The sequence below is a fragment of the Ciceribacter ferrooxidans genome (assembly GCF_004137355.1).
In the GTDB taxonomy this organism is placed as follows: Bacteria; Pseudomonadota; Alphaproteobacteria; order Rhizobiales; family Rhizobiaceae; genus Allorhizobium; species Allorhizobium ferrooxidans.
The window spans coordinates 57,257-112,893 of record NZ_SDVB01000380.1 but is presented as its reverse complement, the minus strand read 5'-3'; the positions used below and the strand labels follow the sequence as shown (position 1 = coordinate 112,893).

At 64.7% G+C, this 55,637-nt stretch carries 55 protein-coding genes (2 of these 55 running past the window's edge); 27 read left to right on the top strand and 28 right to left on the bottom strand.

The annotated features are described in order from the left end of the window. Positions 1–305 carry the 3' portion of a VOC family protein gene (locus EUU22_RS22925; protein WP_129334279.1) on the top strand. The gene continues 121 nt to the left of window position 1, outside the view, so only the last 305 of its 426 coding nucleotides appear in the window; its start codon lies off the left edge, out of view; its stop codon occupies positions 303–305. 3 nt (positions 306–308) lie between these two features. Here the strand turns inward: EUU22_RS22925 and EUU22_RS22920 are convergent, their stop codons facing one another. From EUU22_RS22920 to EUU22_RS22900, 5 genes are all read right to left on the bottom strand, one after another. After that, positions 309–1,022: a sulfate transporter family protein gene (locus tag EUU22_RS22920; RefSeq protein ID WP_129334278.1), complete on the bottom strand. Its 714-nt coding sequence runs from the start codon at positions 1,020–1,022 to the stop codon at positions 309–311. 98 nt (positions 1,023–1,120) lie between these two features. Further along, complete coding sequence (locus tag EUU22_RS22915; RefSeq protein WP_129334277.1) at positions 1,121–1,912, bottom strand: carbon-nitrogen hydrolase family protein; 792 nt, start codon at positions 1,910–1,912, stop codon at positions 1,121–1,123. Positions 1,913–2,006: 94 nt separating this feature from the next. Continuing rightward, positions 2,007–2,666 (bottom strand): exopolysaccharide biosynthesis protein, encoded by a 660-nt coding sequence (locus EUU22_RS22910; protein WP_129334276.1) that lies wholly within the window; start codon positions 2,664–2,666, stop codon positions 2,007–2,009. Between the two features lie 116 nt (positions 2,667–2,782). Next, the gene (locus tag EUU22_RS22905) at positions 2,783–4,624 is read right to left on the bottom strand and encodes an ABC transporter ATP-binding protein (protein ID WP_129334275.1); all 1,842 of its coding nucleotides are present in this window, start codon (positions 4,622–4,624) and stop codon (positions 2,783–2,785) included. A 50-nt stretch (positions 4,625–4,674) separates the two neighbouring features. Beyond that, entirely contained in the window at positions 4,675–5,838 is a 1,164-nt protein-coding gene (locus EUU22_RS22900) for a M20 aminoacylase family protein (protein ID WP_129334274.1), read from the bottom strand. Between the two features lie 322 nt (positions 5,839–6,160). Between EUU22_RS22900 and EUU22_RS22895 the strand changes: the two genes are divergently transcribed. The 3 genes from EUU22_RS22895 (at position 6,161) to EUU22_RS22885 (ending at position 9,862) form a co-directional block, all read left to right on the top strand. Further along, positions 6,161–7,867: a peptide ABC transporter substrate-binding protein gene (locus tag EUU22_RS22895; protein ID WP_129334273.1), complete on the top strand. Its 1,707-nt coding sequence runs from the start codon at positions 6,161–6,163 to the stop codon at positions 7,865–7,867. 80 nt (positions 7,868–7,947) lie between these two features. Then, the gene (locus EUU22_RS22890) at positions 7,948–8,958 is read left to right on the top strand and encodes an ABC transporter permease (protein WP_129334272.1); all 1,011 of its coding nucleotides are present in this window, start codon (positions 7,948–7,950) and stop codon (positions 8,956–8,958) included. Further along, entirely contained in the window at positions 8,951–9,862 is a 912-nt protein-coding gene (locus EUU22_RS22885) for an ABC transporter permease (RefSeq protein WP_129334271.1), read from the top strand. The genes EUU22_RS22890 and EUU22_RS22885 overlap by 8 nt, the downstream gene beginning before the upstream one ends. Positions 9,863–9,908: 46 nt before the next feature. Here the strand turns inward: EUU22_RS22885 and EUU22_RS22880 are convergent, their stop codons facing one another. The 4 genes from EUU22_RS22880 to EUU22_RS22865 all read right to left on the bottom strand — a co-directional run bounded on the left by EUU22_RS22880 (position 9,909) and on the right by EUU22_RS22865 (position 16,246). Then, positions 9,909–11,240, bottom strand: a complete 1,332-nt coding sequence (locus tag EUU22_RS22880; protein ID WP_129334270.1) for an NAD(P)/FAD-dependent oxidoreductase — start codon at positions 11,238–11,240, stop codon at positions 9,909–9,911. Positions 11,241–11,374: 134 nt separating this feature from the next. Next, complete coding sequence (locus EUU22_RS22875) at positions 11,375–12,502, bottom strand: ABC transporter permease (RefSeq protein WP_245485261.1); 1,128 nt, start codon at positions 12,500–12,502, stop codon at positions 11,375–11,377. 2 nt (positions 12,503–12,504) lie between these two features. Beyond that, positions 12,505–15,246, bottom strand: coding sequence for a ribosome-associated ATPase/putative transporter RbbA (gene rbbA, locus EUU22_RS22870; protein ID WP_129334269.1), 2,742 nt, complete (start codon positions 15,244–15,246; stop codon positions 12,505–12,507). After that, the gene (locus EUU22_RS22865) at positions 15,233–16,246 is read right to left on the bottom strand and encodes an HlyD family secretion protein (protein ID WP_129334268.1); all 1,014 of its coding nucleotides are present in this window, start codon (positions 16,244–16,246) and stop codon (positions 15,233–15,235) included. Before EUU22_RS22865 ends, rbbA begins: the two co-directional genes overlap by 14 nt. Positions 16,247–16,467: 221 nt before the next feature. Between EUU22_RS22865 and EUU22_RS22860 the strand changes: the two genes are divergently transcribed. From EUU22_RS22860 to EUU22_RS22840, 5 genes are all read left to right on the top strand, one after another. Beyond that, on the top strand, positions 16,468–17,466 hold the full coding sequence (locus EUU22_RS22860; protein ID WP_129334267.1) for a P1 family peptidase: 999 nt from the start codon (positions 16,468–16,470) through the stop codon (positions 17,464–17,466). A gap of 81 nt (positions 17,467–17,547) precedes the next feature. Then, positions 17,548–19,392, top strand: a complete 1,845-nt coding sequence (locus EUU22_RS22855) for a PHA/PHB synthase family protein (RefSeq protein WP_129334266.1) — start codon at positions 17,548–17,550, stop codon at positions 19,390–19,392. Between the two features lie 7 nt (positions 19,393–19,399). Then, positions 19,400–20,776, top strand: coding sequence for a bifunctional enoyl-CoA hydratase/phosphate acetyltransferase (locus tag EUU22_RS22850; protein WP_129334265.1), 1,377 nt, complete (start codon positions 19,400–19,402; stop codon positions 20,774–20,776). Beyond that, positions 20,773–21,975 carry an acetate/propionate family kinase gene (locus EUU22_RS22845; RefSeq protein WP_129334264.1) on the top strand — a complete coding sequence of 401 codons (1,203 nt, stop codon included), beginning with the start codon at positions 20,773–20,775 and terminating at the stop codon, positions 21,973–21,975. The genes EUU22_RS22850 and EUU22_RS22845 overlap by 4 nt, the downstream gene beginning before the upstream one ends. A gap of 37 nt (positions 21,976–22,012) precedes the next feature. Beyond that, on the top strand, positions 22,013–23,248 hold the full coding sequence (locus EUU22_RS22840; protein WP_245485259.1) for an alpha-D-ribose 1-methylphosphonate 5-triphosphate diphosphatase: 1,236 nt from the start codon (positions 22,013–22,015) through the stop codon (positions 23,246–23,248). A 25-nt stretch (positions 23,249–23,273) separates the two neighbouring features. Here the strand turns inward: EUU22_RS22840 and EUU22_RS22835 are convergent, their stop codons facing one another. The 6 genes from EUU22_RS22835 to EUU22_RS22810 are packed head-to-tail and all read right to left on the bottom strand — an operon-like array spanning position 23,274 to position 29,600. Next, positions 23,274–24,032, bottom strand: a complete 759-nt coding sequence (locus EUU22_RS22835) for an ABC transporter ATP-binding protein (RefSeq protein ID WP_129334263.1) — start codon at positions 24,030–24,032, stop codon at positions 23,274–23,276. After that, a complete protein-coding gene (locus tag EUU22_RS22830; protein ID WP_129334262.1) occupies positions 24,029–24,862 on the bottom strand; it encodes an ABC transporter ATP-binding protein in 834 nt (277 codons plus the stop codon). The genes EUU22_RS22835 and EUU22_RS22830 overlap by 4 nt, the downstream gene beginning before the upstream one ends. Then, on the bottom strand, positions 24,859–25,791 hold the full coding sequence (locus tag EUU22_RS22825) for an ABC transporter permease (RefSeq protein ID WP_129334261.1): 933 nt from the start codon (positions 25,789–25,791) through the stop codon (positions 24,859–24,861). The genes EUU22_RS22830 and EUU22_RS22825 overlap by 4 nt, the downstream gene beginning before the upstream one ends. Beyond that, positions 25,788–26,861: an ABC transporter permease gene (locus EUU22_RS22820; RefSeq protein ID WP_439329185.1), complete on the bottom strand. Its 1,074-nt coding sequence runs from the start codon at positions 26,859–26,861 to the stop codon at positions 25,788–25,790. Before EUU22_RS22820 ends, EUU22_RS22825 begins: the two co-directional genes overlap by 4 nt. After that, a complete protein-coding gene (locus EUU22_RS22815; RefSeq protein WP_129334260.1) occupies positions 26,862–28,502 on the bottom strand; it encodes an ABC transporter substrate-binding protein in 1,641 nt (546 codons plus the stop codon). Positions 28,503–28,547: 45 nt separating this feature from the next. After that, positions 28,548–29,600, bottom strand: a complete 1,053-nt coding sequence (locus EUU22_RS22810; protein ID WP_129334259.1) for a dipeptidase — start codon at positions 29,598–29,600, stop codon at positions 28,548–28,550. A 320-nt stretch (positions 29,601–29,920) separates the two neighbouring features. Here EUU22_RS22810 and EUU22_RS22805 point away from each other — a divergent pair, with 320 nt between their 5' ends. Both EUU22_RS22805 and EUU22_RS22800 read left to right on the top strand, forming a co-directional pair. After that, complete coding sequence (locus EUU22_RS22805; RefSeq protein ID WP_129334258.1) at positions 29,921–30,667, top strand: SDR family oxidoreductase; 747 nt, start codon at positions 29,921–29,923, stop codon at positions 30,665–30,667. A gap of 23 nt (positions 30,668–30,690) precedes the next feature. After that, positions 30,691–31,530 (top strand): fumarylacetoacetate hydrolase family protein, encoded by an 840-nt coding sequence (locus EUU22_RS22800; protein ID WP_129334257.1) that lies wholly within the window; start codon positions 30,691–30,693, stop codon positions 31,528–31,530. A gap of 52 nt (positions 31,531–31,582) precedes the next feature. Here EUU22_RS22800 and EUU22_RS22795 read toward each other — a convergent pair whose 3' ends face one another. Together EUU22_RS22795 and EUU22_RS22790 are read right to left on the bottom strand one after the other, a co-directional pair. Next, a complete protein-coding gene (locus EUU22_RS22795; RefSeq protein WP_129334256.1) occupies positions 31,583–32,497 on the bottom strand; it encodes a sugar kinase in 915 nt (304 codons plus the stop codon). Beyond that, a complete protein-coding gene (locus EUU22_RS22790) occupies positions 32,494–33,195 on the bottom strand; it encodes a GntR family transcriptional regulator (protein ID WP_129334255.1) in 702 nt (233 codons plus the stop codon). The genes EUU22_RS22795 and EUU22_RS22790 overlap by 4 nt, the downstream gene beginning before the upstream one ends. Positions 33,196–33,300: 105 nt before the next feature. Between EUU22_RS22790 and uxaC the strand changes: the two genes are divergently transcribed. The 10 genes from uxaC (at position 33,301) to EUU22_RS22740 (ending at position 43,672) form a co-directional block, all read left to right on the top strand. Further along, positions 33,301–34,701 (top strand): glucuronate isomerase, encoded by a 1,401-nt coding sequence (gene uxaC / locus EUU22_RS22785; protein WP_129334254.1) that lies wholly within the window; start codon positions 33,301–33,303, stop codon positions 34,699–34,701. 31 nt (positions 34,702–34,732) lie between these two features. Next, positions 34,733–35,722: a TRAP transporter substrate-binding protein gene (locus EUU22_RS22780; RefSeq protein ID WP_129334253.1), complete on the top strand. Its 990-nt coding sequence runs from the start codon at positions 34,733–34,735 to the stop codon at positions 35,720–35,722. Between the two features lie 70 nt (positions 35,723–35,792). Further along, positions 35,793–36,314: a TRAP transporter small permease gene (locus tag EUU22_RS22775; protein ID WP_165351275.1), complete on the top strand. Its 522-nt coding sequence runs from the start codon at positions 35,793–35,795 to the stop codon at positions 36,312–36,314. 2 nt (positions 36,315–36,316) lie between these two features. Then, a complete protein-coding gene (locus EUU22_RS22770; RefSeq protein ID WP_129334252.1) occupies positions 36,317–37,597 on the top strand; it encodes a TRAP transporter large permease in 1,281 nt (426 codons plus the stop codon). Positions 37,598–37,604: 7 nt separating this feature from the next. Beyond that, entirely contained in the window at positions 37,605–37,928 is a 324-nt protein-coding gene (locus EUU22_RS22765) for a cupin domain-containing protein (RefSeq protein ID WP_245485257.1), read from the top strand. A gap of 23 nt (positions 37,929–37,951) precedes the next feature. Further along, on the top strand, positions 37,952–38,773 hold the full coding sequence (gene kduI, locus EUU22_RS22760; RefSeq protein ID WP_129334250.1) for a 5-dehydro-4-deoxy-D-glucuronate isomerase: 822 nt from the start codon (positions 37,952–37,954) through the stop codon (positions 38,771–38,773). Further along, positions 38,770–39,519, top strand: a complete 750-nt coding sequence (gene kduD, locus EUU22_RS22755) for a 2-dehydro-3-deoxy-D-gluconate 5-dehydrogenase KduD (RefSeq protein WP_129334249.1) — start codon at positions 38,770–38,772, stop codon at positions 39,517–39,519. The genes kduI and kduD overlap by 4 nt, the downstream gene beginning before the upstream one ends. Beyond that, on the top strand, positions 39,476–40,954 hold the full coding sequence (locus EUU22_RS22750; RefSeq protein ID WP_129334248.1) for a mannitol dehydrogenase family protein: 1,479 nt from the start codon (positions 39,476–39,478) through the stop codon (positions 40,952–40,954). Before kduD ends, EUU22_RS22750 begins: the two co-directional genes overlap by 44 nt. Then, positions 40,951–42,147 (top strand): mannonate dehydratase, encoded by a 1,197-nt coding sequence (gene uxuA, locus EUU22_RS22745; protein WP_129334247.1) that lies wholly within the window; start codon positions 40,951–40,953, stop codon positions 42,145–42,147. The genes EUU22_RS22750 and uxuA overlap by 4 nt, the downstream gene beginning before the upstream one ends. Further along, entirely contained in the window at positions 42,140–43,672 is a 1,533-nt protein-coding gene (locus EUU22_RS22740; RefSeq protein ID WP_129334246.1) for a UxaA family hydrolase, read from the top strand. Before uxuA ends, EUU22_RS22740 begins: the two co-directional genes overlap by 8 nt. An 84-nt stretch (positions 43,673–43,756) precedes the next feature. Here EUU22_RS22740 and EUU22_RS22735 read toward each other — a convergent pair whose 3' ends face one another. After that, a complete protein-coding gene (locus EUU22_RS22735) occupies positions 43,757–45,190 on the bottom strand; it encodes an NAD(P)(+) transhydrogenase (Re/Si-specific) subunit beta (RefSeq protein WP_129334245.1) in 1,434 nt (477 codons plus the stop codon). Between the two features lie 15 nt (positions 45,191–45,205). Further along, complete coding sequence (locus EUU22_RS22730) at positions 45,206–46,780, bottom strand: Re/Si-specific NAD(P)(+) transhydrogenase subunit alpha (protein WP_129334244.1); 1,575 nt, start codon at positions 46,778–46,780, stop codon at positions 45,206–45,208. 282 nt (positions 46,781–47,062) lie between these two features. Here EUU22_RS22730 and EUU22_RS22720 point away from each other — a divergent pair, with 282 nt between their 5' ends. Next, the gene (locus EUU22_RS22720; protein ID WP_112691139.1) at positions 47,063–47,227 is read left to right on the top strand and encodes a DUF1328 domain-containing protein; all 165 of its coding nucleotides are present in this window, start codon (positions 47,063–47,065) and stop codon (positions 47,225–47,227) included. Between the two features lie 214 nt (positions 47,228–47,441). Here the strand turns inward: EUU22_RS22720 and EUU22_RS22715 are convergent, their stop codons facing one another. Together EUU22_RS22715 and EUU22_RS22710 are read right to left on the bottom strand one after the other, a co-directional pair. Then, positions 47,442–48,008, bottom strand: coding sequence for an RNA polymerase sigma factor (locus tag EUU22_RS22715; protein WP_129334242.1), 567 nt, complete (start codon positions 48,006–48,008; stop codon positions 47,442–47,444). Next, entirely contained in the window at positions 48,008–48,214 is a 207-nt protein-coding gene (locus EUU22_RS22710; protein WP_129334241.1) for a NepR family anti-sigma factor, read from the bottom strand. Before EUU22_RS22710 ends, EUU22_RS22715 begins: the two co-directional genes overlap by 1 nt. Before the next feature lie 141 nt (positions 48,215–48,355). Between EUU22_RS22710 and EUU22_RS22705 the strand changes: the two genes are divergently transcribed. Beyond that, the gene (locus tag EUU22_RS22705) at positions 48,356–48,520 is read left to right on the top strand and encodes a DUF1328 domain-containing protein (RefSeq protein WP_112691142.1); all 165 of its coding nucleotides are present in this window, start codon (positions 48,356–48,358) and stop codon (positions 48,518–48,520) included. Between the two features lie 126 nt (positions 48,521–48,646). On the opposite strand, the gene EUU22_RS22700 is transcribed toward EUU22_RS22705, so the two are convergent. The 3 genes from EUU22_RS22700 to EUU22_RS22690 all read right to left on the bottom strand — a co-directional run bounded on the left by EUU22_RS22700 (position 48,647) and on the right by EUU22_RS22690 (position 50,947). After that, positions 48,647–48,985, bottom strand: coding sequence for a hypothetical protein (locus tag EUU22_RS22700; protein ID WP_129334240.1), 339 nt, complete (start codon positions 48,983–48,985; stop codon positions 48,647–48,649). A 76-nt stretch (positions 48,986–49,061) separates the two neighbouring features. Next, complete coding sequence (locus EUU22_RS22695) at positions 49,062–50,057, bottom strand: sensor histidine kinase (RefSeq protein WP_129334239.1); 996 nt, start codon at positions 50,055–50,057, stop codon at positions 49,062–49,064. Positions 50,058–50,152: 95 nt separating this feature from the next. Continuing rightward, positions 50,153–50,947 carry a response regulator gene (locus EUU22_RS22690; RefSeq protein ID WP_129334238.1) on the bottom strand — a complete coding sequence of 265 codons (795 nt, stop codon included), beginning with the start codon at positions 50,945–50,947 and terminating at the stop codon, positions 50,153–50,155. A gap of 414 nt (positions 50,948–51,361) precedes the next feature. Between EUU22_RS22690 and EUU22_RS22685 the strand changes: the two genes are divergently transcribed. Continuing rightward, a complete protein-coding gene (locus tag EUU22_RS22685; protein ID WP_165351274.1) occupies positions 51,362–51,556 on the top strand; it encodes a NepR family anti-sigma factor in 195 nt (64 codons plus the stop codon). Between the two features lie 33 nt (positions 51,557–51,589). On the opposite strand, the gene EUU22_RS22680 is transcribed toward EUU22_RS22685, so the two are convergent. Then, positions 51,590–52,027 carry a hypothetical protein gene (locus EUU22_RS22680; RefSeq protein ID WP_129334236.1) on the bottom strand — a complete coding sequence of 146 codons (438 nt, stop codon included), beginning with the start codon at positions 52,025–52,027 and terminating at the stop codon, positions 51,590–51,592. Between the two features lie 4 nt (positions 52,028–52,031). Then, a complete protein-coding gene (locus EUU22_RS22675) occupies positions 52,032–52,391 on the bottom strand; it encodes an ElaB/YgaM/YqjD family protein (RefSeq protein ID WP_129334235.1) in 360 nt (119 codons plus the stop codon). A 251-nt stretch (positions 52,392–52,642) separates the two neighbouring features. Between EUU22_RS22675 and EUU22_RS22670 the strand changes: the two genes are divergently transcribed. The 3 genes from EUU22_RS22670 to EUU22_RS22660 all read left to right on the top strand — a co-directional run bounded on the left by EUU22_RS22670 (position 52,643) and on the right by EUU22_RS22660 (position 55,128). Further along, entirely contained in the window at positions 52,643–52,840 is a 198-nt protein-coding gene (locus EUU22_RS22670) for a CsbD family protein (RefSeq protein WP_129334234.1), read from the top strand. A gap of 152 nt (positions 52,841–52,992) precedes the next feature. After that, positions 52,993–53,949, top strand: a complete 957-nt coding sequence (locus EUU22_RS22665) for a D-2-hydroxyacid dehydrogenase (protein WP_129334233.1) — start codon at positions 52,993–52,995, stop codon at positions 53,947–53,949. A gap of 105 nt (positions 53,950–54,054) precedes the next feature. Further along, positions 54,055–55,128, top strand: a complete 1,074-nt coding sequence (locus EUU22_RS22660; protein WP_129334232.1) for an enoyl-CoA hydratase/isomerase family protein — start codon at positions 54,055–54,057, stop codon at positions 55,126–55,128. A gap of 42 nt (positions 55,129–55,170) precedes the next feature. On the opposite strand, the gene EUU22_RS22655 is transcribed toward EUU22_RS22660, so the two are convergent. Continuing rightward, positions 55,171–55,587 carry a GFA family protein gene (locus EUU22_RS22655; RefSeq protein ID WP_129334231.1) on the bottom strand — a complete coding sequence of 139 codons (417 nt, stop codon included), beginning with the start codon at positions 55,585–55,587 and terminating at the stop codon, positions 55,171–55,173. Between the two features lie 46 nt (positions 55,588–55,633). After that, positions 55,634–55,637: the 3' portion of an SRPBCC family protein gene (locus tag EUU22_RS22650; protein ID WP_129334230.1), read on the bottom strand. Its footprint extends 461 nt past the window's final position; the window shows 4 of its 465 coding nt (coding positions 462–465); the start codon falls outside the window, past its right edge; its stop codon occupies positions 55,634–55,636.

The window sequence follows — 55,637 nt, the reverse complement described above, 5'->3', positions numbered from 1 at the left end:
AGTCACGCGAGGACGAGAGGGTGACGCTCGCGATCCTCAGACCCGATCACGAGACCGTACCCGCCGTTGCCCGGAAGCCGGTGAGCGGCCTCATCCTCAATTTCGAAGTCGATGATCCGGACCGCGTTCACGACGCCTGCCTGAAGGCCGGCCTGCCGATCCTCAGGTCGCTGCGTGACGAGGACTTCGGCCAGCGTCACTTCATCACCGCCGATCCGAACGGCGTCCTGATCGACGTCATCAAGCCCATCCCGCCGAGCGCCGAATACGCAGCCCTCTATGCGGAAACCGCGCTGCCGACCTGACCGTCACGCCCGGAAGAGGGGATCACGGGCGCTCAGCAGCTTGTGCAGGTGAACCATCATGCCGGCTGCGAAGAGCGGCGTCAGCAGGTTGAGGATCGGCACCGCCAGGAAGGCCGCGATCACCAGTCCCCCCATGAACACCGTCCCTCCATGGCGCGAGCGGAACGCCCGCGCCTCGCTCGGACTGCGGAAGCGCATCGCGGCGAACTCGAAGAATTCACGCCCAAGCAGGTAGCCGTTGACGAGGAAGAAGGCGGCGATGTTGACGCCCGGCACGAACAGCAGGATGAGCGCCACGATGTTGCCGAGAACGACGACGCCGAAGAATTTCAGCGATGCGACCAGTGCCTCGCCGAGCGGCATGGCCGAGCCGGGCGTATCCTTCGGATAGTCGCGTCGTTCGACCACTTCGGCGACGTCATCGAGAAAGAGACCGGCGATGATCGCGGTCACCGAGGACAACAGCAGCGCGAGCGCGAGCGCAAGACCGATGCTGGCGAGCACGCCGAGCACGAAGGTGAGCCAGCCCGCCCAATCCGGCATCCCCGGAAAGAACGCATCGAACCATGGTAGGACATAGGCGATGAAGACGCTACGAAGCGCGAGCCAGAGCCCTACGAGAACAAGGATCGTCAGCCCGAGCACCTTCCAAAACACCGCACGGGTTTCGGGAGCGAAGAGATTGCGAAGCGCAAGTCGCGCAGCATCGAAGATCATCCGGGTCTCCTTGAATGGTCGGCTCAGGCGGCCGATCGCATGTAGGCGCTCGGCAGTGAACGCACAAGGCCGCCGCCCGTGGCGCCGGTCGATCGGCTCTAGCCGATACGGTAGAGGTCCGGCCGTCTGTCGGTGAGGTAAGGATTCTGACGACGACAGTCGTCATAGGCGGCCGGATCGAGTTTTACGACCAGCAGTGCCTCGTGCGTGCCCGCACGGGCGAGTTCGTCACCATCGGGACCGACGATCGCCGAGCGACCGCCGTAGGTGAACGTACCCTCCTCGCCACAGAGATCGGCGTAGACCAGGAAGATGCCATTCTCGAACGCGCGGGTTGGCACCACCATGTCGGCGACCCGGCGGCTGATCTCGCCGCGCGGAAGCGCCGTCGGCACCAGGACCAGCTCGGCGCCGGCCAGCGCCAGCGTGCGCACATATTCCGGGAACTCGACGTCGTAGCAGATCAGCAGGCCGGTGCGGACACCGAAGAGATCGAAGACCTGCGGCACATCTCCGCCGGGCGTGAACGCGGCGCGTTCGCCGTCGCCGTAGAGATGGCCCTTCCGGTAGAATTCGCAGCTTCCGTCCGGCCGCGCCAGCACCGCGGAATTGTATACGACCGATCCGTCGCGTTCCGGAAACCCGGCACAGACCGCCAGCTCGAATTCGGCGGCGATGTCGCAGAGCGCGCCGATGATCTCGCCGTCCCGTCCCTCGGCGATTTCCGCAAAGCGCTCCGGCGTCAGCCCGTAGCCACTCACCGCGAGTTCGGGCGCGACCAGGAGCGCGGCACCCATGCCCGATGCGGCTTCGGCGGCCTCGGCGATCTTGGCGAGATTGGCCGCGGCATCACCCGACACCGGCTGCATCTGGTAGAGCGAAATCAGCATGGCGTGTCCTGCGCTAACGATGAGGTACGTGGACGATAGGACGACGCATGGGGCTTTGCAAAGCGCTTCGCGCGCCGGAAACAACTTTCGAACGTCAGAAAAGTGTCGCCTGGAGGAGCAGGAGGAAACCCTTGACGAGGGCATAAACGACGCCCGCCACAACGACGCCAGCGATCGCCGCGATGACCGCACCGATCAGCACGCAGATGCCGTCGCGTTCGAGGATACCGAAGGAAAAGAAGCAGATTGCGATCGCCGGCAGGATGTTGCCGAGCGGGACCGGAAGCGCGAGGATCACCGCAAGGAGGAGACAGACGAAACCGATCAGATATTCCGCCGGCGGATAGACGAGGAAGCCGAGCCGCGGCCGCAGCATCCGCTCGGCCTTGGCAAGCCAGGGCGTCACACGCGTGATGATGGCCGCGAAATCCTGCCGCGTCATCGAACGGTCGGCGATGATCCTCGGCAGCCATGGCTTCTGCCCGAGCATCAGTTGTGCCGCGAGAAAGACCAGCGGCGTGCCGGTGAGCGCCGACGTGCCGGGCGGTGTCGGTACGATGTTCGGCACCGCGAAGATGAGGATCAGGGCGCCGAAGGCGCGGTCACCCATCGCCTGGAAGATGTCGGCGACGGAAATCCGCGGCCGTCCCTCGTCCGCGGCGAGCCCGGAAAGGATCTCGGACAGCCTGCCACCATGCCGGCGCGACCTGCCGCTCTCATACGTCTCCCGATCGGCCTCTGCGTCGCCTGTCATCGCTGCTCCTCGACTGGTCGTGGCCCTGATGTAGTGCCGTTCGACCGCGGGACAATGACACGCCTTTGATTAAGTCGGCGTGACCGTCGGCAAGCTCCACCGATCCGCCGAGAGTTTCACACCTGTACGAGATGGCCGGAGGAGACCTCCCGGTACTGGCGGGGCGGCGGCTCGTAACCGGGCGGGCGGATGGGGCTCTTGATCTCGTCCGTCGAAACCGCGCGTTTGATGCTGCGGCGCGCCGGATCCGGGATCGGTACCGCCGCCATCAGCTTCTTCGTATAGGGATGCTGGGGATTTTCGAACACGGCCTGGCGCGGGCCGATCTCGACGATCTCGCCGAGATACATGACCGCGACTCGGTGGCTGACGCGCTCCACCACCGCCATGTCATGAGAAATGAAGAGATAGGCGAGATTGAAGCTCTGCTGCAGCTCCAGCAGCAGGTTGCAGACCTGCGCCTTGATCGAGACGTCGAGGGCGGAGACCGCCTCGTCCGCGACGATCACTCTGGGGTCCAGCATCAGGGTGCGGGCGATGGCGATGCGTTGCCGCTGCCCGCCGGAAAACTCGTGCGGATAGCGGCGCATCATGTCGGCGTCGAGGCCGACCCGCTTGAGGATGTCGGCGGCCTTCTCCCGCGCCTGCGCTTTGGTGCCGAGGCCGTGTTCGATGAAAGGCTCCATCACCGCATCGCCGATCTTCATGCGCGGATCGAGGCTGGCGAATGGGTCCTGGAAGACCATCTGGATGGTGCGGCGCATGTTGCGCAGCGCGCCGCGGTCGAGCCGGATCACGTCGCGCCCATCGAGCGCGATCGAGCCGGCCGTCGGCTCCACGAGGCGGGTGATCGACCGCCCGGTGGTCGACTTGCCGCAGCCCGATTCACCGACCAGCGACAGGGTCTCTCCCTCGCAGAGGTCGAAGGAGACATTTTCTACAGCATGCACGGCGCCCGACTTGCGCCCGAAAAGGCCGCTGCGGATGTCGAAGCGGGTCGTCAGGTTCTTCACCTCGAGGATCGGCTGCCGCCGGGTCTCGACCACACGGCCGACCTCCGTTTCCGGCGTCGTCGTGACCCCGGACGCAATGTCGACGATCGGGAAACGCATCGGCCGTCCATGCCCCGTCATCGATCCGAGACGCGGCACCGCAGAAAGGAGCGCTCGCGTGTAGGGGTGGCGACCGCGGTGAAAGATGTCGTCGGTCGGTCCTGTCTCGACGGCGTCACCGCGGAACATGACGATCGTCCGGTCGGAAACCTCGGCGACCACCCCCATGTCGTGGGTAATGAAGAGAACGGACATTCCCTCCTCTTCCTGCAGCACCTTGATGAGGTCGAGGATCTGTCCCTGGATCGTCACGTCGAGCGCGGTGGTCGGCTCGTCGGCAATCAGCAGCCGCGGTTTCGAGGCGAGCGCCATGGCGATCATCACGCGCTGGCGCATGCCGCCGGAGAACTGGTGCGGATAGTCGTCGAAACGGCTCTTGGCGTTCGGGATGCGCACTTTCTCGAGGAGCTGGATCACCTCGGCCCGGGCCTCGGCCGCAGATACCTGCCTGTGGCAGGTGATCGCCTCGGCGATCTGCTTGCCGATCGGGAAGATCGGGTTGAGGCTCGTCATCGGCTCCTGGAAGATCATCGAGATCTCGTTGCCGCGGACCTTGCGCATCTCCTCGCTGCCGAGCGTCAGCAATTCGCGCCCGCCGAGCTTGACGCTGCCCTCGATCCTGCTCGTGAACTTCGGCAGGAGACGCATGATCGAAAGCGACGTCACGCTCTTGCCCGACCCGGATTCGCCGACGATCGCGACGGTTTCCCGCGGCGCGATGTCGAAGCTCACATTCTTGACGACCGGGCGCCAGTCGTCACCGATCCGGAACGAGGTCGTGAGCCCCCGGACCGAGAGGACCGGACCGTCTCCTGCATTTCTCTTCACCGTATTCGGCAACGCCATCCCAAAATTCCTTCCCGCGCAGTTTCGACCAACGGACGTTTTCCGTGCCCTCAGGCCGCGAGCGCCGTTTCGGCGAGCGTCACCCAGTAGCTGACGCCGTAGGGGATCGCCTCGTCGTTGAAATCATAGGAGGAATGATGGAGATTGGCGCTGTCACCATTGCCGATGAAGACAAAGGATCCCGGCCGGCTTTCCAGCATGTAGGAAAAATCCTCGGCCCCCATCAGCGGCGCGAGATCGGTCTCGACAGCCTTCGCGCCGGCGACCTTGCGCATGATGTCGATCGCGAAATCCGTCTCGCCTTCGTGATTGAAGGTCACGGGATAACCGCGGCGGTAGTTGACCTCCGCCCTCGCTCCGAAGGTGAGCGCGATGCCGTTGACGACCTCCGACAGCCGGCGTTCGGCGTAGTCGCGGGTCTCCGGCAGCAGCGTGCGGATCGTGCCGGTGAGCTTCACCGTGTTGGGAATGACGTTCGAGGCGTCGCCGCCGTGAATCGTCGCGACCGTCACCACCACCGACTTCAGCGGGTCGGTCTCACGCGAGGCAATCGCCTGCAGGGCGATGATGGCGTGCGCCGAGACCAGCACCGGGTCGATGGTCTTGTGCGGCTGCGCGGCGTGCCCGCCGCGGCCATGGATCAGCACCTCGTACTCGTCCGCCGCCGCCATGATCGACCCCTTGCGGGTGGCGAAATGGCCGAGCGGCAGGCCGGGAGAATTGTGCATCCCGTAGACCTGGCTGATGCCGAAGCGCTCCATCATGCCGTCCTTGACCATCGCGAGACCACCACCGCCGCCTTCCTCCGCCGGTTGGAAGATCACCGCAACCGATCCCTTGAAATTGCGCGTCTCGGCAAGGTGCTTCGCCGCACCGAGCAGCATGGCGGTGTGGCCGTCATGGCCGCAAGCATGCATCTTCCCCGGCGTCTGCGAGGCCCATTCCTTGCCGCTGGTTTCCACAATCGGAAGTGCATCCATATCGGCGCGAAGGCCGACCACCGGCCCCTCGCCTGCCCGCCCCTTGATAATGCCGACGACGCCCGTCCGGCCGATCCCGGTTTCCACGACATCGCAGCCGAAGGACATCAGTTTGTCGGCCACGAAGGCAGCCGTCTCATGGACGTCGTAGAGGATCTCCGGATGCTGGTGAAGATGGCGGCGCCATGCGGCGACCTCCGCCTGCATTTCGCTTGCGCTGTTCAGGACGGGCATGTTGCGACCTCTGTTTTTATTGTCGGTTCCCACTCGTTGGCAGCCATACTGCGACGGCTGAAAGCGCTTTTGCAAGCTGCAATTTTCCGCCTTGAACACTAAATAGGCCTATGCTTAGATGGCTTAAATTTTGATCAGGCTCGCATTTCCGGCAGCGGATTTGCAGGCGGGCCGACTGTACTCGCGAGGGCCTCGAAATCAAAATTGTCGAACAGGGCCAATCACATACGTCTGATGGCCTTGCATCCCGGGCTCTTCTTCTTTCGCCCACCGGATATCTTGCTCAAGAAAACTCAACGAAAATAAATAAGGGAACATTGCAATGCACAAAGCGCGTATTCTATTGGCAGCGTCAGTGGCCGCGATCGCCTTGTCCGGCACACCCGCACTGGCGGAACGCGGCACCGACGGCGAGCTGAAGATCATCTTCTGGCAGGCCATCTCCACCATGAACCCCTACCTCTCCGGAGGCACCAAGGAGGTCTACGGCGCCTCGATGGTGATCGAGCCTCTCGCCCGTTATGACGAGACCGGCAACCTCGTGCCGATGCTCGCCGCCGAAATCCCGACTGTCGAGAACGGCGGCGTCTCCGCGGACCTCAAAAGCATCACGTGGAAGTTGAAACCCGACCTCAAATGGTCCGACGGCACCCCGGTTACCGCGGACGACGCGATCTTCACCTGGAAGTACTGCACCGCCCCCGACGGCGGGTGCGCCCAGGCCGCCTATTACGAGGGCGTCAGCAATGTCGAGGCCATCGACGCCTCGACGATCAAGGTCTCCTTCTCGGAACCGAAGCCCTATCCCTACAGCGCCTTCGTCGGCGCCCAGTCGCCGATCATCCAGGCAGCCCAGTTCAAGGATTGCCTTGGCGCCAAGGCTCCGGAGTGCACCTCCGCCAACTTCGGCCCGATCGGCACCGGCCCCTTCGTCGTCAAGGAATTCAAGCCGAACGACGTCGTCTCGTTCGAAGCCAACCCCAACTATCGTGATGCGGCCAAGCCGGCCTTCGCCACCGCGATCATCAAGGGCGGCGGCGACGCTGCATCGGCCGCCCGCGCCGTGCTCGAAACCGGCGAATTCGATTATGCATGGAACATGCAGGTCGAGCCGGAAGTGCTCGCCCAGATGATGGCGGCCGGCAAGGGCAAGATCGAGGTCGCCTTCGGCACGCAGGTCGAACGTATCGACGTCAACCCCTATGCCGTCGATGCATCGCTCGGCGACAAGCGCTCCACCAAGGAGGCAGGCCCGCACCCGGCCCTCTCGGATCCGGCGGTGCGCAAGGCGCTCTCGCTCGCCATCGACCGCGACATCATCAATGAAGCCGGCTACGGCGACAACGGCAAGCCCACCTGCAACATTCTGCCCGCCCCGGACATCTACGTTTCGACGAATGTCGACTGGTGCCTGAAGCAGGATCTCGATGCCGCCAACAAGCTGCTCGACGACGCCGGCTGGGTGAAGGGATCGGACGGCATCCGCGAGAAGAACGGCGTCAAGCTGTCCTTCCTCTACCAGACCTCCACCAACTCGGTTCGCCAGGCGACGCAGGCGCTCGTCAAGGATATGTGGGCGCAGATCGGCGTCGCATCGGAACTGCGCAACATCTCGGCGAACGTCTTCTTCGGCGGCGATCCGGCATCTCCGGATACCTTCCAGAAGTTCTATGCCGACGTGCAGATGTACACCAACAACTTCGACGGGACAGACCCCGAGAAGTACATGGCCGGCTGGATGTGCGACAAGATCCCGAGCCCGGCCTCCGGCTGGCAGGGCGAGAACATCGTCCGCTACTGCAATCCGGAATACGACGCCCTCGTCAAGGAACTCGGCAAGACCGGCAAGCTCGAGGAACGCGCCGAGATCGCCAAGAAGCTCAACGACATGCTGAGCAACGACGTCGCGCAGATCCCGCTCATCCACCGCGGCCAGCCTTCGGCCGTCTCCGCCACGCTCGAAGGCGTCAAGATGAACGCCTGGGACAGCGAACTCTGGAACGTCGCAGACTGGTCTCGCAAGAAGTAAGTGCCGTTGCACCGGGCCCGCGCTGTCCGCGCGGGCCCGGTCTTCGCATTTCGCTTCCGTGACAGTCTGGAGAGCCTCCGATGTTCACCTTCACGCTGCGGCGATTGCTCTTCGCAATCCCGACACTGCTGGTTATCAGCTTCATCATCTTCGCCCTGCTCGACCTCGCGCCGAGCGATCCCCTGAGCGACCTGCCGCTGACCATTCCCCCCGAGGTTCGCGAGCAGATCCGTGCGGCCATGGGCGCCGACCAGCCCTTCGTCATCCGCTACCTGCGCTGGCTTCAGCAGTTCTTCATCAATGAACCGCTCAACATCTTTGAACAGATGACCGGTCTCACCGTCGGCGACGGCAATCGCCTGCGCGTCCTCTCCTGGGCGACCCGCAGCCCCGTGGTCGACCTCATCGTCCAGCGCCTGCCGCAGACGCTCTGGGTCGTCGGCCTTTCCTATCTCTTCGGCGTGATGCTGGCGATCCCGATCGGGGTGGTCTCCGCCTACAAGCAGTATTCGATCTTCGACCAGATCGGCACTTTCGTCTCGATGGTCGGCTATTCCGTTCCGACCTTCTTCACCGGCGTGCTGCTGATCGTGATCTTCAGCTCCTACCTGCAGTGGTTTCCGTCGATCTACGACACCAATCTCCGGATCACCGATTGGTCGAGCTTCGTTACGCAGGTAAAGCAGATGGTGCTGCCCGTCGCCGTTCTCACCCTCTACAACACCTCGCAGATCAGTCGGTTCGTGCGCGCCTCGATGCTCGACAACCTGCACCAGGACTATGTTCGCACCGCCCGCGCGAAGGGAGTGAAGGAGAAGGTCGTTCTGCTCGTCCACGTGCTGCGCAACAGCCTGATCCCGGTGGTGACGGTCATCGCTCTCGGCGTTCCGACGATCTTCTCCGGCGCCATCATCACCGAACAGATCTTTCGCGTGAACGGTCTCGGGCAGTTGCTGATCACCGCGATCCAGGGCGCCGACATGCCGCTCGTGCAGACGCTGACCTTCATCTTCGCCTTCCTCATCGTGCTGTTCAACCTGATCGCCGATGTGCTCTACGGCCTCCTTGATCCGAGGATCCGCTATGACTGACGCCACCATCGCTGCACCGGCAGTATCCACCGACGTCGAGAAACGCGGCCTCTGGCGGCAGTTCAGGGCCCATCCCGGCGGCGTCGCCGGGCTTGCGGTCTTCTTGTTCATCGTGGTCGCCGTCTATGTCGGTCCGCTGATCCACACCGTCGATCCGAACAAGATCGACATCAAGGCGAAGAACCAGGGGCCGTCGCTCGCCCACCCCTTCGGCACCGACAATCTCGGTCACGACATGCTGGCCCAGGTGCTGGCCGGCGGGCAGATCTCGCTTGCCGTCGGCATCACGGCCATGCTGCTCGCGCTCTTTCTCGGCACGCTGGTCGGCGTTCTTTCGGGCTATTTCCGGCGGGTCGACGGCATCCTCATGCGCCTGACGGACCTCTTCCTGGCCCTGCCGCTGCTGCCGCTGCTGCTCGTCATCATCATGCTGTTCCGCGATACACTCCGCGCCGCCTTCGGTCCGGAGACGGGCATCTTCATCCTGATCGTCTTCGTCATCGGCATAACGAGCTGGATGCATACCGCCCGCATCGTCCGCGGCGACGTTCTGGCGGTCAAAAGCCAGGAGTTCATTCTGGCCGCCAAGTCGAGCGGCATGCGCGAGCACCGGGTGATCCTGAAGCACATCCTGCCGAACGTCATGAGCTCGATCATGGTATCCGCGACGCTCGGCATCGCCTCGGCGATCATCACGGAATCGGCGCTCTCCTTCCTCGGGCTCGGCTTCCCGTCGGACTTCCCGACCTGGGGACGCCTGCTCTATGACGGCGCCAACTTCCTCCAGCTCACGCCTTCGCGCGTGCTCTGGCCGGGGCTTGCGATCTCGCTCACGGTCCTCAGCGTCAACTTCATCGGCGACGCGATCCGCGACGCGCTCGATCCGCGAACACTCAAGCGCTGACGCATAAAACGAATGGTGAAGGGCGCCCCGGTGCCCTTTGCCTTTCTCAGACCCCGCTGATGATTTCGATCTTCGATCCGTCGAAGAAGCGCGAAAGCCTGAAGGCCGTCGGATCGACGCAAGGCGTATGACCGGTGACGAGATCGGCCATCAACCGGCCGGCGCCGGGGCCGATCCCGAAGCCGTGGCCGGAAAAGCCGGTCGCAATGAAGAAGCCCGGAACCTTCTCGACCGGCGAAATGATCGGCACAGCGTCCGGCGACACGTCGATATAGCCGGCCCAGCGCTGCGCGATCTCGGCCTTGGCGAAGACCGGGTAATCCTTCTTGAGTTGCGCCAGCGCGTGGTTGGTCCACTTGTCCGACGGTTTCGGGTCTAGCACGCGGCAGCGTTCGAACGGCGTCTCCTCGTCCATCCGCCAGCGCTGCGCCATGCGGCCCTCTTCGAGGAAGCGGCCGGAGACGCGGAAGCGCAGCGAACGCCACTCGCTCTTCAGCGCGGGGAGGAATTTCAGCATGAAACGGAAGCTGTCGGGCACGATCTCGACGATGTTGTCGTAGCGCGAAGCGATCGTATAGCCGCCGTCCTGGCGCTTGCGGAAAGCGAAGTCGCGACCGTAGAGCGTCTGTTCCGGCCCGCCCTCGATCGGCTTGGTGCGAATGACCGTGTTCATCACCTTGAGCTGCGGCAGGTCGATCCCGGCATTGCGGGCAAAGAGGCTCGACCAGGCGCCTCCGGCGAGCACGACCGACGAGCAGGCGATCGTTCCACGCTCGGTGACCACGCCGGAGATCTTCCCGCCCGAGGTTTCGATGCCGCGTACTGCGCACTTCGTCAGGATATGCGCACCCTTGTCGCGCGCCGCCTCGGCGATCGCCGGTGCCGCCTTCTGCGGCTCGGCGCGGCCGTCGGCTGGTGTGTAGAGCGCGCTCTTGAAATCATGCTTCATGCCCGGATAGAGGCCGCTGAACTCCGGCCCGTCGATCATCCGCGACGTCATCTGGTACTTGGCCAGGATGTCCGGCCATTCGGCGTTCTTGGCCTCGTACTCTTCATCGAGCGAGGCAAAGACGATGCCGCACTGCTTGTAGCCGGTGTCGCGGCCGGTCCGCGCATCGAGACCCTGCCAGATACGGATGGCTTCGGCCATCAACGGCACCTCGCGCGGATCGCGCCAGGAAATGCGCACCCAGCCCCAGTTGCGGCTCGACTGCTCCTCGCCAATGCCGCCCTTTTCGCAGAGCGCGACCGAAACGCCGCGTTCGGCGAGTTCGAGCGCCGTCGAAGCACCGATGATCCCGCCCCCGATGACGACCACATCGACGTGTTTCGGCAGTTGCAGATCCCCCTCGACGGGGACCACCTGAGGACCGGGCATGCGAATAACTCCAGGCTCGAGAGAACACGTCGTCCGCGCGAACGGCGGACCGGAAAGGAAGCATCCCGCTCTTATCAGATCGCGGCCGCACCGTCATCGCAGATGTCGGATTGCATCGGCACGAGAGTGCCCCGCTATCCCTGCTGGGCCGCAATGAAACTGCGGAACCGCGCCATGCTGAACAGGAAGAAGAAGAGCCCGATCACCCCGGTCGCGAGGAACTGCGGCCAGACGACGTCGAAGCCCGCCCCGCGGAAGAGGATCGCCTGCGCAAAGGAGACGAAATGGGTCGTGGGAGAAACCTGCACGCCGATCTGCAGCCAGTCCGGCATGCTTTCGAGCGGCGTCATGCCGCCCGAGAGGATCGTCATCGGCAGGACCGTCAGGATGAAGAGCAGCGCCATCTGTGGCATCGACCGGGAGATCGTCCCGAGGAACAGGCCGAAAGAGGTGGCGAAAAAGAGATAGAGCAGGACACCCGCGGCAAAGAGTGTAAGCGAGCCCGAGATATGCATGCCGATCCAGAGGTCGAGCACGAAGACGACCGAGAGCAGCGTCAGCACGAGCGTCACCAGTCCGTTTGCCAGAAGCTTGCTCAGCATGATTTCCGTCGCCCGCACGGGCATCACGAGGAGATGTTCGAGCGTGCCGTGCTCGCGTTCGCGGACGAGAGCAGCCCCGGCGAGCAAGACGGCGAGCATGGTGACGTTGTTGATGAGCCCGGACGTTCCGGTGAACCAGGCCGTGGTCAGCGTCTGGTTGAAGGCCATGCGCACCTCGATCGCCACCGGCAGGCTGGTCGTCTTTTCGGTCCGGGTCACGAAGCGCGAGACCTCCTGACTGACGACCGACTGGATGTGACCCGCCCCGATACCCGCCTGCATCAGCGCCGTCGCGTCGATCAGCAGCTGGACCGACGGGCTGCGGCCGGCAAGCACGTCGGCCTCGAAATTCGGCGGGATGTCGAGCACGAAGGTAAAGCGTGCCTGGTCCATGACGCGATCGACCTCGCCCGGCGAGAGCGACACCGGCGCCTGGAACTGCGGCGGGCGCAGGCCGTCGAGGATCGCCGAGGAAAGCTGTGACACGTCATGGTCAACAACCCCGACGGTGGCCCGGTTGAGTTCGTGCGTTATGCCCGTCGCCTGCATGTAGATCGCAAGCGTGAAGGCATAGATCACGAACCCCATCAGCACCGTGTCCCGGCGAATACCGATCAGTTCTTTGACAAAAAGGGCACCTATGTTGCGGAAATCGAGCATGGTCAAACCTCCTGCTTGCGCAAGAGCAGCCAGGCCATGGCGATCAGGACCGGCCAGAACAGCACGAGCGGCAATATGAAGGGCACGAGGTCGGAAAAGCCGAGCGCCTTGGTGAAGGCGCCGACGCTCGCCCGCAGGAAGTAGGTGGTCGGGAAGAGCGTTCCGATAATCCGGCCCGCCCCCTCAAGCGTCGCGACCGGCTGCAGCAGTCCGGCAAACTGCGTCGCCGGCATCATCGTGCCGATCGCCGTCGCGAACATCGCCGCGACCTGGGTCCGGGTCATGGTCGAGCTCAGGATGCCGATCGCCGTGGTGGCGAGGAGATAGAGGAACGCCGCGAGCGTAAGACCTGCCAGGCTCCCCCTGATCGGCACGCCGAAGAGCAGGACCGCCATCAAAACGAGAACGACGTAGTTGACGCAGCCGACAAGGACATAGGGCGCCTGCTTGCCGAGCAGGAACTCGAGCTTGGTCACCGGCGTCACGTAGAGATTGCTGATCGAGCCGAGCTCCTTTTCGGAGACCACGCCGAGCGCGGTCAGGATCGACGGGATGAAGAGCAGCAGGATGGCGACCACCGCCGGCACCATCGCGTCGAGGCTGCGGAACGCCTGATTGTAGCGATAGCGCATCTCGACGTTCGCCACCGGGCTCGCGGCGACGCCGGCCGACCTTGCCACCTCCGTGAGGAAGTGCGCGTGTGCGCCGGAGATGTAGCCGAGCATCGTCTCCGCACGGAAGGGCATCGCCCCGTCGAGCGTCGCGAGAACCGTCGTCGTGTGACCGGATCGCAGATCAGCCCCGAAACGTTCGGGGATTTCGAGCGCGATCGCAATGTCGTTCGCCTTGAGCTTCTGCTCGAGCTCCCCCTGATCGGCCAGGGGGCCTTCGTAACGGAAGGCCGTCGAGGCCGCGAAACTGTCGATGTAGGCCCGGCTCTCGGCGGTCCGGTCGCGATCGAGCACGCCGAGCCGGAGATCGTCGACATCGAGGGTGATTCCGTAGCCGAGGATCAGCATCAGGATCGCCGTCCCGAGAAGCGAGAAGGCGAGACGGATCGTGTCCCGCACGAGCTCCATCATCTCGCGCCGGGCATAGGCCGTGGCCCGCCGCAGCGAGAAGGTCTGTTTCACGGAGGCCGTCGCCCCGGTCGCCGCCGGCAGCGCCGCGTCGAAGGATGCCATCTCCTCGCGCCCGCCCTGCTTCATGTAGGCGATGAAGGCCTCGTCGAGCGTGGCCGATTGCGTCTCGGCCTTGAGTTTCTCCGGGGCGCCGCTCGCAATCACCTTGCCTGCATGCATGAAGGCGATGCGGTCGCACCGCTCCGCCTCGGACATGAAATGGGTGGAGATGAAGATCGTCACGCCGTCCTCGCGCGAGACGCGCTGCAGGTCGTCCCAGAAGGCGTCGCGCGCGACCGGATCGACGCCGGAGGTCGGCTCGTCCAGGATCAGGACTTCCGGCCGGTGGAGGAGCGCCACCGCGAGCTGGAGACGCTGCCGCACACCGAGCGGCAGGCGCTCCGACACCGTGTCGTGATACTCCGACAGTCCGAATGTTTCCGAAAGCTCGCTCACTCTCGCCGACGCGGCTTGGCCCTTGTAGTCGAAGATCGCCGCATGCAGCCGGAGGTTCTGCAGCACGGTGAGCTCCCCGTAGAGCGAGAAGCCCTGCGACATGTAGCCGACCCGCCGGCGAGCAGGAATGTCCGAGGCATCCACCGGCTCGCCGAACAGGAAGGCTTCCCCTTCGCTTGCCGGCAGAAGCCCGGTCAGCATCTTCATCGTCGTCGACTTGCCGCAGCCGTTCGACCCAAGGAAGCCGAAGATCTCCCCGCGCGGAATGCGGAAGCTGACATGATCGACGGCGGTGAAGGAACCGAAGCGCCGTGTCAGCCCCTTGGCCTCGATCGCGATGTCCTCGCTCGAGACCGTCCGCTTCGGCGCGACCTCGCCATTGCCCACCATCGCGCCATGACCGTTCTCGTTGAGGAGGCTCACGAACGCTCGCTCCAGCGTGCTCGCTCCCGTGCGGGCGAGCAGTTCGGGTGGCGTCCCGTCGGCCAGGATGCGGCCGTCGTTCAGCATCGCCACCCGGTCAAAGCGCGTCGCCTCGTCGATGTCGGAGGTGGCGGTCAAGATCGTGAGGCGCGGACGCGCCCTGCGGATGCTCTCCACCAGGTCCCAGAACTGTTGCCGCGACAGGGGATCGACCCCGGTCGTCGGCTCGTCGAGGAGCAGGAGATCCGGGTCGTGCACGAGCGCGCAGCAGAGCCCGAGCTTCTGCTTCATCCCGCCGGAGAGCTTGCCCATCAGGCGGTCTCCGAATGGATCGAGACCTGTCGCCCTCAGAAGCTCGGCGATGCGCCGCCGGCGCTCGGCCTCGCCGTGGCCGAAAAGCCGGGCGAAGAAATCGACGTTCTCGATGACCGACAGGCTCGGATAGAGGTTGCGCCCGAGGCCCTGCGGCATATAGGCGATCCGCGGCAGCACGCCGGAGCGGGAGCGTTGCCCGCCCATGTCGCTTCCGAGCGAACGGACGCTGCCGGCCTGGATACGCTTGGCGCCGGCGACAAGCCCGAGCAGGGTCGACTTGCCGACACCGTCGGGACCGACGATCGCCATCTTCGAACCGGCGGCGACGGTGAGGTCGATGCCGTCGAGCGCGACGACACGGCCGTAGCGATGGGAGACACCACGCAGCTCGACGCCGGTCTCGTGACGATCGGTCTCAGGGTTTGGCATCGGTCGCGGCACCCGTGGTCAGGTCGGACTCCAGCCAGCTCGGCCAGACGACCGTGGGATCGAGCTTCACGTAGCCGACGCCGGTGACACCCGTCTTCACCTGCTGCAGATACTGCGCCACCAGCGGCTTCGGCGCACTGATCTTGACGCGGAACATCAGGCGGTCCCGCTCGCTGCGGGTCTCGACCTGCTTCGGGGTATACTGGGCCTGCGGCGACACGAAGGACACCGTGCCCGGCACCGCCCGGTCCGGCAAAACGTCGAGCAGGATGCGCCCCTCGGCGCCGATAGCCGTGCGGGCCGCATCCGCCGACGGCAGGAAGATCGTCATGTAGACGTCGAAGAGGTCGAGCAGGGTCAGCACCTTGCCGCCCGCGCCGAGAACCTCGCCCGGCTCGGCGAGCCGGTAGAGCACCCGGCCGTCCTTCGGGGCCAGAAGCGTTGCGTTGCTCAGCATGTCGGTGATCTGGTCCCGCGCGGCTGTGGCGCTCTCAATCGCCGCCTCGGCGCTGCGCAGGCCGCTTTCGGCAGCCGAAAGGGCGGCCCGGGCGCTGTCCCTCACAAGACGTTGCGAATCCACCCGCTGGTCGGAGACGAACCCCTTGCCGAGCAGGACGAGCTGGCGTTCGAGATCCTTCTCGGCAAGCGCGAGTTCGCTCTGGCGCTGCGACAGACCGAAATTGGCGGAATCGCGGGCCTGTTCGGCCTCCTTGATCTGCGCCTCGGCGGCGCGCAGCTGCGCCTCGACCTGGGCGGTATCGATGCGGGCAAGCACCTGCCCCTTGGTGACGTAATCCCCTTCGGCCACCTCGACCGAAGCCAGCTTTCCGGCGAATTTGGTGGCGATGTCGATTTCCGTCGCCTCGATGCGGCCATTGCCCGCGGCAATTCCCGCCGGCAGGGCATCGCGCGCCGCCCACTGGAGATAGGCGTAGCCGGCCGCACCGACGACGACCAGCAGAGCGGCGAGAGCCGCGACAAACTTTGCAGTCTTCTTCATTGGACGCTCTTCTGCAGAAAAACGGAAAGACGAGAGATCGGAACCTGTCGAAATGCTGGGCCGGAGGCGGGTCGCTCCGGAAGCTATGCCGGTCAATCTGGCGTTGAAATTCGCGCCCGCCCTTGATCCATGTCAAGAACGCCTGCACATTCCGGCCGCAGATTTGACGCTGGATCAAACCGTTGCGCGAAGGCCACGGCCACCACGAACAGGAGAGACGCATGGCAGGCGCCCTCGAAAACCTGCTCACCGACATCAAAGGCGTTTCCGTCGGCCATTCGACCGACCTCAAGCTCGGCTCCGGCGTTACCGTGATCGTCTTCGACGAGCCCGCCGTCGCCTCCGGCAGCGTGCTCGGCGGCGCGCCCGGCGGACGCGAGACGAGCCTCCTCGACCCGTCGATGACGGTGGAGGTGGTGGACGCCCTCGTGCTCTCCGGCGGCTCGGCCTTCGGTCTCGACGCGGCAGGTGGCGTGCAGGCGGGCCTGCGCGAGATCGGCCGCGGCTTTCCCGTCGGCGACGTGCGCGTGCCGATCGTGCCGCAAGCGATCCTCATGGATCTCCTGAACGGCGGCAACAAGGACTGGGGCATCCAGTCGCCCTATCGCGACATGGGCTATACCGCGTTTAAGACGGCCGCCAAGGGCACTTTCGCACTCGGAAGCGTCGGCGCCGGCACCGGCGCGACGACGGCAACCCTCAAGGGGGGACTGGGCTCGGCGAGCGCCATGACCACGGGCGGCCACAAGGTGGCGGCGATCGTCGCCGTCAACGCCATGGGATCCGCGACCATCGGTGACGGCCCCTTCTTCTGGTCGGCCCCTTTCGAGCTGGACGATGAATTCGGCGGCATCGGCCTGCCGGCCAATTTCTCCGCGCCCGACACCGTCCTCAGGGCGAAGGGGATCAACCTCACCGCTACGACCATCGGCGCGGTCGTCACCGACGCGGCGCTCACCAAGGCGCAGGCGCACCGGCTGTCGATCATGGGCCAGAACGGCATCGGCCGCGCCGTCCTGCCGGCGCATCTGCCGGCCGACGGCGATACCGTTTTTGCGGCCGCGACCAATGCGCGGCCACTCGCAAGCTCGGTTGATTTCATGGAACTCTGCCATCTTGCGGCGCTGGTGATGGCCCGCGCGATCGCCCGCGGCGTCTATGAAGCGACTTCCCTGCCGGTCGAAGGGGCACAGCTCTCCTGGCGTGATCGCTTCGGCTGAGAGAGGGCAGGATTTTGGTTTGCAGGCATTGAGCTATACTGCTGATGCCATATCGATACCTGCTCCCAAACGGGAGCGGCAATGGCTGCCGGACAGAGCAAGGAGCGTCGCGTGTCGAGAGAGAGCTTGATCAAGGCGACAGAGCCTTTCCCGGTCGATCTCGACGCGACGCTGTCGGCGCTCGGCGCCGACGAGGCGTCGGACGCCGAGGCGTTCGAAGCACTCAACCGGATGACCGAGTCCCTGATGGCGCCGATGACCGGCGGGCTTTCGCCGGCAGCGCTCTCGCTCGCCGTCTTCGACTGGGCGATGCATCTTGCCATGGCACCGGGAAAGCGGCTGGAACTCCTCGACAAGGCGCTGCGCAAATCGAACCGGCTCGCCGTTCATCTCGCCGCCTGCGCAACCGATCCGCAGACGCCCCCCTGCATAGAGCCGTTGCCGGGCGACGACCGTTTCGCGAGCGAAGGCTGGAAGCACCTTCCCTTCAACGTGCTCTCGCAGGCCTTCCTGCTGAACCAGCAATGGTGGCACAACGTCACCAACGACGTCCCGGGCGTGACACCCCACCATGAGGAGGTGATCTCCTTCGCCGCCCGTCAGATGCTCGACGTCTTCTCCCCCTCGAACTTCGCCTGGAGCAATCCCGACGTTCTGAAGAAGACGGCGGAGACGGGAGGAATGAACCTCGTCGACGGCCTGCGCAATCTGGTCGACGACACCAACCGCAGGCTCACGAGCCGTCCGCCTGCCGGAACGGAGGAGTTCGTACCGGGCGAAGCCGTTGCCACCACACCGGGGCGCGTGGTCTACCGCAACCGGCTGATCGAACTCATCCAGTACGCGCCGGCGACGGAGACGGTCCATGCCGAGCCGATCCTCATCGTGCCGGCCTGGATCATGAAATACTACATCCTCGATCTTTCGCCGCAGAACTCGCTCATCCGTTACCTGGTCGACCGCGGCCACACCGTGTTCTGCATCTCCTGGCACAATCCGACCGCCGCCGACCGGGATCTCGGGCTCGACGACTATCGCCGGCACGGGGTGATGGCAGCGCTCGACGCCATCGAGGCGATCCTCCCGGACCGCAAGATCCATGCGACCGGCTATTGCCTCGGCGGGACCCTGCTCTCGATCGCGGCCTCCGCCATGGCGCGCGCCGGCGACGACCGCCTCGCCTCGGTGACCCTTCTCGCCGCCCAGATCGACTTTACCGAACCCGGCGAGCTCGCGCTCTTCATCGACCACAGCCAGCTGCATTTCCTCGAAAGCATGATGTGGAACCGCGGCTATCTTTCGACCGACCAGATGGCCGGCGCCTTCCAGCTTCTGAAGTCGAACGACCTCGTCTGGTCACGGATCGTGCGCGACTACATGATGGGCGAACGCCAGCCGCTGAACGACCTCATGGCGTGGAACGCCGATTCCACCCGCATGCCGTTCCGCATGCATTCGGAATACCTGCAGCGCCTCTACCTCGACAACGACTTCGCCGCCGGCCGCTACATGGTCGGCGACCATCCCGCCGCTCCGCAGAACATTCGCGTGCCGATCTTCGCCGTCGGCACCGAGCGCGACCATGTGGCGCCATGGCGATCGGTCTTCAAGATCCATGCGCTCACCGACACGGAGGTCACCTTCGTCCTGACGAGCGGCGGCCACAATGCCGGCATCGTCAGCGAGCCCGGCCACCCGCACCGGCACTTCCGCATGACGACGAAAGCCGCCGCGGACCCGTGCATCGGCACCGATGAATGGCTGCGCGACACGGCGGCCGAGGACGGGTCATGGTGGCCGCGCTGGGCGGACTGGCTTGCCGCCCGCTCTTCGCCGTCAAGGGTCGCACCGCCGACAATCGGAGCGCCGGAGCGCGGCTATCCGCCGCTCGAGGCCGCCCCCGGAACCTATGTCTTCGAACGATGAGGCCGCGATGAACAGCCCGCTCCTGACGAACCGGACCTTCGACGAAATCGCCGTCGGAGACAGCGCCACCATCGAGCGCACGGTCGAGCCCGGCGACCTCACCTCCGCAGGCGACAGCGCCTTTTCGCCACGCGATTTCATCGGCGAGGTTGTCGCCCGGGCGATCTGGTCTGCGGCCTCGGCGGCGGATGGCGCGCGTCCGCCGGCCGGCGCCACGATCTATCTCGGGCAGGAACTGAAATTCCATAAACCCGTCGCGCCCGGCGACACGATCACGGCGACCGTGAGCGTGATCGAGAAGCGGGCAGACAAGCAGATCGTCGTTCTCAACACCCGCTGCCTGAACCAGAGAGGCGAGGAGGTACTGACCGGCCTTGCCACCGTCATCACCCGCTTCGAGCGGGTCGAGTGGCCGCAGGCCGTGTTGCCCTCCCTCATCGCTGCCGCGGCCCAGCATCAGGACCAGTTCGACACGATCGTTGCCGATGCGAAGCGATCCCCGCCGCTCAAGGTCGCGGTCGTCCATCCCTGTTCGCCGGAGGCGGTCCAGGCGGCCGCCGAAATCCGCGAAGAGGGCCTTCTCGAACCTGTGTTGATCGGACCGGAGGCGAAAATCCGCGCCGCCGCGACGGAGGCGGGCATTGCACTCGACGGCTTCGAGATCGTCTGCGCCGATCACAGCCACGCAGCGGCCGAACGGGGCGTCGAGCTGGCGGTCGCGGGCAAGGTCGCGATCTTGATGAAGGGCAGCCTTCACAGCGACGAGTTGATGGGGGCCGTCGTCGCGCTCAATTCCGGGCTTCGCACCGAGCGGAGGATCAGCCACGCCTACGTGATGGACGTGCCGGCCTATCCGAAACTGCTCGTCGTGACGGATGCGGCGATCAACATCGCGCCGACGCTCGAACAGAAGCGCGACATCTGCCAGAACGCCGTCGATCTCCTGCACCTCCTCGGCAATCTCGAACCGAGCGTCGCGGTGCTCGCCGCGGTGGAGACCGTCAACGGCAAGATGCCGGCGACGCTCGACGCCGCGGCCTTGACCGTGATGGCGGCGCGTGGCCAGATCACCGGCGCGCGCGTCGACGGGCCGCTCGCCTTCGACAATGCGATCAGCCTCGACGCCGCCCGCACCAAAGGCATCGTCTCCCCCGTCGCCGGACGGGCGGACATTCTGCTGGTGCCGGACCTCGAAGCCGGCAACATGCTCGCCAAACAGCTCCTCTATTTCGCCGGTGCCGATGCCGCCGGCCTCGTCCTCGGCGCCCGCGTGCCGATCATCCTGACTAGCCGCTCCGACAGTCTGAAGGTGCGGATCGCCTCGGCGGCTCTCGCCAAGCTGATGGCGGCCCGCCGGTCGGCACAGGGGCTGCCCTGCCAATGACGGGAAGGCTGCTGCTCACCTTCAATGCCGGCTCCTCGACGGTGAAGATCGGCCTCTTCCTCCGCGAGAACGGCAAGGCGCGTCGCATCGGCAAGGGCATGATCGACTTCCGCCACAAGCCGCTCACCTTCCATCTCGTCGAAGGACCGGAAACCTTCGACGTTCCCCTGGAAGCCGAAGGCGGCGACGTTCTGCACGAGGTGCTCGACGAAACCTTCGGCTGGCTCGCAAACCATTTCGACCTCGATGCAGTGTCCGCGGTCGGTCACCGCGTCGTCCACGGCGGCGACCGCTTCCGCGGTCCGGTGCTGCTCGACGCGCCCACGATCGACGCGATCGACGCGCTGTCTCCGCTCGCCCCCCTGCACCAGCCGCAAAACGCGCGACTGATCCGCGCGGTGGCAGACCTGAGGCCGGGGCTTCCGCAGACGGCCTCCTTCGACACCGCTTTCCATGCCGATCAGGCACCGGTGGTCCGGCGCTTCGCCATTCCTCGCAGCTTCTACGAGGAGGGGATCAAGCGCTACGGCTTCCACGGCCTCTCCTACGCCTTCGTCTCCGCCGAGCTTGCCCGACGCCGGCCGGATCTCGCCGGCGCCCGGACCGTGATCGCCCATCTCGGCAGCGGCGCGAGCCTCTGCGCCGTCAGCGGGGGCAAGAGCCGTGACAGCTCGATGAGCTTCTCGACGATCGACGGCATACCGATGGCGACGCGCAGTGGGGCGATCGATCCGGGCGTGCTCTTCCACTTGATGCGCACGAAGGGCATGAGCCGGGAAGAACTGGAAGACCTGCTCTACCACAGGTCCGGCCTGCTCGGCCTTTCCGGGATCAGCGCCGACAGCCGGGTCCTGCTCGAAAGCGACCGGCCGGAAGCCCGCGAGGCGCTCGACGTCTTCACCTTCCGCATCGCCGGCGAAGTCGCCCGGCTTTCGGCCTCGATCGGCGGCCTCGACGCCCTCGTCTTCACCGCCGGGATCGGCGAGCACCAGCCGGCGATCCGCAAGGCGGTCTGCGAGCGGCTCGCCTTCCTCGGCATCGCGCTCGATGACGCCGCCAATGCGGCCAATACGAAGATGGTCAGCACCCCGGCGAGCCGCACGAAGGTCTTCGTCATCGCGACCGACGAGGAACAGGTGATCGCCGACGAGGCGCTTGCGGTTCTCGATGCGCAGCCGACCGACACAGAACTGACATAGGCCAGCGTTAAGAAGCCGCGTCCAAAGCGGCGCCCCCTTGAGTCGTGCCGCCTTTCACCCGATCGACACGACGAGGAGCGCGCTGATGCTGATGGCCGGGATAGCCTGCGAAAGCGCCATGCGCACGGCTGCACCTCTTGTCCTCTCGAATGCCCGGATCATCCTTGCCGATCGCATCGCCGAGGGAACGGTCGTCGTCCGCGACGGTGTCATCACGGAGATCGACGAACGGCGTTCGCCCCGCCCGGACGACATCGACTGCGGCGGCGACTATCTCCTGCCGGGACTGGTCGACGTGCACACCGACCATTTCGAGAAGCACGTCTATCCACGTGCCCATGTGCGCTGGGACTTCCTCCGCGCGGCCCTGGCCCATGATGCCCAGGTCATCGGCGGTGGCGTCACCACCGTGCTCGACAGTCTCTGCGTCGGCGCGACGACCGACAATCCAGAGCGCGCGCAGATCCTGAAACCTATGATCGAGGCACTGGAAAAGGCGCGCGACGGCGGCATGCTGAAGGCGGAGCATTTTCTTCACCTGCGCTGCGAGGTGACCGATCCGGAGACCCCGGCCCTCACCGAAGCCCATATCGACCGGCCGATCGTCCGGCTCGTGTCGGTGATGGAACACCTGCCCGGCATCCGCCAGAGCCGTGATCTCGACGCCTACGTCTTCCGCGCCGCGAAATCGACGGGCGAGAGTCACGATCGCGTGGGGGAAAAGATCGACATCCTTCTTGCCGAGAAGAGCCACATCGGTGCGACCGTACGGCCGAAGATCGTGGATCTCGCAAGGAGGCGCGGGCTGACGCTCTTGAGCCATGACGACACCGATATCGAGCACATCGACCTTGCCGCCGACGAGGGCGTCGCGGTTTCGGAGTTTCCTTGCACGATCGAAGCCGCACGTGAAGCACGCAGCCGGGCCATGCAGATCGTCGGTGGCGCGCCGAACATCGTGCGCGGCGGTTCGCAGTCGGGCAACATCGCGGTCCGGCAACTGCTCGAAGAGAAGCTGGTCGACATCCTCGCTTCCGACTACGTGCCCCGCTCGATGCTCGACGCCGCCTTCCTGATCGCAGCCGACGAGAGCCTCGACTACGACCTGCCGGCCGCGGTCCGCATGGTGACGAAGGCGCCGGCCGAAGCCGCGGGCTTCACCGACCGCGGCGAAATCGCCGTCGGACGACGGGCCGATCTGGTGCGCGTCGGCTTGCACGAAGGACACCCCTTCCCCCGTCAGATCTGGCGCGCGGGCATTCGCGTCGCCTGATCCGGACGGGCACGCGCCCGCTGCCCTACTCCTGCGCCTCGCGCCGGAAGCCCTCGCTCGCCTTCAACAGCTGGCGGGTATAGTCCGCGCCGATGGCGCGCTGCCTCAGGTCTTCGACCGAAACCTCCTCGACCACACCGCCGTCGCGCATGACGGCCAGCCGCTCGCACATGTGGCTGATGACGGCGAGGTCGTGGCTCACCATCACGAAGGTCAGATTCCGGTCCCGTCGGGTCTGTTCCAGGAGGTTGAGGATTTCCGCCTGGATCGAGGCGTCGAGCGCCGAGGTCGGCTCGTCGAGCAACAGCACCTTCGGTTCGACGATCAGCGCACGGGCGATCGCGACGCGCTGCCGCTGGCCGCCGGAAAGCTGGTGCGAGAAACGGAAGCGAAAGCCGGAGCCGAGACCGACCTCGTCGAGCGCCCGGGCGATCCGCGCTTCCGTGTCGGCAAAGCCGTGGATCGCGAGCGGCTCGAGCAGCAGCCGGTCGACGGTCTGGCGCGGATGCAGCGAGCCGTAAGGGTCCTGGAAGACCATCTGGACGGTGCGGTAGAACTCCGGGTCGCGGCGCCGGCCGCTATAACGCCGGCCGTGAACCTCGAGCGAACCGCCATCGAAATGGTTGAGACCGGCAATCGCCCGCAAAAGCGTCGACTTCCCCGAGCCGGATTCGCCGACGATGCCGAAGGCTTCGCCCGGCGCGACGTCGATGCTGACGCCGGCGAGTGCCCGGTATCCGTCGAAGGTGACGGTCATGTCCTTGATCGAAAGAGCAGCGGTCATAGCGCCCACTCCGCCTTGCGTTCGAGGATCGGCAGCGGATGCCGGTCGCGGTCGAGCTGCGGCAGGCAGTTGAGCAAGCCGCGCGTGTAGGGGTGCTGCGCCTCGGAGAGCCGCGAGGCCTGCAGTTCCTCGACCACCCGCCCCGCATACATGACAACGACACGGTCGCAGAAGGACGAGACGAGGCGCAGGTCGTGCGAGATGAAGATCAGGCCCATGCCGCGTTCGGAAACCAGCTTGTCGAGGATTTCCAGCACGTCGAGCTGCACCGTCACGTCGAGCGCCGAGGTCGGCTCGTCGGCGATCAGCAGTTCCGGGCCGCAGACGAGCATCATGGCGATCATCGCCCGCTGCCCCATGCCGCCGGAAATCTCGTGCGGGTAGAGATCGAAAACGCGGACGGGATCGTGGATCTGCACCGCCTCCAGCATGGCGAGCGCCCGCTCGCGTGCCTCGGCCTTCGAAACCGGTTCATGCGTCCGCAAGGTCTCGACGATCTGCCGTCCGATCGTCATCACCGGGTTCAGCGAGTATTTCGGGTCCTGCAGGATCATCGCGATCTTCTTGCCGCGCAGCGCCCGCCGTTGCCGCGAGGGGACGGAAAGGAGATCCATGTCGCCGAAGCGCAGGCAATCCGCCGAGAGCTGCGCGTGCCGGGGCGTCAGCCCCATGATCGCGCGCCCGGTCTGCGACTTGCCGGAGCCCGACTCGCCGACGATGCCGAGCCGCTCGCGGCCGAGCGAGAAGCTCACGCCGCGCACCGCCTCCACGAGGCCGTTGCGCGTCGGATAGCCGACCTTGAGGTTGCGGATGTCGAGAAGCGGCGTCATTGGCCGGCCTCCCTCGGATCGAGCGCATCACGCAATCCGTCGCCGAGCAGGTTGAAGCCGAGGCTGACGATGAGGATCGCCGCACCGGGCATCGCCGCCACCCACCACTGGTCGAGGATGAAGCGCCGACCGGAGGCGATCATCGCGCCCCATTCGGGAAGCGGCGGCTGCGCGCCCAGACCGAGGAAACCGAGGCCGGCGGCCGTCAGGATGATCCCGGCCATGTCGAGCGTCACCCGCACGATGAGCGAGGAGAGACAGAGCGGCATGATATGCAGGGTCACGATGCGCGCCGGAGAGGCCCCCATCAGCCGGACCGCCGAAATATAGTCCGAGTTCCGGAAGGTCATGGTTTCCGCCCGCGCGATGCGCGCATAGGGTGGCCAGGAGGTGACGGCGATCGCCAGAACCGCATTCTCGATCCCCGGCCCGAGCGCCGCGACCAGCGCCAGCGCCAGGACGAGCTTCGGGAAGGCGAGGAAGATGTCGGTGATCCGCATCAGGATGCCGTCGACGATCCCGCCCGCATAGCCGGAGATCGTGCCGACGAGAAGTCCGACCGGCGCGGCGATCACCGCCACGAGAACGACGACAAAGAGCGTGAGCCGTGAGCCGTAGATCAGGCGCGAGAGAATGTCCCGCCCCTGGTCGTCGGTGCCGAGCAGGTAGCCGGCCGAACCCGGCGGCAGGAGACGCGCCCCGCGCAGGTTGCCCTGCACCGGAGAATAGGGCGCCAGCACGTCTGCAAAGGCCGCGACGAACAACAGACCGAAGAGGATGAGGAGCCCCGCCACCGCCAGCCGGTTCTCGGTAAAGCGGCTCCAGATGACGTAGAGGCGGCCGAGCCGCGCCTGCCGGCGCGATTGCGGCCTGTCGGAGAGCAGCCATTCGCGGAGTGTCGGCTTCAGGGTCGCTTCGTTCGTGTTCATCGGCTGCGGGTCCTCGGATCGAGCACGTGATAGAGAACGTCCGACAGGACATTGATCCCGATGAAGACGGAGCCGATGACGATCGTGCCGCCCAGCACCGCGTTCATGTCGGCGTTCTGCAGCGAGTTGGTGATGTAGAGGCCGAGCCCCGGCCAGGAGAAGATCGTCTCCGTGAGCACGGAGCCTTCGAGCAGCCCCGCATAGGAAAGCGCGATCACGGTGATCAGCGGCACGGCGGCATTGCGCAGTGCATGGAACCAGATGATCCGCGCCTCCGAGAGCCCCTTCGCCCGCGCCGCGACGACATATTCCTGGGAAAGCTCGTTCAGCATGAAGCTGCGGGTCATGCGGCTGATATAGGCGAGCGAGAAATAGCCGAGCAGCGCACCGGGCAGGATGATGTGGCGGAAGAGATCCCACAGCACGTCCCATTGCCGTTGCATGGCCGCATCGAGGAGGAAGAAGCCGGTGACCGGGGTGAAACTGTACTCGTAGACGACATCGACACGGCCGGGATAGGCGACCCAGCCGAGCTTGGCATAGAAGAGGACGAGTGCAAGGAGACCGAGCCAGAAGATCGGTACCGAATAACCGATGAGACCGATGACCCGGACGATCTGGTCGGCGATCGATCCGCGCCGGACGGCGGCGAGCACGCCGAGCGGCACGCCGAGCACAGCGCCGATGATGGTGCCGACGGTCGCAAGCTCGATCGTCGCCGGAAAGACGCGGGCGATGTCGGTCATCACCGGATTGGTGGTGAGCACGGACGTGCCGAAATCACCCGTCACGGCCTGCCGGACATAGATGACGAACTGCTGGTAGAGCGGCAGGTTGAGGCCGAGCTCCTCGCGAACGCGCTCCACCACGTGCGCCGGCGCCCGATCGCCGACGATGGCGAGCGCGGGATCAATCGGCACGACGCGGCCGATGAAGAAGGTGACGGCGAGAAGACCGAGAAAGGTCGTCGCGACCGTCAGCACGAATTTCACGAACGACAGGGCTAGAGCCGAGGCGCCTGCCCTTGCACGCCGCGCCTCGGTTCTGTTCTCCACTGCGGCCAAGGCCATTTATTCCTTGGAGATCGTGTAGACGAAGTTGGTGTCGAAGCTCGGGCCGAGCTTGAAGCCCTTCAGCTTGTCGGAATAACCGGCGACCTCGATCTGCTGGAAGAGCATCACGAACGGACCGCGGGCGAGAACTTCCTTCTGCAGCTCCTCGTAGATCGCAGCACGCTTGGCGGAATCCTTCTCCAGCAGTGCGGCCTGGGTCTTTGCGGATAGATCCTTCGGATCCCAGGCATTGCGCCAGGCCAGCGTCTTGTTCTTGCCCTCGTCGGAATTGTCCGGATTGAAGGTGAAGGTCTCGGCGTTCGAGTTCGGGTCGAAGTAGTCCGAACCCCACTGGCCGATATAGATGTCGTGCTGGCGGGCGCGATACTTGGTCAGCGTCTGCTTGCCGTCGCCCGGAATGATCTCAAGCTTGATGCCCGCCTGCGCCAGCGTCTGCTGGACGTTTTCGGCAATCCCGGTCACCGGCTGTGTGTTGCGCACATCCATGGTGACGGAGAAGCCGTCCGGCACTCCGGCCTTGGCGAGCAGTTCCTTGGCCTTGGCGACGTCGAGCTTGTAGGGCTTGTCGTCGAGCGCGCCGAGCTGGCCCGCCGGCAGGAAGGTCTGGTGAATCTGGCCGATCCCCTTGATAAGGGTCTCGCCGATCGCGTCGTAGTCGACGAGGTACTTGAAGGCCTCGATGACCTCGGGCTTTGCCAGCGTCTCGTTCTTCTGGTTGAGGCTGAAGTAATAGAGCGTGCCCTTCGGCGCCGACGTGGTGGCAATGCCTTCCTTCTTGGAAACGGCATCGACGTCGCCGGGTTCGAGGTTGCGGGCGACGTCGATGTCGCCGTTTTCAAGCGCCAGGCGCTGGCCGGCGCTTTCCTTCATGTGGCGATAGATGACGCGGGCAAGCGGCGGCTTCTCGCCGAAATAGTTGTCGTTGCGCTCCATAACGACGACCTCGTTGGCACGCCATTCGCGCACCTTGAAGGGGCCGGAGCCGGCATAGCCGGTCTTCAGGTACTCGTTGCCGAAATCGGTATCGTACTTGTACTCGTCCGTCGGCGTCATCGCCTTGGCGTGTTCCATCACCACCTTCTTGTCGACAACGGAAGCGACGGTGGAGGTCAACACGTTGAGGACGAAGCTCGGCGCGTAGGCCTTGTCGACGGTCAGGACGAAGGTGGTTTCGTCGGCGGCCTTCGCCTTTTCGGTGACGTTGTCACCGGTAAGCCCGAACTGGGTCAGCAGGAAGGCCGGCGACTTATCGAGCTTGACGGCGCGTTCGAAGGAGAAGGCGACGTCTTCCGCGGTGATCGGATTGCCGGAGGCGAATTTCAGTCCCGGCTTCAGCTTGAATGTATAGGTGAGGCCGTCATCGGAAATCGTCCAGCTGTCGGCCAGTTCGCCGACCACCTTGGACGTATCGTTGAGGTCGAGATTGACCAGCTTGCTGTAGCTGTTGGCGGTGATTTCCGCGGTCGAGATTTCGAAGGCCTCGCCCGGATCGAGCGTGATGATGTCATCGATGGCCCAGCCTTCGACCAGAGTATCCGCCGGCGTCGCGGCGAAAGCCTGCGGCGCACCAGCCAGAAGTAGGGCGAGAGCGGCAGTGGTCGTCATTACACGCATGCGCTTGTTCAGCATTCCGGACATGTCTGTTCCCCTGTTTTCTGTGCTTTGCCTACCAGTGCTTCCCGCCTATTCGTGCCAGGCGGAAGCCAATATTCTCAACCAGTTCTCCCGGCATATCTTCGCCAATTCCTCGTCACCGTAACCGGCGCCCTTGAGCGCCGCAACGAGTTTCTGGGTGCCTCCCGCGTCGCCGATCTCGGCCGGAATCGTCGCGCCGTCGTAATCCGATCCGAGTGCGACGCAGTCGATACCCATCCGCTCGACGAGATAGTCGACGTGCCGCACCATGTCGGAAAGGGGCGTCTCGGCATCGTCGCGCCCGTCGGCCCGCAGCATGGTGACGGCATAGTTCAGCCCGACAAGGCCGCGGCTCTCCTTGATCGCATCGAGCTGGCGGTCGGTGAGGTTGCGCGCGACAGGCGTCAGCGCGTGGGCGTTCGAGTGGCTGGCGATCAACGGCTGGTCGGTGGTCTTCGCAACGTCCCAGAAGCCCTGCTCGGTGATGTGGGCAAGGTCGATCAGGATTCCCAAGCGATTGCAGGTGCGTACGAGTTCGAAACCGGCGTCGGTGAGCCCCGGACCGGTGTCCGGTGTCATCGGGTAGGCGAAGGGCACACCGTGGCCGAAGATGTTGTTGCGGCTCCAGACGGGTCCAAGCGAACGCAGCCCAGCCGCATAGAAAACGTCGAGGGCGGCAAGATCCTCGCTGATCGCCTCGCAACCTTCCATGTGCATGACGGCGGCGAAGATCCCCGCGTCGAGGGCGGCCCGGATCTCGGCCGTCGACCGACAGAGCCGCCACGCGCCGGCGCGATCGAGATTGACGGCGATCGAGGCCATGGCGAGCGCCACGTCGAGAGAAGGCGCCCGCTCCAGCGGTTCCGCGAGCGGCGTCGCATAGTGACCGTTGGCGTCCGGGGCCTTCAGGGCGAAGTCGGAGGTGTTCGGAATGTAGATCGCGCAGAGCCCGCCGGCGAGGCCGCCGACATTTGCGCGTGGTCCGTCGATATGCCCGTGGCTGGTCCCGTCGACGAATTCCGCGATCGGGTCCGTCCCGGCCGCCTTAGCCCTCCAGAGCCGCAGGAGGACATCGTTATGACCGTCGAACACCAGTTCCATTAAGCAAAATTCCCATTGGAAAACAAAGCGATGGATTAACGACCGCGCGGATGGCGACCGCCTGTCGCCGGAGCACGACAGCACTCTCCGGCGCGGTGGCCCGGATCGTAGGGCCAAATCCGGCGACGGTTCAAGCCCCAAAATCACTATCAGAACAGATGGGTTCTTCACCGCATCGTTCGGCCTTGAACTTTGCCCCACGGGCGTCTCCCGCGAAAACCGGCGAGCCCCATGAAGCGTACCGCAGGGACCCTTCCCGGTCTTGACGGACGAAGCATCAGGTGGTCTGACAATGCCACACCAACCATGGGAATCTCGAAATGGCGCTTCTGGACGGCAAACGCACACTTGTGACGGCATCGGGCCAGGGGATTGGCCGTGCGAGTGCGCTGGCCTTTGCGCGGGCGGGCGCAAGCGTGGTCGCGACCGACATCAATGCGGAAGCGCTGGAGAGCCTCGCCGCAGAGGCGAAGGCGGAAGGGCTCGCCGTCGAGACCCGCGTGCTCGACGTCCTGAAGGACGAGGCCGTCGCCTCCGTGATCGCGGAGACCGGTCCCTTCGACGTCCTCTTCAACTGCGCCGGCTTCGTCCATTCCGGCACCGTCCTCGACATGGCCGACAAGGACCTCGACTTCGCCTTCGACCTCAACGTCCGCGCCATGATCCGCACCATCCGCGCGGTGCTGCCGGGCATGATCGAAAAGGGTGACGGCTCGATCATCAACATGGCCTCCGTCGCCTCTAGCGTGAAGGGCGTGCCCAACCGCTGCGCCTACACCGTCACCAAGGCCGCCGTCATCGGGCTGACCAAGTCGGTCGCCGCCGACTTCGTCGCACAAGGCATCCGCGTGAACGCCATCTGCCCCGGCACGGTCGAGAGCCCCTCGCTGCAGGAGCGCATGAAGGCGCAGGGCGACTACGAGACCGCGCGCGCCGCCTTCATCGCCCGCCAGCCGATGGGGCGGCTCGGAACCCCCGAAGAGATCGCCGGCCTCGCCGTCTATCTCGCAACCGCCACCTATACATCCGGCCAGGCCTACGCCATCGACGGCGGCTGGACGATCTAACCTCTCTCGAAAGGAACATCCCCATGAAACTGATGCGCGTCGGCCCGCCCGGCCGGGAAAAGCCGGCCCTCCTCGACAAGGACGGCAAGGTCCGCGACCTCTCCGCCCATGTCGCCGACATCGGCGGGGCGGCCATCTCCCCCGAAGGCCTCGCCAAGATCGCCGCAATCGATCCGGCCTCGCTGCCGGAACTTTCCGTGGACCGCATCGGTGCCTGCGTTGCCGGCACCGGCAAGTTCATCTGCATCGGGCTCAACTATTCCGACCATGCCGCCGAGACAGGTGCCACCGTCCCGCCCGAGCCGGTGATCTTCATGAAGGCGACCTCGGCCATCTGCGGCCCCAATGACGAGGTGCGCATTCCCCGCGGCTCGGAAAAGACCGACTGGGAGGTCGAGCTCGGCGTCGTCATCGGCAAGACTGCAAAATATGTCTCCGAGGCCGACGCCCTCGACTACGTCGCCGGCTACTGCGTCTCCCACGACGTCTCCGAGCGCGCCTTCCAGACCGAGCGTGCCGGCCAGTGGACCAAGGGCAAGTCCTGCGACACCTTCGGGCCGATCGGCCCCTGGCTCGTCACGAAGGACGAGGTCGCCGACCCGCAGAACCTCTCGATGTGGCTGAAGGTCAACGGCGAGACCATGCAGGACGGCTCGTCGAAGACCATGGTCTACGGCGTCGCCTTCCTCGTCTCATACCTGAGCCAGTTCATGAGCCTCCACCCCGGCGACGTCATCTCCACCGGCACGCCCCCCGGCGTCGGCATGGGCATGAAGCCGCCACGTTACCTCCGCGACGGAGACACCGTCGAACTCGGTATTGAGCGCCTCGGTACTCAAAAACAGACGTTCAGAGCCGATTGACCGGATGACGAGAGGCGAGCGGGGCCCCCCGCTCGCCATTGTCCTCGAGGCTTCACAGGTCGATCTCGACGAGTGCCCCGCGCTTGCCGATCACCTGCGCGGCGACCTGCGAACCGCGGCCGATCGCGTCTCCGAGCGACGCCCCCGCAAGCCGCGCCGCAAGGAAGCCGGCATTGAAGCTGTCCCCGGCCGCAGTTGTGTCGACGACCTCGGCAGCGGGTCGTGGATCGAAGGTGACGACGCCCTCGTCGCGGCCCTCCGCATGGATGCGGCCGACGCCGTTCTTCACGACGATCGTCGAGGCCCCGGCGTTCCGGTAGCGGGCGATCGTTTCGAGCGGCGAGGTCTCACCGTAATACTGCCCGTCCTCATCGAAGGAAGGCAACACGATATCCGCGACGGCGGCGGCTTCCGTCACCGCAGCGCACATCACCGCGACGTCGGGCCAGAGTCTCAGCCGCATGTTGGGATCGAAGGCGACGACAGTTCCCCGCCGACGTGCCTCAGCAAGGGTATCGAGAAGGTTGCGGCGATCCTCCTCGGAGAGAATCGCAAGCGTGATCCCGGAAAAGAGAGCGACTTCCGTCTCGGCGAGCGCCGCGGACAGCACCTCGCGATCCCGCGCCAGCAGCTTTGCCGCTGACTGGCCGCGCCAGTAGGAGAAGCTGCGCTCGCCATTGTCGAGCTCGATCATGTAGAGGCCGACGGTGCGTCCGGAAATGCGCCGGACGCTGTCGGTGCCGATGCCCGCCTCCTGCATGAAGGTGATCATATGATCGGAGATCCGGTCTTCGCCGACGGCCGAGCAGTAGTCGACCGACCAGGTCTCCGGCAGCAGGCGGCGGAGGTACCAGGCGGTGTTGAAGGTGTCGCCCGCGAAGTTACGCGTATACGCACCGTCGCCGCGCGGCGCCATCTCGACCATGCATTCGCCGATCGCGAGAATTCGGTGATGTCTTTCGTTCATTTCTCGTCCGCCGCGAAATATTGACCGTGGCTCTCCCGGATGCGACCGATGATCGTCTTGATCCGAGAGAGGTGGACGCGCATGCAGGCCGCGGCGGCATCGCCGTCATGGGCCCTCAGCGCCTTCAGGATCTCAACGTGATCCGCAAGCGCGCTCTGCGCCCCGAAGGAAAGACTGAGATAGCGGACCCGGTCCATGTGCGCCTTGCTGTCGCGGATCAGCGCCCAGGCAAAGTCATGACCGGACATGTCGCAGATTCGTTTGTGGAAGTCATCATCGAGCGCATGGAAGAGGACCTTGTCGTCTGTCTCCATCGCCTTGCGCTGCCGGGCGATCAACTCCTCCAGTTCATCGATCTGCCGATCGGACAACACCACCGCCGCGGCCCGGGCCGTTTCCATCTCGAGCGCCGTGCGGATGAACCGCGCCTGCAGGACGCCCCTCTCCGAGATATGGGTGACGACCGTCGCCCGCTGCGGGCGGATGAGCAGGAAGCCGAGCTGCGACAGCCGGTAGAAGGCGTCGCGCACCGGCTGCCGCGACACGCCCATCTGCCGTGCGACCTCCACCTCCGACAGCTTCGTGCCCGGCGGCAAATCGAGCTCGACCACCTGGTGGTAGAGCTGCTCAAAGACCAGTTCTGTAACCGATGGCACGCGCAGGCTGTCCACCGCGCGAAGCTGAAGCTGATCAGCCATGAAGCCTCCGTTGACTCATATTGCATACTAACATATTAGTTTGCTCCGGAAATGCAAATCGCGTTTCCGGAACCTTAGTGAGCAGTCGGCGAGGAGGCCACGGATTTGCTGCAGGAGGACAGGCTTTTCCCGATCGAACCGACGGCCCGCAGCATCGCCCGCAGTCTCTACGAGACCGTCCGGACCCTCCCGATCGTCAGCCCGCACGGCCACACCGATCCGCGCTGGTACGCGGAAAACGCGCCCTTCCCCGATCCGGCCCAGCTCTTCGTCGTTCCCGACCACTATGTCTTCCGCATGCTCTGCTCGCAGGGCATCCCGCTCACCGCGCTCGGCGTGCCGCGTGTCGACGGCGGCCCGACGGAAACCGACGGACGGAAGATCTGGCGACTTTTTGCCGAGAATTTCCACCTCTTCCGCGGCACGCCCAGCCGCCTCTGGGTCGAGCAGTCCTTCGCCGATGTCTTCGGGCTCACAAAGCGTTTCTCGGCGGAAACAGCCGACGAGTTCTATGACCACATTCAGGATTGTCTCGCGCGTCCGGAGTTCCGGCCGCGGGCGTTGTTCGAGCGCTTCGGCATCGAGGTGATCGCGACGACCGAGAGCCCGCTCGACGACCTCGAGTGGCATGAGATGATCCGCCAGTCCGGCTGGTCCGGCCGCGTCGTCACCGCCTACCGGCCCGACCCTGTCGTTGACCCCGAGTTCGAAGGCTTCCGAAGCAATATCGAGCGCTTCGGCGAGCTCGCCGGGACCGACGCCACCACCTGGGAAGGTTATCTCGAGGCGCATCGCATCCGCCGTGCCTTCTTCAAGTCCTATGGCGCCACGAGTTCCGACCACGGCCATCCGACCGCACGTACCGAGGACCTCTCGCAGGCCGAGGCCGCGGCCCTTTTTGAAAAGGCGCTGGCCGGCCGGTGTACGCCGGAAGAAGCCGATGCCTTCCGCGGCCACATGCTGACCGAAATGGCCCGTATGAGCCTCGACGACGGTCTCGTCTTGCAGATCCATCCGGGTTCGTGGCGCAACCATTCGGCCGGCGTCATGGCGACGCACGGCCGCGACAAGGGCTTCGATATCCCCACCCGCACCGATTACGTCCGCGCCTTGAAGCCGCTTCTCGATGCCGTCGGCATGCGTCCGGAGCTCACCGTCATCCTGTTCACGCTCGACGAGACGAGCTATTCTCGCGAACTGGCGCCGCTCGCGGGCGCCTATCCGGCGCTGAAGCTCGGACCGGCCTGGTGGTTCTTCGACAGCGCCGAGGGCATGCGCCGCTTTCGTGAACTGACGACCGAGACCGCGGGCTTTTACAACACGGTCGGCTTCAACGACGACACCCGCGCATTCTGTTCGATCCCCGCCCGCCATGACGTGGCCCGCCGGGTTGACTGCGCCTATCTGGCAACGCTTGTCGCGACCGGTCGCCTCGACGAGGACGAGGCTTTCGAAGTTGCCCACGACCTCGCCTACAAGCTTGCGAAAACCGCTTACCGGCTGTGAGGACAGCTGCAACAAGAGGAGGAGAAGAGAAATGAGCATCCTGAGGAAATTCGGCCTCGCCGTCCTGGCGTCCGCCGCGATCGTCGCCTCGGCCGTGTCGGGACAGGCCGCCGAGCTTATGCTGCGGTCTTCCGACACGCATCCGGACGGCTATCCGACCGTCGAGGCCGTGAAGTACATGGGCAAGCTGCTGGAAGAGCGCACAAAGGGCCGCATCGGTATCGAAGTTTTCCATTCCGCCCAGCTCGGTGAGGAAAAGGACACGATCGAACAGACGCAGTTCGGTGTCATCGACCTCAACCGCGTCTCGCTCGGGCCGTTCAACAACATCATCGAGGAGACGCAGGTCGTCTCGCTGCCCTACATCTTCCGGTCGGTCGACCACATGCACAAGGTGATGGACGGACCGATCGGCGATGAAATTCTTGCGGCCTTCGAAGCCCACGACCTGATCGGCCTCGCCTTCTACGACGGCGGCTCGCGCAGCTTCTACAACTCCGAAAAGCCGATCAAGTCGGTCGACGACCTGAAAGGCATGAAGTTCCGCGTGATGCAGTCCGACATGTTCGTCGACATGGTCGGCGCGCTCGGCGCCAACGCCACGCCGATGCCCTACGGCGAAGTCTACTCGGCCATCCAGACCGGCGTCATCGACGGTGCGGAAAACAACTGGCCGTCCTACGACAGCTCCGGCCATTTCGAGGTCGCCAAGTACTACACGCTCGACGAACACCTGATCGTTCCGGAAATCCTGGTGATGTCGAAGAAGAGCTGGGACAAGCTCTCTCCCGAGGACCAGGCTGTCGTCCGCCAGGCGGCGAAGGACTCCGTTCCGCACATGCGTGAACTCTGGGCCGCCCAGGAGAAGAAGTCGGAGGAGAAGATCCGTGCCGCCGGCGCGGAAGTCGTCGCCGACATCGACAAGACCCCGTTCATCGAAGCGATGAAGCCGGTCTACGAGAAGCATGTCACCTCGGAGAAACTGAAGGACATGGTCGCCCGGATCCAGGCGACGAAATAACCAGAATGGACGGGAAGGCCGGCGGAGGCAGCTCCGGCGGCCTTCCTGCCCTGTAGGGAGGAGACATGGCGTGCAAGACAGTATGAAAGGCCTGGCGCGATTTACCGGCTTGCTCGCGCGCGCCGCATTGTGGATCGCCGGGACCGGTCTGGTGCTGATGACGATCTTCATCGCCGCACAGGTGTTCTGGCGGTATCTTCTGAACGACAGCCTGACCTGGAGCGAACCGGCCTCCGTCATGATCATGGGCTGGTTCATCTTCCTCGGGGCAGCCGTCGGCATCCGCGAAGGATATCACCTTTCGTTCGACATCCTGCTCTATGTCCTGCCGGATCGTGCCAAGGGCTGGCTGCATACGCTTTCCGATGTCGCGGTCGCGGCCTTCGGGGGCGGCATGATCTGGTTCGGCTCCTCGCTCGCCTACAAGACCGCCGGCAACATGGTGCCAAGCCTCGGCATTTCGGGCGCGTTCGATTTCATCCCGATCGTCGGCGGCGGCGTTCTCATCGTCCTTTTCTCGGCTGAACGGGTGCTGCGGCGGATAGCAGGCCTGCCGACCGCGCGCTTCGGCGACGCACCGCTGGAGGAATAATCATGGAACTCTGGGTCCTTTTCGGCACCTTCGTCTTTCTGCTGCTGATCGGCACGCCCGTCGCCTTCTGTCTCGGGATTTCGAGTTTTGCGACCGTCCTCTATCTCGGCCTGCCGCCGGTGGTCGTCTTCCAGCGCCTCAATTCCGGCGTTTCAGTCTTCGCCCTCATGGCGATCCCGTTCTTCATCTATGCCGGCGACCTGATGGTGCGCGGCGACATCGCCCGCCGCCTCGTTGCGCTGGCCGGTGGGCTGGTCGGGCACCTGCGCGGCGGCCTCGGCCAGGTGAACGTGCTGGCCTCGGTGATGTTCGGCGGCGTGTCCGGTTCGGCCGCGGCGGATGCTTCCGCCGTCGGCGGCCTCATGGTGCCGCAAATGAAAGCGCGCGGCTATGACGTCGACTACGCCGTCAACGTGACGGTCGTCGGTTCGATCATCGCCCTGATGATCCCGCCATCCCACAACATGATCATCTACTCGATCTCGGCCGGCGGACGCATCTCGATCGCCGACCTCTTCACCGCCGGTATCATCCCCGGACTGCTGCTCGCGCTGTCGCTGATGATTGCCGCCTGGCTCGTTGCACGACGCCGCGGCTATCCGACGGAGCCGTTCCCCGGCTTTCGCGCGCTGGGTGGCCTGCTCGCCTCGGCGGTGCCCGGCCTCATCCTCGTGGCGATCATCTTCGGCGGCGTCCGTTCCGGCATTTTCACCGCATCGGAATCCTCCAACATTGCCGTGGTCTACGCGCTACTGGTCACGCTTCTCGTCTATCGCACGCTGAGCTGGAACGACTTTCTCGAAGCGACCTTCGCGGCTGTGCGCACCACCGCCATGGTGCTGATGGTCATCGGCTGCGCCGCGTCCTTCGGCTGGTTGCTCGCATACTTGCGGGTTCCGGCATCCATGGTCGCACTGCTGCAGGGCGTTTCCGACAATCCGATCATCATCCTGCTGCTGCTGAACGTCGTGCTGCTGATCCTCGGCACTTTCATGGACATGTCGCCGCTGATCGTCATCACGACGCCGATCTTCCTGCCGGTCGCGACCGCCTTCGGCATCGATCCGGTGCATTTCGGCGTCATCCTCGTCCTCAACCTCGGCATCGGGCTCTGCACGCCGCCCGTGGGCGCGGTGCTCTTCGTCGGCTGCGCGGTCGGCCGAATACCGATCTCACAGGCGATGAAAACGATCTGGCCCTTCTACGGCGCAGCCTTCGCAACACTGATGCTCGTGAGCTACATTCCGGCGCTGTCGCTATGGCTTCCCTCCGTCTTCAGATAGGATTTCCATGTCCTCGAGCCGCATGAGAGTCTTTCCAGAGGTCGACGCCGGCAACGGCGTCGTCCGCCGTGTTCTCGCCGACAGCCCGGACCTGATGGTGGTGGAGTTCCGCTTTCCGGAAGGCGGCGTCGGCGCCCTGCACCACCATCCACATGTCCAGTCGACCTATGTGAAATCCGGGCGCTTTGCCTTCACCATCGGCGAGGAGACCTTCGAAATCGGGCCCGGCGACAGTTTCGTCATCCCCGCGAATGCCGTTCACGGCTGCAAGGCACTGGAGGCCGGTGTCCTGATCGACACGTTCACCCCGCGCCGCGACGATTTTCTATGACCGATATGAACAAGGAGTGAGCCATGCTCAGCGTTGAAATCCGCCACGCCATCGATCCGCAGACCGCCAAGAGCTTCGACACGGCGGCGCTCCGGAAGAATTTCCATGTCGGCGACATCTTCAGGCCGAGCGAAATCAGGCTCATCTACACGCATTACGACCGTATGATCGTCGGCGGCGCAGTCCCCGCCGGCGAAAGCCTCGTTCTCGACGAAGTGAAGCCCTGCGGCACCGCCTCGATCCTCGATCGCCGCGAGATGGTGATCGTCAACATCGGCGGCGAAGGCACAGTGCTGGCCGACGGCGAATATGTGATGGCGAAGGGCGACATGCTCTATCTCGGCATGGGCTCTGGCCCCGTCACCTTTGCTGGCGACGGTCGTTTCTACATCCTCTCAGCGCCCGCCCACCACACCTATCCGTCGCGCCTCATCCGCATCGACGAGGCGGCAAACATGTCGCTCGGCGCCCAGGAGACCTCCAACGAGCGCACGATCTACCAGTTCGTGCATCCAGACGTGATGACCTCCTGCCAGCTCGTCGTTGGCATGACCAAGCTCGCGAAGGGTTCCATCTGGAACACCATGCCGGCGCACGTCCACGACCGCCGCATGGAGGCCTATCTCTATTTCGATCTCGCCGAAAACCAGCGCGTCTTCCACATGATGGGCGAGCCGGACGAAACCCGCCATCTCGTCCTGAAGAACGAGGAAGGCGCGATCTCGCCGCCATGGTCGATCCACAGCGGCGCAGGCACCGGCGCCTATACCTTCATCTGGGCGATGGCCGGCGACAACGTAGACTACAGGGACGTCGAAATGGTCTCGATGGAGACCCTGCGATGAGCGCCCTGTTTTCCCTCGCCGGCAAGCGTGCGCTCGTCACCGGCGCCAATACCGGCATCGGCCAGGCAATCGCGTGCTCGCTCGCCGAAGCGGGCGCCGATGTCGTCTGCGCCGGCCGTTCCGCCGTCACCGAGACGATCGATCTGATCACCAGCGCAGGCGGCAGGGCCGAAGGCCTCGCGCTCGACCTTTCCGACCCGATCGCCGCAGCGACCGCCGTCGAGACCCTTGCGGCTCCGGTCGACATCCTCGTTAACAATGCCGGCATCATCCGCCGCGCCGATGCGGTCGATTTCACCGAGGCCGACTGGGACGAGGTGATGGACGTAAACCTGAAGGCCGTCTTCTTCCTGAGCCAGGCCTTCGCGCGCTCGGTTCTTTCCCGTGGTGCCACCGGGCGGATCATCAACATCGCCTCCATGCTGTCCTTCCAGGGTGGCATCCGCGTTGCCTCTTACACCGCATCGAAAAGCGGCGTGGCCGGGCTCACCAAGCTGCTCGCCAACGAATGGGCGGCGAAGGGGATCAACGTCAACGCCATCGCCCCCGGCTACATCGCGACCAACAACACCGAGGCACTGCGCGCCGATCCCGACCGGAGCAAGGCGATCCTCGACCGCATTCCGGCCGGGCGCTGGGGCGACCCGGAGGACATCGGCGGTGCAGCCGTCTTCCTCGCCTCGCCGGCGGCAAAATACATCCATGGTGCAATCCTCAACGTCGACGGAGGCTGGCTTGCCCGCTGATCTTCCCCGTCTCCACCGGCCCGACGGCAAGCGTCCGCGGCCCGGCATCGTCCATCTCGGCCTCGGCGCCTTCTTCCGCGCCCATGGTGCGGTCTACATCTCCGAGGCCATGGAGAAGTCCGGCGGCGACTGGGGCATCGTCGGCGTCAGCCTGGTGCGGCCCGACCAGCGAGACCTGCTGGCGCCGCAGGACTATGCCTACACTGCGCTCGAACTCGGCCCCGACGGCGAAACACCGCGCGTCATCACCGCCGTCGACCACGTGCTGGTCGCCCGCGAAGACCCGCAGGCGGTGCTCGACGCGATGAGTGCTCCGGCAATCCGCATCGTCACGCTGACGGTCACGGAAAAGGGATACTGCCACGAACCCTCGACGGGCCGGCTCAACCGCCAACACCCCGACATCGTCCACGATCTTGCCCATCCGGATGCGCCGCTGTCGGCGGTCGGCTATCTGGTGCGGGCGCTGGAGCGCCGGCGAAATGCCGGACAGCGTCCCTTCACCGTACTCTGCTGCGACAACCTTCCGGAAAACGGCAAGGTGGTGAAGGGCGTCGTCATCGAGCTTGCGGGTCTCATCGATCCCGCGCTTGCCGACTGGATTTCCGCCGAAGGCGCCTTCCCCTCGACGATGGTGGACCGGATCGTGCCGGCGACCAAGCCGGAGGACATCGAACGGCTGGCGGCGATGACCGGCATCCTCGACCTTTCGCCGGTCATGCACGAGCCCTTCCGCCAGTGGGTGGTGGAAGACCGCTTCGTCGACGGCGCCCGTCCCGATCTCGGCGCTGTTGGCGTGCAGCTGGTCGGCGATGTGACGCCGTTCGAGCACATGAAACTCCGCTGCCTCAACGGCACCCACTCCTCCCTCGCCTATCTCGGCTATCTCGCCGGACACGAGACGATCAGCGACACGGTGGCCGATCCTTCCTTCGCAAGGTTCTGCAAGCGGCTCTGGCGCGAGGAGATCGTGCCCGGCCTCCAGCCACCGGAAGGAGTCGACCTTTCCGCATACACCAACGCGCTCTTCGAGCGCTATTCGAACCCGGCGATCCGCCACCGGACATGGCAGATCGCCATGGACGGTTCGCAAAAACTGCCGCAGCGCATCCTCTCGACCGTCGCCGAGAACCTGAAGGCCGGACGGCCTTTCGCCGGGCTGGCGCTCGCGGTCGCCGCCTGGATGCGCTATGTCGGCGGCGTCGACGAGAAGGGAGACCCGATCGACGTGCGCGACCCGCTCGCCGCACGACTGAAGAGCCTCAGCGACGGCGCCGCGGACGCGGACGGCAAGGTCGCGGCACTCCTCGGCGTCGCAGAGATCTTCCCTCCGGCGCTTGCCCGAAACGAGGATTTTCACGCGACGCTTGCCAAGGCATATGCAGGTTTGCTTGAAAAGGGAGCCGCACGCATGGTGGAGGAGGTCGGCGCATGATCGAGAGCTGGCGCTGGTACGGACCGTTTGACGCGATCACGCTGCCGGAAATCGCCCAGACGGGCGCGACCGGCATCGTCACCGCCCTTTACGAGGTCCCCTACGGCGAGGTCTGGCCGGAAGAGATGATCCGCGCCCGTCAGGACGAGATCAGCGCGGACCGCGACTTCGGCCTCTACTGGAACGTCGTGGAGAGCCTGCCGGTTCACGAGGATATCAAACGCGGCGACGGAGACCTCGAACGGCTCTTTGCCAACTACCGGCAATCGTTGCGCAACCTCGCCGCCTGCGGCATCTCGACCGTCTGCTACAATTTCATGCCGCTTCTCGACTGGACGCGCACGCAGCTCGACGCGCCGGCGCCACGCGGCGGAACCGCCCTGCGCTTCTCGCAGCCGCATATGGCCGCCTTCGAGATCTTCATGCTCGAACGCGAAGGCGCGGAAGCCGATTACAGCGAGGAGGTCCGCGCGACCGCAAGAGAATGGTACGAAGCATCGAGCGAGGGGCTGCGCCAGAATCTCCTGAACTCCATCATGGCCGGGCTGCCGGGTGCCTTCGACCGCTATGACGTCGAGGGTCTCAGGGAAAAACTGAAGCAGTATGTCGGCATCGGCCGCGACGAATTGAGGGCCAACTACGCCCGCTTCCTCGCCGAGGTGGTGCCCGCGGCGGAGGAGTTCGGCATTCGCCTCTGCGTCCACCCGGACGATCCGCCGCGCAACATCCTCGGCCTGCCGCGCATCGTCTCGACGGGCGACGACATCGAATGGATCCTCGCCAGTCAGGACAGCCCCTCGAACGGGCTCACCCTCTGTTCGGGTTCGCTCGGCGCAAATCCCGCCAACGACGTACCGGCCATCGCCCGCCGCTTCGCGCCGCGCATCCATTTCGCGCATCTGCGCAACGTCGCCAAGGAACCGGATGGCTCGTTCCAGGAAGCCGCCCATCTCGGCGGCGATACCGACATGGTCGCGCTCATCGCCGCGCTGGTCGCCGAAGAACGGCGCCGGCGGCAGGAGGGCCGCGCCGATGTCTCCATCCCCTACCGCCCCGACCATGGCCACGAATTGCTGGACGATGTCGGTCGCGGCACCCATCCCGGCTATCCGCTGATCGGCCGGATGCGCGGACTTGCAGAACTTCGGGGCATCGTAAAAGCCCTCCAGCATGAGAGTGTTTCCTATGACTGAATCGACCGGCACCCTTCTCCTGCACGTTGACGACAACGTTGCGATCCTCACCGACCCGGCAGCGGCAGGCAGCCGGCCGCTCGGCTTCGGCGAGCCGCTGAAAACGCCGGTCGCCCGCGGCCACAAGATCGCGCGCGTGGCGATCCCGGAAGGCCAGCATATCTACAAGTTCGGCCAGATCATCGGCTTCGCCAGCCAGCCGATCGCCGCCGGCGAGCACGTCCACACCCACAACTGTGCCTTTGGCGAGCACGACCGCGACTACCGCATCGGCGCCGATCTGGAAAAGGCGAAGGCGGCAATCCCCGTCATCGATCCTGCGCACTTCATGGGTTACCGGCGCGCCAATGGCCAGGCCGGCACCCGCAACTTCATCGCGATCTGCGCGACGGTGAACTGTTCCGCCACCGTGATCCGGCGGGCCGCCGACGAGGTGAATCGCTCAGGCATCCTCGACCGCTACCCGAACGTCGACGGCGTCGCCGCCTTCGCCCATGGCACGGGCTGCGCGATCTCGGTCACCGGCCCAGGCTTCGACAATCTCCAGCGCGTGCTCTGGGGCTATGCGACCCACCCGAACGTCGCGGCCGCCGTCTTCGTCGGGCTCGGCTGCGAGACGATGCAGATCGCCCGCATGCGCGCGCTTTACGGCGATCACGACGACAGCCGCTTCTTCTCGCTGACGATCCAGGAAACCGGCGGCACGGCCCAGACCATCCGCCGCATCGTCGATCACATCCACGAGATCCTGCCGATCGTCAACGAAACGAAGCGTGAGCCGATCCCGGCTTCCGAACTGAAGCTCGCCCTGCAATGCGGCGGCTCCGACGGCTTCTCCGGCATCACCGCCAATCCGGCGCTCGGCGTCGCGAGCGACCTGCTGGTCGGCCTCGGCGGCACGGTCGTGCTTTCCGAAACACCGGAAATCTATGGTGCCGAGCAACTCCTGCTGCGCCGCGCCGCCTCGAAAGAGGTGGCCGACAAGCTCATCGAGCGGATCACCTGGTGGGAGAACTACTGCCGGATCAACGACGGCTCGATGGACAACAATCCGAGCCCGGGCAACAAGCTCGGGGGCCTGACGACCATCCTCGAAAAATCGCTCGGTGCGGCCGCCAAGGCCGGCAGCACTCCGATGACGGACGTCCTCCTCTACGGCGAGAAGATCACCGGCCCCGGCTTCGTCTTCATGGACACGCCCGGCTACGACCCGGTTTCGGCGACGGGACAGATCGCCGGCGGCGCCCAACTCGTCTGCTTCACCACCGGGCGCGGCTCGGCCTTCGGCTCGAAGCCCGCACCGACCATCAAGCTCTCGACGAGCAGCCGTCTCTACAACGAAATGCACGACGACATGGACATCAACTGCGGCGACATCATCACAGAGCGCGTCTCTCTCGAAGCCAAGGGCCGCGAGATCCTCGACCACGTGCTGGCGACCGCGTCCGGCCGCAAGACCAAGTCCGAAGAACTCGGACTCGGCGACAACGAGTTCGTACCCTGGCAGGTCGGCGCGATCATGTGAAAATGCGACGATCGCCCAACCCCTGAAAAGCAAAACCGGAGCAGGTCGCCCTGCTCCGGTTCTTTTTTGGGTCGCCGCTGACGATCAGCGGATCATCGGCAGCAGGCCGTCGATCGACTTCTTGGCGTCGCCGTAGAACATCCGCGTATTCTCCTTGTAGAAGAGCGGGTTCTCGATGCCCGAATAGCCGGTACCCTGGCCGCGCTTCGAGACGAAGACCTGCTTCGCCTTCCAGACTTCCAGCACCGGCATGCCGGCGATCGGCGAGTTCGGGTCCTCCTGTGCTGCCGGATTGACGATGTCGTTCGAGCCGATGACGATCGCGACGTCCGTGTTCGGGAAGTCCTCGTTGATCTCGTCCATCTCGAGCACGATGTCGTACGGCACCTTCGCTTCCGCGAGCAGCACGTTCATGTGGCCCGGAAGACGGCCTGCCACCGGATGGATGGCGAAGCGCACTTCCTTCCCGGCCGCGCGCAGCTTGCGGGTGAGTTCGGAGACAGACTGCTGCGCCTGCGCCACCGCCATGCCGTAGCCCGGCACGATGATGACCGAATCCGCGTCGTTGAGCGCATTCGCGACGCCTTCGGCGTCGATGGCAATCTGCTCCCCGGTCACTTCCATTTGCGGCCCGGTCGTGGTGCCGAAGCCCCCGAGGATGACCGAGATGAAGGAGCGGTTCATCGCCTTGCACATGATGTAGGAGAGGATCGCACCCGACGAACCGACCAGTGCGCCGACGACGATCAGCAGGTCGTTCGACAGCGAGAAGCCGATCGCGGCGGCCGCCCAGCCCGAATAGCTGTTCAGCATCGACACGACCACCGGCATGTCGGCGCCGCCGATGCCCATGATCAGGTGATAGCCGATAAAGAAGGCGAGCAGCGTCATCAGGACAATCGTCCAGGCGCCCGAGCCACCGACATACATGAACAGCAGGGCGAGCGAGATCAGCGCCGCACCGGCATTCAGGACGTGACCGCCGGGCAGCTTCTTCGCCTTGCCGTCGACGCGGCCGGCGAGCTTGCCGAACGCGACCACGGACCCGGTGAAGGTGACCGCCCCGATGAACACGCCGAGGAAAACCTCGACCTTGAGGATGACCTGCTCGACCGCCGTCTTGTGCGCGAGCACCGCCGCAAAGCCTTCGAGCGAAGCCCGGCTCGCCTCGTCCATCGCAAGCACGCGACCGAGTTCGATATGGGCGTTGAAGCCGATGAAGACCGCCGCGAGACCGACCAGCGAATGCATGGCCGCGACGAGCTGCGGCATCTCGGTCATCTGGACACGCTTGGCGACCACCCAGCCGATCGCGCCGCCGGCGCCGATCATGATGGCCGAAAGGAGCCAGTTGCCCTTGCCGGGTCCATAAAGCGTCGCCGCCACGGCGAGCCCCATGCCGACGATGCCGTACCAGACCGCGCGCTTGGCGCTCTCCTGGCCCGAAAGCCCGCCGAGCGACTGGATGAAGAGAACAGCCGCGACCACGTAGGCGGCAGTGGTAAATCCGTATTCCATCGTGCCTCTCCCGCCTTACGACTTCTGGAACATGGCGAGCATGCGCCGGGTGACCATGAAGCCACCGAAGATGTTGATCCCGGCCATGAACACGGAGAGCGCACCGAGCACGATCACGAGGAAATTGCCGGAGCCGATTTGCATCAGCGCGCCGAGGATGATGATCGACGAGATCGCGTTGGTGACCGCCATCAGCGGGGTATGCAGCGAGTGCGAGACGTTCCAGATGACCTGGAAGCCAACGAAGCACGAGAGAACGAAGACGATGAAGTGGCTCATGAAGCTCGCCGGCGCGTAAAGGCCGGCAAGCAGAATCAGCGCGCCGCCGCCGGCGAGCATTGCCACCTGGTTGCGGGTCTGCGCCTTGAAGGCGGCGACCTCCTGCGCGCGCCTCTCCTCGGGCGTCAGTTCCTTGGGCTTTTCCTTCGGCTTCTGCGCCGCGATCGCCTGGATCTTCGGCGGCGGCGGCGGATAGGTGATCTCGCCCTCATACGTCACCGTCGCCCCACGGATGACGTCGTCTTCCATGTTGTGGAAGAGCTTGCCGTCCTTGCCGGGCGTCAGGTCCGTCATCATGTGACGGACATTGGTCGAGTAGAGCGTCGATGCCTGGGCCGCCATGCGGCTCGGGAAATCCGTGTAGCCGATGACGATCACGCCGTTGTCAGACACGATGCGCTGGTCGGCGACCGTCAGGTCACAGTTGCCGCCGCGCTCGGCGGCGAGGTCGACGACCACCGAACCCGGCTTCATCGCCGCCACCATGTCGGCAAGCCAGAGCTTCGGCGCGTCACGGCCGGGGATCAGCGCCGTCGTGATGACGATGTCGATCTCAGGGGCGATCTCGCGGAACTTCTTGAGTTGGGCTTCGCGGAACTCCGGCGACGACGGGGCGGCATAGCCGCCGGTCGCCGCACCATCCTGCTGCTGGTCGGTGAAGTCCAGGAAGACGAACTCGGCGCCCATCGATTCGATCTGCTCGGCCACTTCCGGACGAACGTCGAAGGCGTAGGTGATGGCACCGAGCGAGACACTGGTGCCGACGGCGGCGAGACCGGCGACACCCGCGCCGATGACCAGCACCTTGGCGGGCGGGATCTTGCCGGCAGCCGTCACCTGGCCGGTGAAGAACCGACCGAAATTGTTGCCGGCCTCGATCACCGCGCGGTAGCCCGCGATGTTGGCCATCGAGGAGAGCGCATCCATCTTCTGCGCGCGGCTGATGCGCGGCACCATGTCCATGGCGATGACGTTGGCGCCCTTGTCCTTGCAGAGCTCGAGCAGCGTCTTGTTCTGTGCCGGATAGAAGAAGGAGATCAGCGTCTTGCCGGCGCCGAGACGCTCGGCCTCTGCGGTTTCCGGCGGGCGCACCTTGGCAATCACGTCCGCGGCCGCATAGAGCGCCTCGGCGTTGTCGACCACGTCGACGCCGGCGGCACGATATGCGTCGTCGGAGAAGCCGGCAGCCTTGCCGGCGCCGCTTTCGATGATGCAGTCATAACCCAGTTTGCGGAGTTGCGTCGCGCTGTCCGGCGTCATCGCCACGCGCGCTTCCCCCTCGAACACTTCCCTTGGCGAACCTATCTTCAAGCCAGTCTCCCCTTCGCGTCCCAGAAATCCCGTCCTGATTTCGTGATGAGACACGATCAGAACCGGACCGTTCTGTCCAGATGATTGCAGCCATTTTCCAACCCTGCCGGCACATCGTCCTGCAGCAATGCATCGATCTTCGGCCATAGCGAAGAAATGGCCTGCCCGAAAGGCCGTTCAGCGACCAATCCGTCCACCGAATGCGAAATTTGCGCCTGTTCTTGCGTGGGAACAAATTCGCCGACCGACCATTTATCCGGCAATCGAGGAAGGAGGCCCATCGTGCTGAAATGGATTTTGATATTCCTGCTGATTGCCGCCGTCGCGAGCCTTCTCGGGTTCCGCGGTGTGGCCGGTGCATCCGCGACCGTCGCACGGATCCTGATCTTCATCGTTCTGGTGGTCCTGATCATCGCCTTCTTCACCGGCATCGTCATCGTCGCCTGACGAGCCGACGAGCGGCCACCCGAAGACATCCCCGAAGTCCACGGGCTTCGGGGCTTTCGGCCTTGTGCACATAGTCGCCCGGCCTCGGAGGTTTGCCGCGCCAAGCCGTCGGGAACGTTTGGCCGTGTAAGACAAGTTTCAGCCGGATGCCGAAAACGAGAATCGCCGCGGCGCACGATGGCACGCCGCGGCGATTCCCCGTTCCATAAATGCTCTAGCTTGCGAAGGCCCGTTTGATCACGGCGGCGTCGTTGGCATCCGGCCCGTAGTCGGCCTCGCCCGTCACGCCGAGGATCTCCTGCAGCTTGTTGCGGGCGCGGTTGATACGGCTCTTGATCGTGCCGACGGCACAGCCGCAGATTTCGGCCGCCTCTTCATAGGCGAAGCCGGAGGCGCCGACGAGAATGATCGCCTCGCGCTGGTCGGGCGGTAGTTGTTCGAGCGCCTTGCGGAAGTCCTGGAGATCGAGCGAACCATACTGTTGCGGGTGCGTGGCGAGCTGCGAGGTGAAGACGCCGTCGGTATCGGCCACCTCGCGTCCACGCTTGCGCATCTGCGAATAGAATTCGTTGCGCAGAATGGTGAAGAGCCAGGCCTTCATATTCGTACCCGGCTCGAAGTGGTCCTGCTTTGCCCAGGCCTTGACGATTGTGTCCTGCACGAGATCGTCGGCCAGGTGGTGACGCCCCGTCAACGAGACGGCAAACGCCCTCAGGTTCGGGAGTGCGGCCAGCATGTCCCGTTTGAAACCCGTCTCTTCTGCGGATCTTTCCCGGTCCATCACGCATTGTCTCCCGTGACGCGCTGCCCCGCAGCGTTCTTTTCCGCAGCATCGAGCCTTTCAAGAAGCTCGAGGAACTTGTCCGGTATACCCTCATCCTGCACGGATTGATAGAACTGGCGCAGTCTCGAGATGATCCCCTGGTATGGGGGTGCTGCCGGCTCGCCACCGGCGCCATTGTAGGCTCTGTCGGTAAATCTCGTCATTCCGTTCCCACGTGGTTGTGGAGGTGTTGCGAGGAAACGGCCGAAACTCGCCAAGGTTCCGGCCGCGCCGGGTCTTTTTGGCGTTGCGGAACAATTGACAGGACGGGACGTTCTTGCCTGGTGCATACAAGGAGAAAAGCCATGCTTTACTACGCTCTTCTTTTCCTCGTCGTTGCATTGATCGCCGGCGTACTCGGTTTCGGCGGCATTGCCGGCGCGTCGGCCGGTATCGCGAAGATCCTCTTCTTTGTCTTTATCGTGCTGTTCCTCATCTCGCTCGTCAGTCGCTTCTTCCGCAGCGCCTGACATGCGTGTGCATCTCTGAAAGCCGGCGGCGGCCTCGACGGCTGCCGCCGGCGATTGCTGCCGACGAGGCATTTCATCGATGACGAGCCCGAACGGGGACATCACGGCTCGACCAATTCCGTCTGCTCAGTAGCGTTCGTAGGGGATCGGCACAGACTGGGCGGCGACCACCGCGAGTACCGGAACATCCAGCTTCGGCGCCGCATCGTCCAGCAGCGCGGCGAGACGTTGTGGCTCTATCCGCTGGCGGATCGGAGCGCGGCCGGCCAGAAGGTCCGCCTGGACCGGAATGCAGTCGGCGTAGATGACCGGTGTGAGGCGGCGCGCCTTCTTCAACTCTTTCGGAAGTGCGGCCATGCAGCTCGCACGACTACCGAAGGAGGCGACCGCGACCGGCTCCTTCATGCAATGTCCTTCGTCGGGGTGACAGGCGACAAGAACCAAAAGCGCGGCAAGTGTGCTCATTCCCGCCTCCATTGAGCACAGGAAACGCGGACCACGTTGGAAAGTTCCACCGCAATGCACAAATATCAGGGCAGTTCTAGGCCTCGGCATCAAGCGGGAATGTGAGCTCGTAATAGACCGACCCCGGCCGCACCTCATGCACCGCGCTACCGTTCACCGAGGCCGGCACCACCCTTTCGAGGACCGTGCTGCCGAAACGCGCGGAACGGGCGGGAGCCTCGCCGTCAGTCGGCCCGAGCGGCTCGGTCCAGGTAATGCGCACGGCGTCCTTGCCCTCCTCGCGGACACGCTCGCAATTGACTTCGATCCGCTGACGCCTCGCCACAAAATCACCATGGCTGACGGCATTGACCGTGAGTTCGTGCAGGGCAAGGCCGACATGCAGCGACGCGTTCGGCGTCAGGAGAACGTTTTCGCCGGTCACCTGAATGAGGTCGGCGGCTCCGTCCTGCACGTATTTCTCGATCTGCTGTCGGAGCAGGTCGCGGAAATAGGCGCCGCTCCAGCTCGAATCCGTGATGAGGTCCTGCGACTGCGAGAGGGCGTGCAGGCGGCCACGGAACTTGCCGAGAAAGGCGTTGAGAGAGCCGGAATAGCGGGCCGTCTGGGAGGCGATGCTCTGGATGATGGCAAGCAGGTTCTTCGACCGGTGGCTCACTTCGCGCAGCAGCGCGCGCAGGAGCCGCTCCCGCCGGCGATCCTCCGTCCGGTCGATGACGACCGTCATCAGGTTGTTCTGGCCGTTCGCCATGGTGATCATACGGCAACGGAATTCAAAGAAGGTGTCGTCGCCAGCGTCGATCTCCATCTCCGCATGGTCTCCTGGCTGCCGGAGCCGCGCCTTCATGTCTTCAAGCCGGCGGCCGATGTCCTCGCCGAACAGACCGCGGTCTGTCGGCGGCTCGCTCCCCGTCAGCCGGAAGCGCATCGGCAAGGTGGTTATGCAAGAATACTTGCCCTCGGCATCCTGCAAAATCAGCGTCGCGCCGATATCCATCAGGCCGGTGATGAAGAATTCGCGCAGGTACTCGTCACCGCGCTGGGGCTCGTACCAAGTCAGTCTGTGAACCACCGTGCAACTCCGCGAAACACGCCGGCGGTCCCGCATATGCGGGACCTGCCCTCTCAGGTCGCTCGGTGGCTCGCACGGGCAGTCGCCTGCCCGAACTACGCCTTCTCCGCCACCTGTTCATTAAAGAAAAGAGCCTGACTGATCAGAGCCTTCACCATGTCCGGATTGAAGGGTTTCGTAACCAGGAAGGCGGGCTCCGGACGCTCACCCGTCAGGAGCCTCTCGGGAAAGGCGGTGATGAAGATCACCGGAATCGTGTCTGTCTTCAGGATGTCGTTGACGGCGTCGATACCCGAACTGCCGTCGGCGAGCTGTATGTCGGCGAGGACCATTTTCGGCTTCGTGCGCCGGAAGAGTTCGACAGCCTCGGTATGGGTGCGCGCCGTGCCGGTCACCCGGTGACCGAGATCCTCGACCATCTGCTCGATATCGAGCGCGATCAGTGGCTCGTCCTCGATAATCATGATGTCGGTCGCCACTTGCCGTGAGATCTCCTCGGAGGCCTTGCTCACCAGCGCATCCAGCTCGGCGTCCTCGACGCCGAGAACGTCTGCCGCCTGTTCGCGCGAAAAACCTTCGACGGTCGTCAGCAGAAAGGCGTGGCGCGCCCGGGTCGGGACGGCCGCGAGATTGGCGGCAGCGCGGCGTTCCCAGGCGAAGGGCGAGGAAATCGGGGGGATCTCGATCGAAGTCGTGTCGAACAGCGCAACAAAGAGCTTGTACAGCGACACACGGTCGTCACCGCTTTCAGGGAACATGGAAATGTCGGCGATCAGCGCTTCCAGCACGGCCGCCACATAGGCGTCACCGGATGTCTGCGAGCCTGTCACGGCTCGGGCATAACGCCGAAGATAGGGGAGATGGGCAGCTACGCGGGCAGTCAGGGACATTCAGCTTCTCCAATCGGGCGCATTCAGCGCTGGTTCGCGGACTGATGGACGGGGTCGAAGTGTCGGCTGAAGTGGCCGGAACGAGGTGGAGGGGCACGCAGGGTGGGCCGCCTGTTCAGCCCGGCACGGGAAATCGGCGAACGGCATCCGTCGACAGCGCCGCGATCCTGCCGCCGGCCGGCGGACGACGAACGCACGCCGATCGACGATCGCGTTGAACTCGGCAGTCCGGCTGTGGCCCACCTGAGGGGCTGCGTGTGATGAGCCCTGGTCAGTTTCATCAGTAGAACTCGTAAATGCAGACTTCCGCGACAACGGCCAATGGACCAAAAAAGTTCCGACGCCCCGGAACTTTTTTTATGCTAGTACAGTTCTTGGGGGATTCCTAATATTGTAACGGGGTGAATGGGGTTTATGGCACCTGAGAAGATGAAGGACCGCAAAGCAAGACCGAAGCGGTCTGATGCAGGAAGGGAGCTTTCAAACACCCTCATCGCGTCAAAGTTGCGCGGATACTACGACAGTATCGTCGAAGAAGGAACACCGAAGCATTTCTTGGATTTGCTCGAACGGCTTGATGATGCCGAGCGCAACAGCACCAAGAAGTAGCGCCCCTTTCCGACTATCTTCCGGCGTGTCTTGTCAGATCTTTCGACCTACTCCGCCGACTTTCGCCAGCGCGTAGACAAGACACCCGATCATTGCCGTGGTGGCAATCGGACTTTCCCGCATCATCAGCGGAACCTCGGCAATCAGCCCCGTGGTAAGCGGGTCACCCGCCGCCGCGGCCATTTGCTGGCGCATCAGGGCCTCCTTGCGGGCCTGATGGTTGAGGACCATCATCACGGCGATGACCACCAGCGCCAGGGCGGTTGCGGTCAGCGCCACGGTCAGCGCCGCCATGACCGGCCCCGCCGTCTCCGCGACGTAGAGTGCGAGCGCCACGACGAGCGCCACATAGGCGGTCACGAACAGCACGATCAGCAGAACTGCCGCCACCGTATTGCGTTTGACACCTTCCACCACCGGGCGCGCACGACGTAGCGCGAGGCTGGCCAGGACTTCTGCAATGAGATTCATGGGCTCAGCGCCGTGTCAGCAGCGCGGCAAGGAACCCGATGCCGGCGGCGATCCCGACCGCCTGCAACGGATTGTTGCGGATACGGGTCTCGAGGTCCTGCTCTGCCGAACGAAGGCTGTCGCGGGCTGACTGGTAGGCCGCCGCCGAGGCACCCGCCATTTCCGCGCCCATTTCGGTCGCACGTGCGCCGGCCTCCTGGAGCTTGGCGCTGCCGAGGGAGGTGATCGCCTGCGTCAGCGCTGCAATGTCGCGGCGCAGATTGTCGAGTTCGGCCTGAACGTCCTGAAGGTGCGCATCGGTGTTGCCGACGGCTTCCTCCTGCACCTTTTCGCCTGCCTTGCCAGTCATCGAGACTGCAGCCATGTCGTGTCTCCTTCAACGATCGCCCTGCCGACAAACGCACGAGAGGCAGGGCGGTTCCCGCTGCCGTTGTTGTACGCCTCGGCTCCGGCGGAGGCAATTGCAAAGCGGCGCCGGCCAGACGCGGCGAACTCGACCAATGGTCGCACATGCGCCCGTCCCCGGTCGCCGGCAACGGAACTTCCCCTGTCCTGCAGGCGTTGTGCCACCCGAGGCCGCAAGCCTCTTTGTCCAACCAACGAGAGGATGCTGACATGAACTGGAATCAGGTCGAAGGTAATTGGGAGCAGTTCAAGGGCAAGGCCCAGGCCCAGTGGGGCAAGCTCACCGGCGATGACCTCGACGTCATCAAGGGAAACCGCAAGCAGCTTGCCGGCAAGATCCAGGAAGCCTACGGCAAGACCCAGGAAGAGGCCGATCGCGAGATCGACGCCTGGCTGCACCGCCACTGACCATCTGCTTCCCCCTGTCCCGAGGGCCCGGCACATCGTGCCGGGCCTTTCTCGTTTGCGGGTGGAGCCACCCGCGAGCAGTGCTATTGTCTGTCTCCGGAGCATCGGCTACGACCCTCACCACGACCGCGAAGCGTGAGGAATGTCCGCCCATGACCAGAATCGTCTTTCTCGACCGCGACACACTCTCGCCGGAAACGACGCTTCGCGAACCCGAGTTCGCGCATGACCTGGTGCTCTACGGTCGCAGCGCCCCGGACGAGGTCGCGAGCCGGATCGCTGACGCCGACATCGTCATCACCAACAAGGCGCCGATCCGCGCCGATGCGATCGCCGGCGCGCCGAGGCTGAAGCTGATCGCGGTCGCGGCGACGGGCACGGATTGCGTTGATCTCGCCGCCTGTCGCAAGGCCGGCATCACCGTCTGCAACATCCGCGACTACGCGACGAACACGGTCCCCGAACATACCTTCGCGCTGATGCTGGCGCTGAGACGCAGCATCGTGCCCTATCGGCAGTCGGTGATCGACGGCCGCTGGCAGGAAGCACGGCAATTCTGCTTCTTCGATCATCCGATCTCCGATCTTTCCGGCTCGACGCTCGGGATCGTCGGCCACGGCGCGCTCGGCCGCTCCGTCGCCCGTATCGCCGAGGCCTTCGGCATGACGGTGCTGGTCGCCGACCGCAAGGGCGCCGGCGTGCCGCCGGCCGGGCGCACCGCCTTCGACGAGGTGATGCGCCGAAGCGACATCATCACACTCCATTGCCCCCTGAACGCCGAAACGCGCGGGATCATCGCCGCACGCGAATTCGCGCTGATGGAGCGCAAACCGATCCTTATCAACACCGGCCGTGGCGGCCTCGTCGACGAACAGGCGCTGGCGGCCGCGCTCGATGCAGGACAGATCGCCGGCGCTGGTTTCGACGTGACCGACGGCGAGCCGCCGGCCGCCGACAGTCCGATGATGCGGATCGCCGGCCGTCCCAACGTCATCCTGACGCCGCACGTCGCCTGGGCGAGCCGGCAGGCCATCCAGGCACTCGCCGACCAGCTCGTCGAGAACATCGAGCTTTTCCAGCGAGGAACGCCATGCAACGTCGTCGGTTGAACGAAACCCGACCAAAGGCAGGGAGGCCATGCCCCCGGCCATATGCTATGAGCGAAGCGCCGCGGGTGGAGAACGGCACGGAAGAGGGACGAGGAGGAGCATTGAATGAAATTCTTTGATGTCGCCACAGCCGGTGAAGAGGTCCTGACCGGCCGGTCGGGCACGCTCGGGCTGATCAGCCTCAACCGGCCGCGGATCATCAACAGCCTCTCGCTCGGCATGGTCCGCGCCATCGACGCCGCCCTCGACGATTTCGAGCGCGACCCGACGATCGCCGCCGTGATGGTGACGGGCGAAGGCGAGCGCGGCTTCTGTGCCGGCGGCGACATCAAGATGCTCTACGAAGGCGGCAAGGCAGGCAGTCCAGAGCCGGCGACCTTCTGGCGCGAGGAATACCGTCTCAACGCGCGGATCGGCTCCTACCCGAAACCTTATGTCGTGCTGATCGAAGGCATCACCATGGGCGGCGGCGTCGGACTTTCCGGCCATGCGAGCCACCGGATCGCCACCGAGACGGCGCGCCTTGCCATGCCGGAGACGGGCATTGGTTTCTTCCCCGACGTCGGCGCGACCTGGCTGCTCTCGCAGGCTCCCGGCGAGCTCGGCACCTATATGGGGCTCACCGGCGAGCCGGTCGGCGCCACCGATGCGATCGCCGCCGGCTTCGCCGACTGGCTCGTCGAGACCTCGCGCATTCCCGAGATCGCCGAGGCGCTCGCCTCCCTTCCCGCCACCGCCGGACACAACGACGTCGCCGCCGTCATCGCCGAGACCGCAAGCCCGGCGACGGCGCTGGTCTTCGCCGAGCACCGCAACCTGATCGACCGCTGCTTCGCCTTCGACAGCATCGAAGAGATCCTCGAAGCGCTCAGCCTGGAGACCAGCGAGTTCGCGACGAAGGCGCGCGCCACGATGCTGACGCGCTCGCCGACGAGCCTCAAGGTGACGCTGGCGCTGCTCCGCAAGGGCCGGTCGTCGCCCGATCTCGAAGCCTGCCTCGAACGCGAATTCGCCGCGACCGACGAGATCCTCCGCACGCCCGATTTCTACGAAGGCATCCGCGCCGCCATCATCGACAAGGATCGGAACCCGAAATGGTCGCCGGCGACGCTGGATGCCGTGGGCCCGGCATTAGTCGACGCCTTCTTTGCGGTGAGGGATGAGCGGTTGTTCGGCTAGACGGCGACCGAGGAATAGCGGGGCCGTCGCTATGCACCGACGTCACGACGAAGGCGGCATGCCTTCGAACTTGGTCAGTGCTGGATCGACACAATCCCACGGCTGCGCCGCTTTCGTCCAGGTGACGAATTGTGGAGCGTAGCGCTCCGGCTCGTCCAGGCTCGACGCGCGCACGGTGAAGATCTCGGGAACGTCCGGAATAGTCATGAACACGGGTGAACCGCAGGTGGGACAGAAGGCACGACGCTTACGCGTGCCGCCATCACCCACCAGATCCCAGGTGCGTGCATCGCCGAAAATCTGAACCTCGGCACCGGCAAAGACCACGTGCGAAGCATGGCCTGTCCCACTTTCTCTCTGGCACTGCCGGCACTGACAATCGACCATGGCGACTGGATCACCAACGACTTCATAACGCACGGCTTCACAGGCGCATCCGCCGCGAAAAGACTTGGACATCGGCATTCTCCCGTTTGAACTTGGTGTCAGGTCACTCTTTGCGTCTTCAA

Excerpts from the sequence above, each read along its gene's own strand:
- EUU22_RS22920 (WP_129334278.1), bottom strand. The coding sequence starts at position 1,022 with ATGATCTTCGATGCTGCGCGACTTGCGCTTCGCAATCTCTTCGCTCCC.
- EUU22_RS22915 (WP_129334277.1), bottom strand. The coding sequence starts at position 1,912 with ATGCTGATTTCGCTCTACCAGATGCAGCCGGTGTCGGGTGATGCCGCG.
- EUU22_RS22910 (WP_129334276.1), bottom strand. The coding sequence starts at position 2,666 with ATGACAGGCGACGCAGAGGCCGATCGGGAGACGTATGAGAGCGGCAGG.
- EUU22_RS22905 (WP_129334275.1), bottom strand. The coding sequence starts at position 4,624 with ATGGCGTTGCCGAATACGGTGAAGAGAAATGCAGGAGACGGTCCGGTC.
- EUU22_RS22900 (WP_129334274.1), bottom strand. The coding sequence starts at position 5,838 with ATGCCCGTCCTGAACAGCGCAAGCGAAATGCAGGCGGAGGTCGCCGCA.
- EUU22_RS22895 (WP_129334273.1), top strand. The coding sequence starts at position 6,161 with ATGCACAAAGCGCGTATTCTATTGGCAGCGTCAGTGGCCGCGATCGCC.
- EUU22_RS22890 (WP_129334272.1), top strand. The coding sequence starts at position 7,948 with ATGTTCACCTTCACGCTGCGGCGATTGCTCTTCGCAATCCCGACACTG.
- EUU22_RS22885 (WP_129334271.1), top strand. The coding sequence starts at position 8,951 with ATGACTGACGCCACCATCGCTGCACCGGCAGTATCCACCGACGTCGAG.
- EUU22_RS22880 (WP_129334270.1), bottom strand. The coding sequence starts at position 11,240 with ATGCCCGGTCCTCAGGTGGTCCCCGTCGAGGGGGATCTGCAACTGCCG.
- EUU22_RS22875 (WP_245485261.1), bottom strand. The coding sequence starts at position 12,502 with ATGCTCGATTTCCGCAACATAGGTGCCCTTTTTGTCAAAGAACTGATC.
- rbbA (WP_129334269.1), bottom strand. The coding sequence starts at position 15,246 with ATGCCAAACCCTGAGACCGATCGTCACGAGACCGGCGTCGAGCTGCGT.
- EUU22_RS22865 (WP_129334268.1), bottom strand. The coding sequence starts at position 16,246 with ATGAAGAAGACTGCAAAGTTTGTCGCGGCTCTCGCCGCTCTGCTGGTC.
- EUU22_RS22860 (WP_129334267.1), top strand. The coding sequence starts at position 16,468 with ATGGCAGGCGCCCTCGAAAACCTGCTCACCGACATCAAAGGCGTTTCC.
- EUU22_RS22855 (WP_129334266.1), top strand. The coding sequence starts at position 17,548 with ATGGCTGCCGGACAGAGCAAGGAGCGTCGCGTGTCGAGAGAGAGCTTG.
- EUU22_RS22850 (WP_129334265.1), top strand. The coding sequence starts at position 19,400 with ATGAACAGCCCGCTCCTGACGAACCGGACCTTCGACGAAATCGCCGTC.
- EUU22_RS22845 (WP_129334264.1), top strand. The coding sequence starts at position 20,773 with ATGACGGGAAGGCTGCTGCTCACCTTCAATGCCGGCTCCTCGACGGTG.
- EUU22_RS22835 (WP_129334263.1), bottom strand. The coding sequence starts at position 24,032 with ATGACCGCTGCTCTTTCGATCAAGGACATGACCGTCACCTTCGACGGA.
- EUU22_RS22830 (WP_129334262.1), bottom strand. The coding sequence starts at position 24,862 with ATGACGCCGCTTCTCGACATCCGCAACCTCAAGGTCGGCTATCCGACG.
- EUU22_RS22825 (WP_129334261.1), bottom strand. The coding sequence starts at position 25,791 with ATGAACACGAACGAAGCGACCCTGAAGCCGACACTCCGCGAATGGCTG.
- EUU22_RS22820 (WP_439329185.1), bottom strand. The coding sequence starts at position 26,861 with ATGGCCTTGGCCGCAGTGGAGAACAGAACCGAGGCGCGGCGTGCAAGG.
- EUU22_RS22815 (WP_129334260.1), bottom strand. The coding sequence starts at position 28,502 with ATGTCCGGAATGCTGAACAAGCGCATGCGTGTAATGACGACCACTGCC.
- EUU22_RS22810 (WP_129334259.1), bottom strand. The coding sequence starts at position 29,600 with ATGGAACTGGTGTTCGACGGTCATAACGATGTCCTCCTGCGGCTCTGG.
- EUU22_RS22805 (WP_129334258.1), top strand. The coding sequence starts at position 29,921 with ATGGCGCTTCTGGACGGCAAACGCACACTTGTGACGGCATCGGGCCAG.
- EUU22_RS22800 (WP_129334257.1), top strand. The coding sequence starts at position 30,691 with ATGAAACTGATGCGCGTCGGCCCGCCCGGCCGGGAAAAGCCGGCCCTC.
- EUU22_RS22795 (WP_129334256.1), bottom strand. The coding sequence starts at position 32,497 with ATGAACGAAAGACATCACCGAATTCTCGCGATCGGCGAATGCATGGTC.
- EUU22_RS22790 (WP_129334255.1), bottom strand. The coding sequence starts at position 33,195 with ATGGCTGATCAGCTTCAGCTTCGCGCGGTGGACAGCCTGCGCGTGCCA.
- EUU22_RS22780 (WP_129334253.1), top strand. The coding sequence starts at position 34,733 with ATGAGCATCCTGAGGAAATTCGGCCTCGCCGTCCTGGCGTCCGCCGCG.
- EUU22_RS22770 (WP_129334252.1), top strand. The coding sequence starts at position 36,317 with ATGGAACTCTGGGTCCTTTTCGGCACCTTCGTCTTTCTGCTGCTGATC.
- EUU22_RS22765 (WP_245485257.1), top strand. The coding sequence starts at position 37,605 with ATGTCCTCGAGCCGCATGAGAGTCTTTCCAGAGGTCGACGCCGGCAAC.
- kduI (WP_129334250.1), top strand. The coding sequence starts at position 37,952 with ATGCTCAGCGTTGAAATCCGCCACGCCATCGATCCGCAGACCGCCAAG.
- kduD (WP_129334249.1), top strand. The coding sequence starts at position 38,770 with ATGAGCGCCCTGTTTTCCCTCGCCGGCAAGCGTGCGCTCGTCACCGGC.
- EUU22_RS22750 (WP_129334248.1), top strand. The coding sequence starts at position 39,476 with ATGGTGCAATCCTCAACGTCGACGGAGGCTGGCTTGCCCGCTGATCTT.
- uxuA (WP_129334247.1), top strand. The coding sequence starts at position 40,951 with ATGATCGAGAGCTGGCGCTGGTACGGACCGTTTGACGCGATCACGCTG.
- EUU22_RS22740 (WP_129334246.1), top strand. The coding sequence starts at position 42,140 with ATGACTGAATCGACCGGCACCCTTCTCCTGCACGTTGACGACAACGTT.
- EUU22_RS22735 (WP_129334245.1), bottom strand. The coding sequence starts at position 45,190 with ATGGAATACGGATTTACCACTGCCGCCTACGTGGTCGCGGCTGTTCTC.
- EUU22_RS22715 (WP_129334242.1), bottom strand. The coding sequence starts at position 48,008 with ATGGACCGGGAAAGATCCGCAGAAGAGACGGGTTTCAAACGGGACATG.
- EUU22_RS22710 (WP_129334241.1), bottom strand. The coding sequence starts at position 48,214 with ATGACGAGATTTACCGACAGAGCCTACAATGGCGCCGGTGGCGAGCCG.
- EUU22_RS22705 (WP_112691142.1), top strand. The coding sequence starts at position 48,356 with ATGCTTTACTACGCTCTTCTTTTCCTCGTCGTTGCATTGATCGCCGGC.
- EUU22_RS22700 (WP_129334240.1), bottom strand. The coding sequence starts at position 48,985 with ATGAGCACACTTGCCGCGCTTTTGGTTCTTGTCGCCTGTCACCCCGAC.
- EUU22_RS22690 (WP_129334238.1), bottom strand. The coding sequence starts at position 50,947 with ATGTCCCTGACTGCCCGCGTAGCTGCCCATCTCCCCTATCTTCGGCGT.
- EUU22_RS22685 (WP_165351274.1), top strand. The coding sequence starts at position 51,362 with ATGGCACCTGAGAAGATGAAGGACCGCAAAGCAAGACCGAAGCGGTCT.
- EUU22_RS22680 (WP_129334236.1), bottom strand. The coding sequence starts at position 52,027 with ATGAATCTCATTGCAGAAGTCCTGGCCAGCCTCGCGCTACGTCGTGCG.
- EUU22_RS22675 (WP_129334235.1), bottom strand. The coding sequence starts at position 52,391 with ATGGCTGCAGTCTCGATGACTGGCAAGGCAGGCGAAAAGGTGCAGGAG.
- EUU22_RS22670 (WP_129334234.1), top strand. The coding sequence starts at position 52,643 with ATGAACTGGAATCAGGTCGAAGGTAATTGGGAGCAGTTCAAGGGCAAG.
- EUU22_RS22665 (WP_129334233.1), top strand. The coding sequence starts at position 52,993 with ATGACCAGAATCGTCTTTCTCGACCGCGACACACTCTCGCCGGAAACG.
- EUU22_RS22660 (WP_129334232.1), top strand. The coding sequence starts at position 54,055 with ATGAAATTCTTTGATGTCGCCACAGCCGGTGAAGAGGTCCTGACCGGC.
- EUU22_RS22655 (WP_129334231.1), bottom strand. The coding sequence starts at position 55,587 with ATGTCCAAGTCTTTTCGCGGCGGATGCGCCTGTGAAGCCGTGCGTTAT.